Origin of the sequence: Idiomarina aquatica, assembly GCF_004362895.1 — a bacterium.
Taxonomy (GTDB): Bacteria; Pseudomonadota; Gammaproteobacteria; order Enterobacterales; family Alteromonadaceae; genus Idiomarina.
In genome coordinates this window covers 1-57,671 of the sequence record NZ_SNXI01000005.1, presented here as the reverse complement: position 1 = coordinate 57,671, position 57,671 = coordinate 1, and the positions used below count along the sequence as shown (strand labels likewise).

Sequence of the window (57,671 nt, the reverse complement as noted above, 5' to 3'; positions counted from 1 at the left end):
GCAATATTGCGGCAGGCTCTCTGGTTCGGCGTTTGGGCGTAGAGGAAGGTAAGGAACTGAATCCGCCAACGTTTGAGTTCTTCCTGAAGAACGATGCGCTGCATGACCCGATGGTTAACGAGTATCATATACAGGCTTTTGGCTGGGCAAGCAAAGAGCAAATAGAGCAAATGAAAACCCTCACGTTCAAAGTCAATTCGGTACTTAAATCGCTGTTTGAACAGGCTGGTTTACTGTTGGTGGATTACAAACTTGAATTTGGTGTAGTCGACGGTCAGTTGGTGTTGGGTGATGAATTTACCCCTGACGGCTGCCGTTTGTGGGACGCTAAAACACGCGAAAAACTCGACAAAGACCGCTTCCGTCAGGGCTTGGGCGGTGTCGTTGAGGCTTACCGTGAAGTCGCTCAGCGTCTGGGTGTAGAACTTAGCTAGTCGTCACCTTTATTTTCGTCGCTGTTATTGCCGGGTGAATTTTTTTCATCCGGCTTTTTATTGCCCGGCCATTTGAACTTACTGGTGTATTTAAGCACCATCAAATTACTTACAATTACGCCAATCACTAAAAGGATGATTAGCCACACCATGTATTGGTCCATCCGTTGTCCTCGCAAATGTTATCAATGTATTGTTGGCGAATTCGATCGATATTAGCCAAAATCGCTGACTGCCCGGCGATATCTGCCGATGCTATTATCTGTTTGAGTACGGCTGGTGTCAGCTGAGGTAATAGCCGGCAACTGAGCGGTCGGTAACTTAAATGCCAGGGCTCTTGCGCAACGCCGCCCTGATACCGCGCATAAGGGAAGAAAAAGCCAAATTCACTGGCGTGTTCTGTCAGCCATTGCCAAAGCGAGAAGCAAGGCCCCTGTGGATCGCAATATTCAGACGGGACTAGCTGTAATTGACGCTCGGTGTTGGTAAATTCAGTAGGATCATAAACGTCTAGGTCGGTTCCCCAATGATGACGGCTAGAGCCCGGCAATGCCGACCAGTGAAGGATCGCGGCCAACTTTTCATCATCTGTTAATGCAGTTACGTCCAGCTCCCGGCCAGATTGATCGCGAAGCATGAGCGCTCCCGACCATTTCCGATTCCAAATACTCAGTTGGCGTTCAAATGAGCGAAAGCCGGAGGCGATTGCTAAAACTATGCCCTGACTTTTCGCCGCGGCACGCATCTCAAGGTATGCCGATACAGCTGACGGGTGAAGCAAGCCATTCTCTGCGGGTATAGCAACCACATGGCTCTGATCTTGTCCGCAGAGTTGCTGTACTGACAATGACAACTGGGGCATGGTCATGATTGATCCAGGCTTTGATTAAGCGCAACCAGTGTATGGCAGTAAATAGCCGTTAGCTTGTCCAGGTCATCGACGTTGACACACTCATTGACCTTATGGATGGTTGCGTTAACGGGGCCTAACTCGATAACTTGCGCGCCGGTTGGCGCGATAAAGCGACCGTCTGATGTGCCGCCGGCGGTGGACAACGTTGCCGGTTGCTTACACTGCTGGCTAATTGCCGTTTGCACGGCGTCAACGAGGGTGCCGGGCTCAGTTAAAAAGGGTGGTCCATTGAGTTTCCAGGTAAGTTGATAATTCAACTTATGGCGATCAAGAAGCTCGCTAACCCGCTGCTTAATTTGTGCTGCAGTTAACTCAGTAGAAAAACGAAAGTTGAATTGCACGTCTAAGCGGCCGGGAATGACGTTGCCTGCACCGGTACCCGCATGAATATTCGATATTTGAAACGTTGTCGGTGGAAAATAGCTGTTGCCATTATCCCATTGTTCAGATGCCAGCTCATGCAGTGCGATCGCTGCTTCGTGAACCGGGTTTTGTGCCATATGAGGATAGGCAACATGGCCTTGTATGCCATGCACTACTAAGTCACCTGTTAAACTGCCACGACGACCATTTTTGATAATATCGGCAACGCGATCGGTACTGGACGGTTCACCGACAATACACCAGGTAATTTTTTCGTTGCGCTGCTCCAGTGTCTCAATGACGCGTTTAGTGCCGTTAATAAACGGACCCTCTTCATCGCTGGTAATTAAAAAGGCAAGATCGAAGGGCAATGGTTGCAGATTTTTGGCCAGAAACTGTTCCACGGCGACTACCATTGCCGCCAGACTGCCTTTCATATCTGCCGCGCCCCGACCATAAAGCATTCCGTCTTTTAGCGTTGGCTCGAACGGAGGCGTGTCCCAGTCATTCGGATCACCGGGTGGGACTACGTCAGTATGGCCGGCAAAGCAAAAAACCGGCTTGCCGGTTCCGCGACGCGCCCACAGGTTAGTGGTGTCCTCAAAAACCAAGGTTTCGCAATCAAAGCCCAATGCAGCCAGCCGTTCTGCAATCACGCGTTGGCAGCCTTCATCAGCCGGTGTTATCGAGGGTCTGGCAATTAAGTCTTTTGCCAGTGCTAACGTTTCACTCATAACGTGATTCCTGATTATTGGTATCGAGTTTGCCAGTCGGCTTCTTTAAAGCCAACGTGTATACCCTGGTTATCTTCAACCAGCGGCCGCTTAAACAAGGTTGGATTATCGACAATAAGCTGCGCCGCGGCGTCATTACTGTTCAGTTGGCGTTGCTCATCCGTCAGTTGGCGCCAGGTTGTGCTGCGCTTATTCACGAGTTTCTCGGCGGGCACCTGTTGCAGCCACGCCAATACGGTATCAACATCTACAGGGTGCTGGCGAACATCGCGAAAGGTGTAAGCAATGTTATTTTGCTCGAGCCAGGCGGTTGCTTTTTTAACTGTATCGCAGTTTTTAATACCGAAAACCGTCATCATAATTTGTCTTGTTCCTCTTCAAAAATAATGCTGTCCAGCGCAGTGGCTGTGCCGGAAGTTGGCCAGGTTAAAGTTGCCGGACACTGTATAAAAAGACTTAAGCGAGACTGGTGTGGCTCTCCTGCGCGCAAAAGCGCCTGGTTGAGGGTTAATAACGACTGACCTTTGTTCACCGTATCGCCGTCGCGGACGTGCCGGCTAAGCGCCTGATGTACCTGAAAGTGTTCGCCATGTCCAAACATGAGCGTTAATGTGACTGCTGCACTGACACCCGTTGCCATGAGCTGCATAAAGTCGCCGCTGCTGCTGATTGTTTTAACGGTGGCGTAAAAAGGCGCAACGATTTGGTTGCCGGTGACGTCTATCATTGGACCCTGGCCAAATAGCTGATTGCGTGAAAACGCGGATGCATGTTCATCGACCGTGCAGAATCGACCATTCGCAGGGGATGTGATCGGTAGTAGCTCAGTTGGCAACGTCATCACTCGCTTAGTACCAGAATAAAACGGTATCTTGGCAAACCTTGGCAGTCCCTGCAACTGTATCCACATTATCTGTGGATATCTTTGTGCACTACGGTAATGTAAGTTGTTATATCATTGAATTTTAAAGAAAAAATCTTTTGTGCAGTAATCGTACAATCATTCCGATATTGTTTATAATAACGCCACAATGAGTGCGAGGTATTATGAAGCGAAGTTTTATTACGGTGTTAAAAGACGGTCGGGATTACGCAAAGGTTTGGCCACACCATTCTGTCACCGCAGCTTTCACAGAGTCGCGTGTTATTCCAGTTACGCGATTAGGTGAACGTTGGACACCTGCGATTGCAGTATTAAATAGTGCATTGTTTTATCAGTTTATGCCCACAGAGCAGTTGGCGCAGGGGATTTTGCTTTCGCTTATCATGCTGTCATTGCCGCTACAGGGGGTCTACTGGCTGGGGTGGCGCGCGCGGCAACCGTTATCACCGCGCTTAAAAGCTTGGTATAAAGAGCTACAGAACAAGCTAAAGGCTAGTGGTGAGGTGTGTCAGCCGCAGGGCAGAAAAGGCCCCGACTATTATGACCTGGGTGTTATTATTCGTAAGGCGTTGGACACCCTGCCGCCTCATGAGCACTAATTGCCGTCAATATAGACTGGGTCACTGAAGGTTTTTAGCCACTCTGGCTTGTAAACCACCATCAGCGTAACTGCCATCCCGTTCAGTAGTGCCTCCGGGAACATAACGAGTGGCGTGATGACCAAATAGTTTTGCCAGATATTATCCCAACTCAGATAACCACTGCTCAGTGCCCAGGTTGCGTGTGCCATGTGCGCGGCAGCAATCGCACTAGCTGCGGTAATAAAGGCATTTACGAAGATATAAACAAACGGATGGCGGGGGAGCCGATGGTACACAATCGCATACGCCACGTAAGTTACAAGTGCCGGAACAACGATATGACTTAAGTAAAGTGCAGAAATGCTGCTTAAAGAATAGGAGCTAACCCAAAGGTTTAGCAACACGATGCCCGCTCCGACTACCACAGCACGGCGAAAACCTAACATTAAGGTTAATGCGGTAACTCCAAGGAAGTGAATGCTAAGACCTTGCTCTAGCTCGGCCGAAAACGTCCAGATAAAGCTGAGTACCGCCATACCTCCCAGGCTGAGATGCTGCAACAGTGAGCTCTGCCGAAGCAAAGCCCAGTTGCTGTTCATTATGCTGAGGAGGACAACGAGTAGCGCCGCCCCATGAATGACCCAGGTCATTTGATGGTTACCGCCGTTTAGACGCTAAATGAACTCCAAATCGGCGCATGATCGGACGGCTTCTCTATGCCGCGTAGCTCGTAATCAATACCGCTATCTATACAGTTTTCGGCCAATGCCCGGGTGGCGAGGATCAAATCAATACGTAAGCCACGGTTATCGTCGAAGCCACGTGAGCGATAATCAAACCAGCTGTATTCATTGGTGTCGTCCGGGTACTGGTTACGATAAGTATCGGTTAGCCCCCAATCAAGCAAGCGGTTAAGCCAGTCACGTTCTTCAGGTAAGAAGCTACATTTACCCGTTCTTAACCAGCGCTTCATGTTTTGCTCACCGATACCAATATCGATATCCTGATGAGAGATATTCATGTCACCCATGATAATGACCGGCTCGCTGGCATCCAGTGAGTTTTCCAAATACGCCATTAAGTCCTGATAGAACTTTTCTTTAGCAGGAAACTTAGTTGGGTGGTCACGGCTCTCGCCTTGCGGGAAGTAACCATTGAGCACGCGAACGCTGCGACCGTCGTCTAACGGATAGTCGCCCATAATCATTCGACGCTGGGCGTCATCGTCGTCGGTAGGAAAACCAAACTGCGGATTTTGTAATGGCTTTTTGCTCATTAAGGCGACGCCGTAGTGGCCTTTTTGACCATGATAAATAACGTGATAGCCCATGGCTTCAACATCGCTAAGCGGGAACTGGTCATCGTGGACTTTGGTTTCCTGTAAGCCGATAACGTCAGGCTGATGTTTGTCGATTAACGCCTGTAATTGGTGAAGGCGAGCGCGAATACCGTTGATGTTAAAAGAAATAAACTTCATCTGTTGGTTAACTCATTTAATGGCTACGATGATGCCGATAATAACAAACCCAGTCGTTACGTGCGACCAGCTTTAGATGCGTCATGTTTTAAAAAATCGTATACTGCGCTGGCGCAGAGAAAGTAACAATAAGTAATAGGATACAACGTGTTGCAGTTATTAAACGAGCTAGGCCTAATGGTTCGGCCTCATTTATACCAAATCGCCACCATGATTGTCGCGACCTTACTGGTTATCTATGGCAACGAAGTCAATCAGGTGATTCGCCGGCAAATCTCAGGGTTACATTTTGTGTTTCGTGCGGCTATCTTTGTGTTGGTTTGTGCCTTTGGCTATGGCTATTTATTGATTTGGTTTACACCACTGTTGTCGTCATGGTTGCACGGTATTCCCTTGCATTTAACTGCACCTGCAACGCTCGCCATTTTATTACTACTTGGTGTTTTAGCCGAACGTAAAAAACAATTATAAAAGACAGGATGTTATGAGCACGCCATTGTTAAGTATACGAGCTGGCGCAAGCGCCTACGAACATATCAAGCAGCAGGGTCTGCAGGCCAACGATGTAGACTTATTATTAGGCGCGTCGGGTGGGCCGAAGTGGTTTATATTGCAGGGATTAGATCGGTTTTTATTTGGCGATTTTTTTGCCGGCAAGGAGCAACCGTTAAAGACCCTGGGGACGTCGGCGGGCGCTTGGCGTTTTGCGGCGTTGGGACAGCCTGATCCGGTAGCTGCCAGCGAATTGTTTGCGCGCTTGTATAGCACCCAGACCTATAGTGAAAACCCTGATCGCGCGGAAATTACTGCCGAGGCCAAAAAGCTGTTGGCGGAATACGTCCCTGACCATGCGGTGACTTCGATCCTTAACCAGACTAACGTACAGCATCACTTTATTGTCGCTCGCTGTTTACGGAGTACGGCCTCAGAAGGTCGTCGACAACTATGGGGATTATTATCATCAGCGTTGGCTAACTCGGTTAATCGGCGCGCGCTGGGTCGATATTACGAACGAGTGATGTTTCATCATCCCCAGTCGGATCTCGATTTTTGTAAGCACTGGGATGATTTACCTACACGTTTTGTGTCGCTGAGTCAGCAAAATTTTGCCCCGGCTTTATTGGCAACGGGTTCGATTCCTTTAGTGTTAGAGGGCGTTAAGGATATACCGGGAGCGCCTGCGGGTATGTATCGTGATGGCGGTATTACCGACTATCATTTTGACCTCGACTTGTCGCGGGTTAACGGCTTGGTGCTTTATCCGCACTTTCATTCCGAGGCGATCCCGGGGTGGTTTGATAAGCGTCTAAAAAAACGTCGCACCAGCGGCAAGCAGTGGCCAAACGTTGTTTTTATATCTCCCACGGATGAGTTTGTACGGTCACTGCCTTACGGCAAAATACCGGATCGTACAGATTTTCAGAAACTGCCGGTGGCGGAGCGTATTGACTATTGGCGCAAAGCAATAGCGGCAGGGCAGGCGTTGGGTGAAGAACTTGCCGAACTGATTGCCAGTGGCAAAATCAAACAGCGCTTACAATTGTGGCAGTAGCCTTGGATTTAGTTGCTATGAGTAAAGCTGGCGTCGCAGAGTTGTTCGAAGCGTTCGGCAGCTAGGCGTCGGGCAAGATTGATTTCATGTGCGGTCAGGCGCGGGGTTAATTGCTCGAGCAGTTTAGAGGCTGTCGGCTGTCCTGCTTTTTCGGCTAACGTTAGCCAACAACATGCGTGAAAAGGACTTGCCGGTAAGTGTTCACCCTGTAAAAACAATTGGCCGAGATAGAGCATCGCCTTACCGTGACCCAGCAAAGCCGCACGACGAAAGTGTTTAGCGGCGTCAAAAGGGGAGTGTTTAATCAGTTCGGCAGCTTTTACATAATGATGTTTGGCATAACGCTGCCAATACTCGGGCCCCCGCACTTTAACATCGCGCGGTTGTTGTTGCACCAGCTGCTGACGTGCGACAGCGATGAGCTTATCGACTTGTTCTAGAAGCTGTGTTTGCCACTGATTGACGTCCGTTGCCATGAATTTTTATCGTAAACTGTATGTTCGTTATTTTTATTGTTAATCTCAGTGTACCCTTAGCGCAGTTGTTGAGTAAAGCAACATATCAGCCATGAGTAAATCAGTAGGCCAGCCTGAACCCGTTACTAATCAAAACCTTGAACAGCTGATCAATGCTGGTACGGGGTTGACGCTGTTTGTCTGGGAAGATACCGAGCTATGGCCGGTACGTTATGTTTCGGATAACGTTGCCACCGTATTTGGCTACAGCAAGGCGCAGTTTCTTAACCGCGAGGTGCAATTTAAATACCTTATCCACGAGGATGATTTAGCGCGCGTTAATGACGAAGTCGAATTGCTGAAGTCAGGAAAAACCGATTATCGCCTTACTCATCAGGACTACCGTATACGTCATCGAGACGGGCATTATGTGTGGGTAACCGATACCACAGTGGTTAAACGTGACGAGCAGAAGGGCGTTAACGTTCTGTTTGGCTATTTAATTGATATTACCGAGCGCAAGGCGCTGGAATTAAAGCTCGAAACAGAACGCAACCGCTTGTCGTTACTACTCGATGCAACACGGCTGGGTACCTGGGAGTGGAATCCACAGACCAATGAAACGCGATTTAACGAGCGTTGGGCAAAAATGTTCGGTTATGAACCCGATGAGCTAGAGAAACAGGTGGAAACCTGGTCAAGCCGCCTGCACCCCGATGACTATGACCGTGTATGGCGTGCCATTAAAGACCACTTAGATGGTATTACGCCGTTTTACGAGAGTGAGCATCGTATATTGCACCGCTCCGGCCGTTGGGTTTATGTACTGGATCGTGGCCGAATTATCGAACGTGACAATCAGGGGCGGGCGACACGTTACGCGGGCACTGTGACTGATGTTACTGAGCAAAAACAAGCCGAGATCGATGCGCGTCGCGTAGCGCATGCAAAAAACGTATTTTTGGCCAATATGTCTCACGAGGTTCGAACACCGCTGCATGGTATTCTCGGCTTAGCGTCAGTACTGGAAAATACACAGGTTACGGATTATCAGAAGCGATTATTAAAGACCATAAAAAACAGCGGAGACTACCTGTTAAATACGCTCAACGACTTATTAGATTTAACCCGGGCAGAGGAAGGGCAATTAAAAATTAAGCTCGGAACCCACAGCGTTGAACGGATTTTGCAGCACGTGGCTTCGTTATTTGAGCAACGAGTTAGCGAGAAAGGTTTGCAATTTAAGCTGGATATCAGTGATCAGTTACCCAAGCAAACCATCATGGATCATACCCGGATTATTCAAATTATTAGTAACCTGGTTAGCAACGCGATTAAGTTTACCGAACAGGGCCAAATTTGTTTGCGGGCACGTTGGCTACCGGAAACTCAGCGGCGGGGCGAGCTGGAAATTAGCGTTATCGATAGCGGTGCTGGTATTCGCGATACCCAGCGGATCTGGCAGCTGTTTGAACAAGAGGACGATGGCTTAACCCGATCGCAACAAGGCAGCGGTCTGGGTTTGGCTATTGTGCGTAATCTGGTGCAGTTACTAAGCGGAACAATTCAGGTAGACAGCGAACCAGGCGAGGGATCTTGTTTTACCGTATGCCTGCCAATGAGTGTGCACCTTGGTGCGGCGCCTAATGAGCAGGAGCTGTCAGAACTGCCGCTACCAGAGATAGAAAAGTTTGCTATTTTAGTGGTTGATGACAATACCATTAATCAAATGATTGTTTGTGAGATGTTGCGAACACTGGGACAGCAAGTTGATGCGGTGACCAGTGGTGCAATGGCGATTGAGCGATTAGGGCAGACTGCCTACGACGCCATTTTTATGGATTTGCACATGCCGGTGATGGATGGCATGGAAACGACCAGAAAAATACGCCAATTAACGGATGTTAAACAACCGCATATTTTTGCCTTAACCGCGAATGCATTCCCGGAAACACGCACCCAGGCGCTGCACTCGGGGATGGACGACTATGTAACGAAACCTTTTGTGAAAGAAGATCTCGCGCGTGTACTAACGCGCATTAGTATCACCAAAAACAGGACTCAACATGGCATTTCGTAGCACCGATAGCTATATCGTTTCTGAGCAGTTAGCCAGCGCAGTCAATGCGGCTGTAACCTTACAAAAACCGCTATTGTTAAAAGGCGAACCGGGAACCGGCAAAACCCGGCTGGCGCAGGAACTGGCAACGTCATTAGGCACCAATCTTATTCAGTGGTCGATAAAGTCGACCACTAAGGCTCAACAGGGATTGTACGAATATGATGCGGTTTCACGGCTACGCGACAGTCAACTTGGCAGCGATAAGGTGCATGATATCAGCAACTATATTCGTCCGGGCAAACTGTGGCAGGCGTTCACCGCCGAACAGCGACCGGTGCTACTCATCGACGAAATTGACAAAGCCGATATTGAGTTTCCGAATGACTTATTACATGAACTCGACCAAATGGCTTTTCACGTTTACGAGACGGGTGAGCATATCGAGGCAAAGCAACGTCCTATCGTGTTGATAACGTCAAACAATGAAAAAGCCTTACCGGACGCATTTTTACGGCGTTGTTTTTTCCATTTTATTCAGTTCCCCGACGAGGACACGCTGGCGCAAATTGCGCAGGTGCATTTTCCCGACCTACAGCAAAAGTTATTGAATGAAGCGCTGGGAATGTTTTTTGAACTGCGACACACGCCGGGTTTAAAGAAAAAACCATCAACATCAGAACTGCTGGATTGGTTGCGGTTGTTACTTGCTGAAGATATCAGCGCACAACAACTGGCTGAGTCTCGACAACGACAAAGTGCCATGCCGTTAACCGGCGCGTTATTAAAACACGAGCAGGATGTTGAGTTAATCGAACGGCTGCGTCGTGTTAATTGAGTTTTTTCAGCTGCTGCGTGGAGCAGGGGTAAAAACAACGATCACCGAGTGGCTCGATTTATTGCAGGCACTTGAGCAACGCGTGATTTTTGCCGATGTTGATCAGTTTTACCATATGAGTCGCATGATACTGGTTAAAGACGAGCGTTTTTACGATCGTTTTGATCGTGCCTTTGCGGCTTATGTTGAGCGCGTTAAAAATACGGATATCGCAGAAAGTATACCCAAAGAGTGGCTCGAAGATGCACTAAAACGTGAGTTTTCGGCTGAGGACAAAGAAAAAATTAAGCAACTCGGGTCGCTCGATGAGTTATTAAAAACATTTCAGGAGCGCTTACAAGAGCAGCAGGAGCGCCATCAGGGGGGCTCTAAATGGATTGGCACAGGCGGAACCTCACCGTTTGGAGCTTATGGCTATCACCCGGGCGGTATTCGAGTCGGGCAGCAGGGTAACCGTAATCGTAGCGCGGCAAAAGTATGGGACAAACGTGAATTCAGCGATCTTGATGACGAGGCGCAACTTGAGCAGCGCGGCTTCCAAATTGCGTTGCGTAATTTACGGCAGTTTGCCCGCACTGGCGCGCCAACCGAACTTGATATTGATGCGACATTGACGGCTACAGCTCGTCAGGGTGGGCTGCTGGATCTGCAATGGCAGGCTGAGCGGCACAATGCGATTAAATTATTGCTACTAATTGATGTCGGCGGTTCGATGGATGACCACGTTTACCAGGTAGAACAACTGTTTACTGCACTTAAAAATGAGTTCAGGCATCTTGAACTGTTTTATTTTCATAATTGCCCCTATGAGGGCTTATGGCGGACTAATCGCCGGCGCCGTAGTGAACAAGTGCCGACTGAACAAGTTATCCAAACCTACGGCGAGGATTACAAACTGGTGTTGGTCGGTGATGCTACCATGGGCCCATACGAGATTGCTTATCCGGGCGGAAGTGTTGAACATTGGAACGAGGAGCCCGGCGAAGTATGGTTGCGACGTCTGCTGAAGAAGTTCGCTAACGCCGTCTGGCTTAATCCGCAGCCGTCGTCACATTGGCGCTATTATCCTTCAATTCAAATGCTTCATGAAATCATGCAGGGACGAATGCAACCGCTTACCCTGGCGGGTTTGCAACGTGCGACCGAGTTAATCAAATGACGAAAATGCTGGCGGCGCAATTTTTACTGCTGGAGACAGCGCATGAAAGCTTACTTGAGCGGATACGGTTGTGCCGACAGGCGCAGCAGAGTATTAATCTGCAATACTACTTGTGGCGCGATGATTTAAGCGGGCTTACGTTGCTGAATGAATTGGTCAAAGCAAGTCGCCGTGGCGTGAAGGTCAGCTTATTGCTGGATGATTTTCATAGTAGTGCCGTCGAGCGGCTGCTTCGTGATTTGCAGCGTTTACCCAATTTTGCGGTTAAGCTTTTTAACCCGTTACGCCACCGACGGTTACGTTGGCTCAATTACTTTCTCGATTTTAAACGGGTTAACCGACGCATGCATAACAAAGCGATGGTTATCGATAACAGCATGGCAATTGTCGGCGGCCGCAATGTCGGTGATGAGTACTTTGGTGTGCATGCGGGCGAGTTATTTTCGGATTTAGATGTACTCGTGCAGGGCGACGTCGTAAGGCAAATACAGCAAGACTGGGCAAGTTACTGGGGTTGCGACCTGGCGGTTGATATTGCAAATATTCCCGGTCGCAGTCCGACCGAAGCCTTTCTGCAACGTTGGCAACGCCATCAGCAACAGATACAAGTACAACAATTGCGAGATTATGTACTAAACGACCCCTTGAGTACCAATTTGACGCAACGTCAATGGATTGAGGCGCAAGCTAACTGGGTTAGTGACGACCCGCTGAAGGCCAGTATCGACCGCAAACCGTTACGTTTGGTCACACAACAGATGACACGCGTTTTGGGTCAGGCAAAACAGCAACTGCGCATGGTATCTCCTTATTTTGTTCCTACTTCCAACGGCGTGAAGGAGCTTGAGCAGTTGAGCGAGCAGGGCGTTGATATTCAGGTATTGACCAACTCACTGGCTGCTACCGATGTGCCGGCGGTACATGCCGGTTATCAACGCAGTCGTCGGCGTTTATTAATGGCAGGCATAAAACTCTATGAGTTACGGCGGTTGGAAGATACACAGGAGCAGAAGAAAGTCCTGCCCTATTTTCGCCGCTCAGCGACCAGTTTGCATGCAAAAACTATCACTGTCGATGAACGCCAGGTGTTTGTCGGTTCGTTCAATTTCGACCCACGCTCGGCGCAGATAAACACCGAGGCCGGACTGGTAATTGCCTCGGCAACTATAGCCAAACAAATCAATGCTATGTTTGCCAATGAGTTGCCGTTTAAAACCTTTCAACCACGGCTCAACCGCTTTTATAAACTTTACTGGCTGGATAAAAGCTGTGTGCCGGCCAGGCGTTACTACCGCGAACCCAAAGCTGGTGTGGCGCGCCGTTTGATGGTGTGGCTTACAGCGCGCCTGCCGGTAGAACATTTACTATGAATCTCGTTACATAATCCGGCGCTGTACTTGCTGCTCCAGGTGGCCAGAGGTACCGCGCTTTTATTTCTTCTCGGTTCGGTTTCGGCCTTTATTCTTGGCCTCGTAAAGCGCTTTATCGGCAGCAACAAGCAGACTGCTGTGATCGGGATAGTGTTGATTACTTGCAACGCCAATACTGACAGTTAATTGCTTATCACCGATTAAGTGTGAAAAATCATGGCGTTCTATCGCCAGTCGTATTCGCTCTGCTGCATCATAGGCTTGTTCTAAGCCTGTATCGGGCAGCAGCACGGCAAACTCTTCTCCACCCCAGCGGGCAGCGTAGTCAATATCCCGAAGTATTCGCCGCAAGCGTCTGGCAAGCTCTATCAGTACCTGGTCACCAATGGTATGTAAAAACTCGTCGTTAACCTGTTTAAAATAATCTACGTCGATAATGGCTAAGGATAGTAAGCCACCAGAACGGGCACTGCGTTTAACTTCGAGTTTTAAACGCTCATCAAATGCGCGGCGGTTGCCCAATCCTGTTAACGGATCCTGGCGTGCGATAGCTTCTAACTCCGTGGTTTTTTCTTTTACCATTGCTTCAAGCCGCTGTCGGCTGCGATCCAAATAACGCAGTCGAGCGCGAACAATAAACCCGGCCAACAAGAGAGTGCCTAGCCCTAATAATAGCCAGGTCATTGGTCGTTGCCAGAAGTGTTCTGATTGGCTAAATGCAAATGTCGCGGGTTTACTCCATTCTCCGCCGGGGTAGGCTGCTCGCACCTGAAATAAATAATCATCGGCTGGCAGGGCGGTGTATTCTGCGGTAGTAAAACGACCTTTGTTTACCCAATCTTGATCAAAACCGACCAATCGTACTTGATAGCGTATCTGTTCTGACATCAAGTAACCCAGCCCTGCGTAATCAAAAGCAAGACGCTGGGTGTCGGCTGCCACGCGCTCGCCATAGCTCAGTGTCTCGCCATCCGCGGTAACAGTAGCAATAACGGTTGGCGGAGGCGTTGCCGCAAGTTTACTGATCGAGCCCGGGTCAATTACAGATACCCCGGTCGCCGTGGCAAACCATAAATTCCCGTCACTGGTTCTAAACAGGGCGGGACCACCGCTATTGACCTGTGAGTTACTCATGCCATCGACCTCGGTATAGCGGTGATAGATGAGTGGCTTTTGCGGATTGCTCAAAGTCGCGGTAAACGCATCATGGGGGATTAAAAGTGCACCGCGGTTAGTTCCCAACCACAGATTTGCGGCTCCATCAAAGGCGACGGATAAATAATTATCAAAAGGTAAACCAGTATCGCGATTAAAAATACGCCAACTATCGTCATCCGCGTTGTAGATAATAAGCCCTCGATCGCTGGCAAACCATAGGTACCCCTGGTACTCCTGAATTTGAAACACCAATTCGGCATCATTTAATGTCGACAGGTCTACCGGTTCAATTTGGTAACTAAAGTGATCGCCATTATTCTGCAAGGCTATCTTAACAACCCCGCTGACAGAGCCTGCCCAAAGCTGGCCCTGGTGATCGAACGATAGTGCCGTGGTGTAGTTATTTTTAAGGCCATCAACCTGGGTGACGTAGCTGATATTGTCGTTATGGATATGGGTTAGGCCACCGGGGCCGCCCATTACAATTCCTATGTCCGGGTGCACTGCGATTTGCCGAACTTCATTGTCCGGCAGAATGTTTTCGCTGTGCCAATGCTCAACTATAGTGTTTCCGTTCCAGACATATGCTCCGCCAGTGTAGGTACCGATAACCAGGTTGCCCTGATACTCTGCCAGCGATAGAACCGATTGATTAGGAATGTCAGTAGCAGGGCCAACAGTGTGAACGCCCTCGGCATCGATACGACTGACACCATTGCTGGTACCAACATACAAGGCACCTTGCCACTGATAAACGGCTCTCACGTAGTTGCCAGCTAAGCCATGGGCTTTAGAGTAGGTGTTGAATAACGCATCACGAAATTGAACCAGACCACCGTGGGTAGATACCCAGATACTTCCCTCATGGTCATTTTGTATATCCAACACGTGGTTGTTTGGTAAACCGTTTTCAACGTTGAGTGAATCTAGCCTACGACCGTCATAGCGCCATACACCCTGACGATAGGTGCCGATCCATAGGTAGCCATCAGGGCTGTGGTGAATGGTGCTGATACTTGCTTTCAACTCTGGTATAAAAGGTACGAAGTCGTTATCTGATTGTTGTCGATAAAGACCTTGTTCTGTGCCGACCAGCAATTTGTCATCAGGGCCCAGATGCAACTCTCGGATCAAGTTACCCGGCACTGAGTCAATTACAGTAAATTGTGTGCTGTTGGCTGTTTTTACCGCGAGTCCTTTATTGGTCGCGACCCAAAGGTTGTCGTTAGCGTCGACGACACTTTGGTAAACCGCATTGGAGGGCAGTCCGTGCTCTGTGGTAAAAGCTACCGAGCGCTCGTCATTCTCATAAAACAGCAATCCCTGTTCGCTGCTCGCCACCCATAAGTTACATTGGTCATCAATTGAAAGCTGGTTGATAAAGGGCGGAGCCGGCTCCAGTTCGCGCCAACTACCTTCGTCATAACGGCTGATGCCGCCGCGTGCACCACCCACGTACAAACTGCCATTGCATCGGTTGAGTGCGACGGTATAAATACCAATATCAGGTAGGCCGGTAACTCTTACATCGTCAAAAATTTCAAAATCCCGGCCATTGAAGCGCGTGGGGCCTTGCCAGGTGCCCAGCCACAGGTAGCCGCTTTGATCCTGTACCATGGCATTGACTGAATTGTGCGGCAACCCTTCACGAGTCGTCCAAACCTGCCGTACATAGTGTTGTAACGAATTGCTGTCTGCCAGGTCAGGTAAGTTATACTGTGCATCGGATTGCGCATGAACGCGCGGCGAACTGGTAACCGCTAAAACAATGGATAAAACAGTAAAAAAGAAGAACACCTGACGCATGTGAAACACTATTATTTTTATTGTAAAGATTTCATAGTATGCCGCGATGCAGCTAGATGCAACGTTTGCTATGGATCCATTGCCATGCCTTATTAGTATTACATTGCAGTTGTGTTCAGTTACACCCTCAAATAAGGAAGTTCATTATGGTAAAAGCTTATGCAGCAAAATCGGAAACCTCAGGTCTGGCCGAGCATCCGATTGAGCGTCGTCAATTGAGAGATGATGACGTCGCGATTGAGATTGATTATTGCGGTGTCTGCCATACCGATATTCACTATGTTGAAAATGACTGGGGTGGCACTGTCTATCCGGTTGTACCCGGGCACGAAATTATCGGCCGGGTTACTGAGGTAGGCGCTAAGGTGACAGCGTACAAACCGGGGGACACGGTTGGCGTAGGTTGCCTGGTTGATTCATGCCGTGACTGTTCAGCTTGTCATGATGGCTTGGAGCAGTATTGCTTAAACGGCATGGTACCAACTTATAACGGCGAAGACCTGCACGATGGCTCGGTTACTTATGGTGGATACTCAGAAGGTATCGTCGTCAGCGATCGTTTTGTCGTAAAAGTACCGGAGTCGCTTGATCCGGCTAAAGCCGCGCCATTGCTATGTGCCGGTATAACGACTTATTCACCGCTGCGTCATTATGGTGTAAAAAAAGGTGACAAAGTGGGCGTTATTGGCATGGGCGGCTTAGGCCATATGGGCGTTAAGTTTGCTAAGGCATTAGGGGCAGAAGTGACCATCTTTACTCGCTCTGAATCTAAAGTGAAAGAAGCGAAAAAGCAGGGCGCTGATCATGTGGTGATCTCGACTGACGAGCAACAAATGCAGGATGTTGCTGAAAGCTTTGACTTCATGCTTGATACGGTGCCGGTAAAACATGACCTGAACCCGTATTTAAACTGTTTGAAGTATGATGGCACACACATCATTGTTGGTTTACTTGAATCAGTTGAACCGCCGCTAGAGGCGGGGGCGCTGGTCTTAAAGCGTCGCGTCATTGCTGGATCGTTAATCGGTGGGTTACCTGAGACTCAGGAAATGCTCGACTTTTGCGGTGAGCATGGCATTCACTGTGATGTCGAAATGCTTGATATCGAGAACATCAATGAAGCTTATGAGCGAATGAAAAAAGGCGACGTAAAATACCGCTTTGTAATTGATATGAATTCACTGAAAAAGAAATAAGTTTTATTTGACTTAATGCTCAAATACCTAAAAGATACTGATACTTCTATCGAGGTATCAGTATCTTATGTTGTCGTTTTGGTATAAAAACTTTTCTCATATTCCACGCCATCACGGCGACTTTCACCGTGCCAAGCTCATTTATCACTTACTTCTATTTGTCTGCATACTTGCCGGCGTTGTTACCGCGCTGAACCTATTTCTTTTCGATGCTAAAGAAATCGCCTTTATTGATGCTATCGGCTTAACGTTATCGCTCTGTATTTACTGGTATTTTCGTAAAACAGGGAATGTAAAAGTGGCAGGCTGGGCAGTAACCATCCTGTTCATCACAATTATTTGGGCGTTCCTGACGGTCTGGAGTGGTAATAACTACGGTATCGTATGGGCAACGTTAATACCGCCCGTGGCATTTTTTCTGCTTGGCCGCAGCATGGGAACCCTGGTATCCATCGTATTCTTTAGCTATGCCACCTATATCGTATACGGGCATGTTCAGGCGGGTCTCACATACCAACTATCACTTGGCGGTGTATTGAACGTTATTGAAGTGCTGATTGCACACATCATGCTGTTCAGGTTTTATGAACGTACCCGAGCTGATGCTATGTTGCAGTTACAGCAAAACCGTGAACAGCTAGAAATCATCGCTAACACGGATAAGTTAACAGGGTTGAACAACCGTCAGCGTTTCGACCAACAGTTACATAAATACGTTGTTGATGCTGAGCGCAAACAACAGCCGTTTGCGTTGCTGCTTGTCGATATTGATCATTTTAAACGCGTAAATGATCAGTTTGGGCATCTATTTGGTGATTCTGTGTTGCAGTCATTGGCAACTTATTTACAGCAAAACCTACGTAGTGAGGACTTTCTGGCACGCTGGGGTGGCGAGGAATTTGCCGTACTGATGCCCAATACCAGTAGCCGGCAAGCATACCAATTAGCCGAGCGGCTACGGGAACTTATTGCGGACACGCCAATTTGTGAGCATGAGGTAACCTTTAGTGGGGGGATTGCGGTTTGGCGCCCGGGCTACGATGCAGAAACCCTGCTTGGTCATGCCGACAAAGCACTTTATAAAGCGAAAGATAATGGTCGAAATCGTATCGAAATGTACACCTGAACGGTTAGTTTGAATTGATTTTTGCAGAGTATTTGTGATTTACTAAGCGCAGGAAGAGGCGCGGCACTCAGGTCGTTGAGTCAGAATAACCCACCCGGGGTGACTCAATCAGGGGAGTGGCCGCCGAGGTAGCAATTGTGGGGTAAGTTGCTATCGGCTATCGGGTTTGAACACCTGTAGCTGTCACCATTTGGTGGAGAGCTTCTGCAGTCCTCTATACGTAGCCAGTATATCGTTGCAAGCTCTCTGAACGTTGTGTTGTGTTGTTTTGTTCAGGGTCAGATCATGTCAGTAACCCCCATATCTAAACAGGTCGCTATTATTCAAGTCGCAAAGTTTGGCGGCACCAGTATGGCCGATGCCGATGCGATTCGCGCATGCGTCGCTATTATTTGTGCAGAAAAAGCACCTACGTTGGTGGTGGTCAGTGCGTGCGCAGGCATTACCAACCGCCTTATTGCCATAAGTGAATCACGAACGCTGGTGGAACGTCAGCGGCTGGCTGATGAAATCATCCAGCGGCATCAACACATAGCCGAACAGGCTCATGTGGATACGCGCTGTAGAGAGGCTTTACAGCAACTGCATCAGCAACTCATCGACATTATTGTCGCTCCGTGTCCGACATCTACAGTAGCGCTGTTACGCCGGCGCGATCTCATTTTAAGCTTTGGTGAGCGTTGCTCCAGTGAGTTGTTTGCGGCAATCTGGCGTCAGTACAACGACAGCGCAACATGCGTTGACGCGCGTGACTTCTTACCTACCGATGGACGCCATGGTCAGGCAAGTCCTGATTGGGTTGCTATGCAACAAGCCTGTCAGCCACTGCAGCAACGTTTGCAAGCGGGTGATGCAATGGTTACGCAAGGGTTTGTTGGTTCGGGGCCTGAGGGCTATACCACCACGTTGGGTCGAGGTGGCAGTGATTACAGCGCGGCGCTATTTGCGGCCGCTATGCAAACGCAACGCCTCAATATCTGGACAGATGTCGCAGGCATCTACACCACCGATCCACGTGTGTGCGAAGATGCCCGTCCATTAGCTGAAATCAGCTTTGCAGAAGCCGCTGAGCTGGCGACTTTTGGCGCAAAAGTGTTACACCCTAAAAGCTTAAAGCCTGCTATAGAGCATGGTATTGATGTTTTTGTCGGTCATAGCCGCAAACCCGAGCAGGGCGGAACCTTGATTTCTGCCACCCCGGTTGAAAGGCCGTCGATTAGAGCGCTGGCGCTGCGCAGAAATCAAACACTATTGACTGTGCATAGCGTTGATATGTTGCATGCTACTGGTTTTTTGGCGCGGCTATTTGATGTTTTAGCGCGCTACGACGTTAGTGTTGATCTGGTTACTACATCTGAGGTGAGTATCGCCATTACGCTGGATGAAGAAGGCTCTAAAGCTAATGGCGATACCGTGTTAGCGGAGGCTATGCTGACTGAATTGCAGCAGTTTGCCCACGTTAATATTGAATCGGGACTGACTCTTATCGCTGTCATCGGCAATGACATCGGTCATTTCGGCGATATTTCGCCGAGTGTTCTGCAAGCCGCTTCGCCGGCAACTATCCGTATGGTGTGTCAGGGAGCTAGCCATCATAATCTTTGCTTTTTAGTCGACGATAAAGCTGCCGATACGGTGGTAAAAAAATTACATGCAAAGCTATGACGCTGGCTGTTTATTCAGTCTATAATGCCTGCCTAAATTTTTGCAGTATCACGTGATTTTACAGGGTATCTCATGGATTTGTGGCAGGCCATCATACTAGGGATTGTGCAGGGAATTACTGAGTTTTTGCCGATATCGAGTTCGGCACACCTCATTTTAATGCCCGCGCTGACGGGCTGGAGCGACCAAGGCGTCGGTTTTGATTTATCAGTGCATGTCGGCACCTTGCTTGCGGTAGTTCTTTACTTCAGAAAAGACGTTGCAACATTGCTTGTTGACGGGCTTCGCTCAATTCCCGCGCGGCGTAACCTTGGCCAAAGCCATTTGGGTTGGATGGTTGTTATGGCCACCATACCCGCCTGCGTTGCCGGCGTGTTCTTGCTTGATTACATTGACTCTGTGTTACGTGCGGTGGGTGTGATTATTACCACCACCGTTGTTTTTGCGGTGTTATTAGCAGCAGCCGACCGCTGGGGCAGAGGCCAGCGGCAACTCACCGATATTGGTTGGTTAGATGCAATCATTGTGGGGCTGGCTCAAGCATTGGCGTTAATTCCGGGCACTTCTCGTTCAGGCGCTACCATCACTGCGGGCTTATTTATGGGGTTAGACCGCGAAACGGCGTCTAAATTTTCGTTTTATATGGCTATCCCTATAACCATTGCGGCTGCATCAATTAAATTGTTAACCATCTGGAGCGAGTCGATAGCGGTTGACTGGACAGGCTTTTTAATTGGTGGCATCGCGTCATTTATCACCGCAATTACTGCAATTCACTTATTTTTAAAGTGGCTCAATGCTTTCGGTATGTGGCCCTACGTGATTTACCGACTATTGTTAGCCGGTGTGTTGTATTGGATGTTTGTATGATCACGAAGCAGGTGAATAGAAGCTGATGTACGAGAATTTGAAAAGTCGCCTGGTAACGCTAAAGAGTAACCGTTTGTTTGAATTTGCGGTCATTAGCGTGATTATTATTTCAGCCTTAGAAATTGGCGCGAAAACCTACGAACTGCCGGGAATTATGAACCAACTGCTGCTCGGCCTGGATTGGTTTATTACGGTATTCTTTGTGGTTGAAATTAGCATCCGTTTTATTGCTGACCACGATAAACGTAATTTCTTTAAAAACGGCTGGAATGTTTTCGATACCCTGGTTGTGGTGGTTAGTTTAATTCCGGTTAACGACTCTGAGCTAGCCCTGTTAGCGCGCTTAGTGCGTATTTTCCGGGTGCTGCGGATGATTTCCATAATCCCTGAACTACGCACGCTGATTACATCACTGCTAAAAGCCTTGCCGCAGATGGGCTATGTGGTGCTGTTAATGTTCATCATTTTTTACATTTACGCAGCGGTTGGCAGTTATTTGTTTGCTGATATCAATCCGTTTTTGTGGGAAAACATCGCGATATCCATGTTGACGCTGTTCCGGGTGATGACCTTCGAAGACTGGACTGATATTCAGTACGAAACCATGGAAGTGTATCCACTCAGCTGGATGTTTTACATGTCGTTTATCTTTTTAACGGCGTTTGCATTTTTAAACATGGTGATAGGTATTGTCGTTAACGTGATGGATAAAGAGAGCCGTGCCGAAGCTGACCGCTTACGCGAAGAACTGGCCAGTGAACAGGAGCCGGAACCGAGCATGGCTGATTTGCAACGTGAGATACGGGAACTCAAAGCGTTGTTAAAAGATCGCTAGTTAAACGGAGGTGAAGTTTGCAAATTGGACCGCATCAGGTTGTGATTGAGCGAAAGCGCACAAAACACCTCTATTTAAAGATCAAAAACGCAACCCAGGTTCATGTATCTGCGCCCCGGCAGTGGCCACACGAAGATATCGTCGCCATTATTGAGTCCCGCAGTGACTGGATAACAGAACAACAGCAACGGTTTGCCGAGCGCCCGGAGTTGGCTTCTGCACCGCTCGTCGATGGCGCAATGATTCCCTATCGCGGCCGTAATTACCGACTGGCATTAAGACAAGGTGCAAGCAAGGTGACTATCGTTGACGATGAAATCATCGTACAGCTAGCGCAGCCCGATGACGAAAGCGCTGTCACACAACGACTTGAGCGCTGGTACCGGAGCCAGCTGAAACAGCAAATTAGTGAGCTATTGTTGCATTGGCAACCCATAATGCAGGTGCAAGCGAGTGATTTTGGTGTGCGTAAAATGAAAACGCGCTGGGGGAGTTGCAATATTCGAACAAAGAAAATCTGGCTTAACTTTGACTTAGTTAAAAAATCGCCGCAAAGCCTCGAATACGTCGTGGTGCACGAGCTAACTCACTTGTACGAACGCTACCATAATGCAAGATTTTATGCTTTGATGGATAAATTCTTGCCTGACTGGAGTGAAAGACGGCATCGGCTAAATCACAACGAATAAAAATAGCTGAACCGTCCTCAGTAAATCATGAAACGATTTATCGAACCGGGCGCTGGATTCGATTTAAGCATACAGCACCTGGAGCAATAACAATGAAGAAAAATGCAGCAGAGTTGGCGGTATTTGCACTGGAACAATTGGGCATTAAACACACCTTTGGCATACCCGGCGTGCATAATACTGAGCTTTATGACGCGCTTAACAGCAGCGAGCAAATCGAACCGGTGTTGGTGACTCACGAGGGCGGCGCGGCGTTTATGGCTGACGGTGCCAGTCGTGCGGCTAAAGCGGGATGTGGCGAAATTGGTGTATTAGCCATTGTCCCCGCAGCGGGCTTTACGCACGCTGCAAGTGGCATAGGCGAAGCGTTCTTAGACGGCATACCCATGTTGATCCTGTCCGGTGGCGTTCGCACCGATACGGGTAACCGTTTTCAGCTGCACGGTGTTGACCAACTGGAGCTTGCTAAACCGCTGACTAAGGCGGCGTACCGGGTGGGTCATCAAAACGAAGTCGTGGAAACCATTTACCGTGCTTATCAAAAAGCGATTAGCGGCAAGCCCGGTCCGGTATTGGTCGAAATACCGGTTAACCTGCAATTGTTTACTGACCGAGTGCCAAAACCCATTCCTTACGCGGACTTTTTAGAGCAGCAACCGGTTCTCGCAAATGACGATCTACCGGAGTTAGTTAGCAAGGCTGCAAAGCTGCTGCGCGAAGCCAAACACCCGGCGATGTTTATTGGGTGGGGTGCGCGCCATGCAAAAAAACAATTAATCCAGCTAGCCGAACAACTGCAAATGCCGGTCGCGACGACGCTACAGGGGTTATCTTCCTTCCCTCATAATCATCCGCTACACGCTGGGTTTGGCTTCAGCCCATCAGCCGTGCCGGCGGCACAATGGGCATTTGACTCATGTGACACGCTATTGGCCATCGGCACGCGGTTTTCCGAAATACCGACCGGCAGTTTTAGTGCCGAAGTACCCGATAAATTAATTCACGTGGACATTGATGGCGCCGTATTTAACCAAAATTATCCCGCTAAAGTAGCTATCGCCGCCGATGCGCAAGCGTTTACGGATGAACTATTACAACAATTGAAAGCTGACGAAAAGCGCGAAAAAAACATTAGTTTGGTTAACGGTATCGAGAAGCGCAAAGCAGATTATCAGCAGCAATGGCTTGATCACGACAGTAACGGGCGCGTTAATCCCGCACGCTTTTTTAATCACCTGCGACAGCACATGGACGACGATGCCATCACCGTATTGGATGACGGCAACCATACCTTTTTAACCGCCGAACTGTATCCTTTAGCAGAGCCTGCCACCTTACTGACGCCGACTGATTTTAATGCGATGGGCTATGCGGTTCCGGCAGCTATTGGCGCAAAGTTTAGCCATCCCGAAAAGCAAGTTTTCGCTATCGTCGGTGACGGCTGTTTTATGATGACTTGTATGGAAATTTTGACCGCAGCAAAGCACAAGCTCGGCATCATGTATTTCGTTTTTAATGACGGCGAACTGTCGCAAATTGCCCAGGCGCAGGCCATGCCGTACAACCGTAAGCCCTGCACGACATTGGGCCGTGCCGACTTCGAAGGAATAGCAAAAGGTGTTGGCGCGGAGTACGTATTAATCAACAACGATGAAGCCCTCGATGATGGGATTTTAAACGCCGTGCGATTTGCCGAAGAGGGCAAACCCGTTATCGTCGACGTTGCCATTGATTACAGCAAACAAACCGCCTTCACGTCGGGTACGGCAAAGTCTACCTTTAAGCGCTTTCCGCTAGCGCAAAAGTTGCGTATCGGCACCCGCGCAGTAATGCGAAAGTTCAGTTAACGGGGGCTGGCAACAGGTGCTTTGTTGATAAGAGATTTGGCGGGGGGACTCACGAAACTGTTGAACGCCATGGATGGCGTGAAACAAGCCCCCATGGATGGGCTTGTCGCGTGTTTCGTGAGTCCCCCCGCCAAGTCTCCAACAAAGCACCTGTTACCAGTCCCCGTTACTTAGCACCGAGCGATTTTACCGCAGCTCTTCACCTAACTGGTTTTGCGCTATTAAGCGGAACACGTAAGCAACTTTAAATAAACCCGCCAGGATCACCTGCGACAAATGCAGGAACACCAGCAACATTAAGGGTAAATTTTGTTCCTGGAACCAGGCTAAATAAAAAACAACGATTGAAAGTAATAAAAACACCACCATAGAGGTATTAGAGGTGCGCAGTAATGTCTGTGGACTCATAATAAACATTCCATATGCATGTTTAATAGGTTCATCCTAAATGTATTTTTAATGCAGATCAATAAAAGCGGTTATATTTAGCCGAAATAAATCTATCGCTAAGAGAAATTCGTAACAGCGGTAACAAAACAGAAAAGGAGTTAACTGTGCGTTATTTACACACCATGGTTCGTGTGCATGATTTAGAACAGTCGTTGCACTTTTATTGTGAGCTGCTCGGCTTAAAAGAAATGTACCGTAAAGAGAATGAGAAAGGCCGCTTTACGCTGGTTTTTCTGGCTGCGCCTGACGATGCAGAACGGGCGGAGGAAACCAAATCACCGATGCTGGAACTGACTTATAACTGGGATCCGGAAACTTATGACGGCGGGCGTAACTTTGGTCATTTGGCATTCCGTGTCGCTAATATTTATGAAACTTGTCAACGGCTAATGGACAACGGTGTGATTATTAACCGGCCGCCGCGAGACGGTCACATGGCTTTTGTGCGGTCACCGGATAATATTTCTATTGAGTTGTTACAGGAAGGCGAACATCTTGCGCCACAAGAGCCTTGGGCGTCGATGGAAAATACGGGCGAATGGTAATTAGACCCTAAATCCTCTATAATTCGCGCCACTTATTTAACGATTTTTACTTTGGTCCAACGAATAGGAATGACTATGTCGACTGATAAAGCAAAGATTATTTACACCGAGACGGACGAAGCGCCACGTCTGGCAACATATTCGCTGTTGCCTTTTATTGAGGCCTTTACTAAGGCCGCTGGCGTTGCGGTAGAGACCCGTGATATTTCTTTGGCAGGTCGTATTATCTCTCAATTTCCCGAGTATCTGACCGAGCAGCAACGTCAGTCAGACGCGTTGGCGGAATTAGGCGAAATGGCGAAAACGGCGGAAGCAAACATCATTAAACTGCCAAACATCAGTGCGTCTATTCCACAGATGACGGCATGCATTAAAGAATTACAGGAACAGGGCTACAAGTTGCCAAACTTCCCGTTTGATCCGCAAACCGATGAAGAAAAAGATATCCGTGCGCGTTATGACAAAGTCAAAGGCAGCGCGGTAAATCCGGTGTTGCGTGAAGGTAACTCTGATCGTCGTGCACCCAGCGCAGTAAAAAACTACGCTAAAAAACACCCTCATCGTATGGGCGCGTGGTCGAAAGACTCAAAATCACATGTTGCCCACATGAATGACGGTGACTTTTACAGTAGCGAAAAATCAACCACTTCGGCACAAGATGACAGCTTTAAAATTGTCTTAGAAGCTAATGGCCAGCAGCAGGTATTAAAAGAATCGGTACCGGTACTGGCAGGTGAAGTTGTCGATGCGGCGGTTATGAGCAAGAAGCATTTACAGGCGTTCTTCGAAAAAGAAACGGCGGCGGCCAAAGAGCAGGGCGTACTGCTGTCGTTGCACTTAAAAGCCACCATGATGAAGGTGTCAGATCCGATCATGTTCGGTCATGCGGTGCGTGTTTACTTTAAAGACGTATTAGAAAAACATGCCGACCTGATGAAAGAAATCGAGTTTGATCCAAGTAATGGTATTGGTGACCTTTACAACAAATTGGATAAGTTAACCGCAGAGCAACGTGACGCAGTCGAGTCAGATTTAAACTCGGTTTACGCGAAACAGCCTGAGCTGGCTATGGTTAACTCGCACAAAGGTATTACTAACCTGCACGTACCGAGTGACGTCATCATTGATGCGTCAATGCCTGCAATGATTCGTGATTCAGGCAAAATGTGGGACAAAAATGACAGTCGCCAAGACGCTAAAGCCATGATCCCTGATCGTTGTTATGCGGGTGTTTACCAGGAAACCATCAACTTCTGCCGAGAAAACGGTGCTTTTGATCCTGCCACCATGGGTACGGTACCGAACGTTGGCTTGATGGCGCAAAAAGCCGAAGAATACGGTTCACATGACAAGACCTTTGAAATTGCCGCAGACGGCGTTGTCAAAGTATTGAACCAAGCGGGTGACGTTGTCTTTGAACATAACGTTGAGAAGGGTGACATCTGGCGTATGTGTCAGGTTAAAGATGCGCCAATCCGTGACTGGGTTAAGTTGGCAGTAAACCGTTCTCGTTTAAGTGGCATGCCGGCCGTGTTCTGGTTAGACAGCAACCGTGCTCACGATGCGCAGTTAATCAAAAAGGTCGAAGAATACCTGAAAGAGCACGATACCGATGGTCTTGATATTCAAATCATGGCGCCGGTAGAAGCGACTCGTCACACCCTGCAACGGGTAAAAGAAGGCAAAGACACCATCTCGGTTACTGGTAACGTGCTGCGTGACTACCTGACTGACTTGTTCCCAATTCTGGAGCTGGGTACATCAGCTAAGATGTTGTCTATTGTGCCGTTAATGAACGGTGGCGGCTTATTCGAAACAGGAGCGGGTGGTTCTGCGCCTAAGCACGTGCAACAGTTTGTCGAAGAAAACCACTTGCGTTGGGATTCGTTAGGCGAGTTCCTGGCTTTGGCTGCTTCGCTTGAACACTTGAGCCGTACTTTTGATAACCAACGTGCGCAAGTGTTGGCGGATAGCCTGGACGTTGCTACGGCGAAGTTCCTGGAAGAAAACAAGTCACCATCGCGTAAAGCGGGTGAAATCGATAACCGCGGTTCACACTTCTACCTGGCCATGTACTGGGCAGAAGCGTTAGCGAATCAAAATGATGACGCCGAACTTAAAGAGCGCTTTGCTAAGTTGTCGGAAAAACTCTCCGGTAACGAGCAGGCGATCATTGATGAGTTAAACAGCATTCAGGGTAAAAAAGTTGATATTGGCGGTTACTACCAGCCAAACCCTGAAAAAGTGTCAGCTGCAATGCGTCCTTGTTCAATCCTTAACGAGGCACTTGCCAGCCTATAACTTTTAGGCAAAAGCCGTTAGGCAAATCCTAAGGCGTGGTTTGTGTTCGCTCATCGAGCGGCGCTACCGCGCCTTTTATATATCCGTCTATCCGACTCAGTTCGAACATACTGGATAACTTTGCTACCATCATAACGAACTTCACGTTATAGGTGCGTTGATTTGGTTGACGAAAAACTGGCGTTGGCAGATTTAGCTGAGGCGTTGCGTAACACCAAGCAAACAGACAGCCTGGCGCCGTCGCTGCTTAGAATTTTACAGACCGTGACCTCGTTTGAGTCTGTCTATTTGACTCGAGTTGACGAGGAGCGCGGTGTGCAGTCAATCATGCATGCCATCAATTCAGGCAGTTTGTCTATTCCTGAGGGATTAGAAGTCCCCTGGAGCGATACCTTGTGTCGGCGAGCAATCGAACAAAGACAATACGAGACCGACGACGTAAGCCAATGCTGGGGCGACTCTGAAGCTGCCAGTGAGTTGGGCATAACAAGTTACGTTAGCCGTCCGGTATACGTTGGCGAGCAACAAGAGCTTTACGGTACGTTATGTGCAGCAAGTACCGAACAACAAAAACCATCAGAAGCAACCAGCCAATTATTTGATATTTTCACTTCACTGATCGCCCGGCAAGTCGAGCGGGATTTAATGATCGAGCGCTTGCAACACGAACAAATCGAGCTGCGCCAAAGCGCTCATACCGACCCACTGACCGGGTTATGGAATCGCCGCGGTTTAGCCAGTCAGGTCATTGAATTACAAAAAAATGTTAAACGACCTTTGCACGTTGCCTATATTGATCTTGATGGTTTCAAAGCGATTAACGATTTATACGGTCATGACGAGGGCGATCGCTTTTTAATCGCCATTGCACAAGCGCTGATATCGCATTTACCGACAACGGCAATCGTCGCTCGTATTGGTGGTGATGAATTTGCAGTGGTACAAGAGGCAGATTCAGATGACGCGCAGCAGTCCGAGGTGATCCTGCATAAGTTGCTTGCGTCGCTAACTAGCGGGCGGTTTAGAACGCTCAACAGAGTTATTGATTATGCTGGCCCGAGTATTGGTATCGTCACGGCTAACGAACAAAACCGAAGGCTTGAAGACTGGCTGAAGCTCGCTGACCAAGCGATGTATCAAATAAAAAAATCGCGACGTAAGCAACAGCGTTAAAAGTTATGTTATTGTAAATAAATTCTTATAATAATGTTAGCTAGCGGGCAGTATAGGCGTTATGGCGCAAAATCAATCAACTCTGGCGCAGCAGTTTCAGCAAGCGGTCAGTGCCTTACAAAACCAGCAGTTTTCAGTCGCGGAGCAAATAGCAACGCAACTGGATAAGCAATCACCCAATCATCCTGATATTTTGCATTTACTGGCGTTAGCAACAAAACAGGCAGCGCCCGCCCGAGCTCTGGGTTATTTTGAGCGAAGTTTAAAACTCAATCCAAAGCAGCCCTCGGTGCTATCGAATTTTGCCAACTTTTTGCAGTCCAGCCAGCAGCTGCGGGCAGCTAAGCGTTATTATCTGCAAGCACTGAAATTAGACAGCAGTTTAGTTGATGCTTGGTACAACCTGGCGTCAGTGCATTATCAGTCTCGTGATTATTTGGCTGCTGCACATGCGGCTGAAAAAGCGGTTTCGCAAAAGCCTGACTATTTAAAAGCCTACTTGTTAAAAGGGCGTGCTGAGCTTGACTACAAATTGTTTGACGCTGCCGAAAAAACTATCCGAACAGCACTGAAACGCTGGCCGGACGAGCCAACGTTATTATTCAATCTGGCGTTGGTTTACCGCTATATCGAACACACCGTAGAGGCGCGTAAAATTTATGCAGAGCTCAAAGGGAGATTTAATGAGCCACAACGCTTGTTCCAGCTCGGTTGTCTAGCCTACGACGATGGTGATTACGAGCAAGCAGAAAAAATCTTACGAGAGGTACTAGAGCTACAAAATGATTTTGTTCCCGCGCATGAGGCACTCAATAAACTCTACTGGGAGCATGGTAACAACGAGTTATTTTTACAATCATTCAACCAGGCGCTAAGTCGCCAGCCCGACTCTCTGGCGCTGGCTTATTCCTATTTATCGCATTTATACAGGGCGCAGCAGGAACAACAGGCTAATGCATTGCTTGATGAATTTCTGCAGCGCTTTGGCGAAGTACACAGCTTGTTGCACCTAAAAGGGGGCGCGCTGCTTCGTGCCGGCGATTGGCAACAAGCAGAAGTCTGTTACGACAAAACGTTACAGCAACAACCGCGCCATCCACGCTACCTGATTGACCAGGCCAATTTATACCTGCGTCAACAACGTTATCAGGAAGCATTAGCATTACTCGATCGTGCGCACGAAAACCAGCCGTTAGATCAGGAGGTACATGCCTACAAAGGCTTGTGCTGGAAACTCAGTGGCGACACCCAAAAATTTGATTACCTGAACGATTACCAGCGCTACGTTAAGGTTGGATTTTTACCAACACCTGATGGTTATGATTCGCTGGAACAGTTTTGGGATGTGTTAACGCAACGCATTCGAGAATTGCATAAAACTAAACATCAACCACTGGACCAGTCTGTGCGGGGCGGCACACAAACCGTCGGCTCACTATTGGCAATGGATGACCCTGTCATTAACGCCTATAAACAAAGTCTGACGCGTTATATCGATGATTATTTAGCATCTTTGCCTGATGATAAGACCCACCCCGTCACCGCACGTAAAACCGGTAGCTATCATTTTAGTGGTAGCTGGTCTGTTAAGCTATTCAAAGCGGGCTTTCATACCAATCATGTTCACCCGGAAGGGTGGCTTTCGATGTGTACTTATTTAAGTGTGCCTGAACAAGTCAGTGCAGATGACCCTGACAAAAAGGGCTGGATAAAGTTTGGCGAAACCTCACTGGGTCTGGAAGGAAAAGAACAGATTGATAAAGCCGTCTGTCCGCAACCGGGCATGTGTGTGATTTTTCCGAGTTATTGCTGGCACGGCACCATCCCGTTTGACGCGGATGATGAACGTATCACCATTCCATGCGATATCATGCCGTCTTAACCGCATACAGGTAATGAAAAGTGACTGATAACTACTTACTTAGATTGTATAAAAAGTGCCTGAAATATCCCGGCGGCCGCTGGCTTTTTTCGACCATGTTTGCCCGCAAAGCACCGTACTTTGCTACCATCAAACCGCGTATTCAGGTACTCGAACCTAACTTTTGTCAGTTAACGTTTAAAAAACGCAAAGCGGTGCAAAACCACATTGGTACGGTGCATGCTATTGCCGTTTGCAACGGCATGGAAATGGCCATGGGAGCCGTTGCCGAAGCATCAATCCCCAAGCATTTGCGTTGGTTGCCAAAAGGCATGAACGTTGAGTATCTGGCGAAAACAACCAGTGACGTTACCATCGAAGCAAAAGCCAGCGAACAAACCTGGCACCCCGGCGACCAATTGATTGAAGTTGTCGCCCGCCGCGCTGACGACACCGTCGTCGCCAAAGGCCACATCACCATCTACGTATCAAATAAAAAGTAGCTTGCGCGTTTGGCGCAAGTGAGACACAGATTTAGCTTACGCCTAGGCACAAGTGAGGCAAGGCCGAGTAGCCATCGGCTTTTGCTTGACACGGGCACCTCTCGCCCAAGAACCGCTCCAAGCACGTCCGTGTGGCTTGTTTCCGGGCATCCATGCCCTCCAACATCCTTGGGCGAGAGGTGCCCATATCAACCACGCCGATGGCTATTCGGCCTAAATGCCCGCGAAGGGGTCGCGGGCAGAATTAAAGGCTAAGGCTTACCGACAGGTTCGTTGGCGTCGATAACTGCACCAGGGTGGTCGTCTTCGCCGTCGTCTGGCGCAAGTTTCTCCCACTTACGGGTAAAGAATGCCAGGACAAAAACTACTGCACCGACGCTGACGCCGAATACGAAGATGGTCCAGTATAGTTCCGGCATCGCCTGCGGGTTTTCAGGGTCCAGCCCGCCTGCCAGCAAGCCGGCGATAACGTTACCCATAGCGTAGGTTAAAACGAACACACCCATCAACTGACCGGCCATACGTTTTGGTGACAGTTTACTTACCGCACTTAATGCAACAGGGCTTAAGCAAAGCTCGCCGACGGTGTGAATGAAGTAAACCGCTACCAACCAATAAGGCGCTACTTTCAGGCCGCTGGCAGCGGCTTGTGAGGCAAAGAACATCACGATAAAGCCGGTTGCCATAATAATCAGACCTAGCGCACTCTTAAAGCCATACGATGGGTTGATCATGCGCTTACTCAAGTTAATCCATAACGCGGCAAAAAACGGCGATAGGGTAACCAGGAATATCGAGTTAAGCGACTGGAACCAGGTGGTTGGAATAGTAAAGTCGCCGATAACGCGGTCGGTCAAATCACGAGCGAACAAATTGAATGATGAACCAGCTTGCTCAAAGCCTGCCCAGAACATAGTCGATGCAATACAGACCAGGAACAGGGCACCGAGGCGCTTCATTTCGTCTTTTGTTAACTTACCAAACAAGAAGATCGACAGGTAGTAGACGAAGAAGATAACGGTGAATACGATGGCAACATTCTCGGCAACGATAACCGGGTTGATGGTGACAATGCCTTTTAATGCAGCCACGGTGAATACAGCTAAGCCGGCAAGTAGCGCAACGATGATGCCCCAACTGCGTTTTGCACCTTGTGGTGACAATGGCTTGGGTGGCTCGGCACCGACGCCTTTCAATTTAGGCTGTGTTATTTTGTATTGGATCAAGCCTAATGCCATACCAACAGCTGCGGCACCAAAGCCCCAGTGGTAGCCTGCACTTTCTTGTAAATAACCGGTAACAAAGTAGCCGATGATTGAACCAATGTTGATACCCATGTAATACAGAGTATAACCGCCGTCGCGACGATCATCGTTAGAGCTGTATAGTTGGCCTACCATGGCAGTGATGTTTGGTTTCAGCAGGCCAGTACCCAGAACTACCAAAATCATACCGATATAAAAACTGGCCACAGAAGGAATAGCCAACACGATGTGACCCAGCATGATGATAATACCGCCATACCAGGTTGCCCGTTGGCCGCCAAGTAAGCGGTCGGCAATCCAGCCGCCGGGCAAGCCCATAAAATAGACTGCGCCGGTATACAGGCCGTAAATGGCGGTGGCTGAGGCTACCGTGATAGCTAAACCGCCTTCTTGCAGGCTAGCCGTCATAAATAGTACTAACAGCGCGCGCATGCCGTAATAACTCATGCGCTCCCACATTTCGGTAAAGAACAGGGTTTGCAAGCCGCCGGGTTGACCAAAGAAGCTTGCGTCTTTATCGACGATATTTTTAGGATCCATTCTTGTTATCCATTTTATTATTTAAAAACAACTGTTTATTTAACTAGCAACGTATTTCGACTAAAGTCGCAGTCGAAAAAAGTGGCCTTACTTTACAAGGCAAGGCCACAGATTGGAACCAAAAACGATAAAATGAATTATTTTTGCGCTAGCTATTGGAGTATCAGCGAATGGGACCTGAACTCAGACTCTGCCACCGGTTTGCTAAACAAATAGCCCTGGAAATAGTCGCAACCTAACGACGAAAGGTAGTCAAAGTGTTTTTCCGTTTCGACACCCTCGGCAACGACTTTTAAGCCCAGATTATGGGCGAGTTGAACAATAGTTTGTACGATGGCTTCTTTTTGTGGCGATTCAAACATGTCACGCACAAAAGACACATCGATTTTGAGCACATCGAATGGCAATTTCATTAGGTAGGATAGTGATGAGTAACCGGTGCCAAAATCGTCAAGCGCAAATTGAATGCCCAATTGTTTTAGTTCGTTAATTTTGTTAATCACGTCATCGACGTTTTGCATCAATACGCTTTCCGTTAACTCGAGTTTGAGCGAGCCTTTCGGCAAATCATGCTGTCGAATTAGCGAATTCAATTTGTCGACAAAATCGAGTTGCTGAAACTGTGGCGCGCTAACGTTAATTGATAACACTAAATGATTAAAGCCAAGTTGTTGCCACTGCTTAATAATTTGACAGGCTTGTTCGTTAATCCAGTCACCCAGCCCAATGATCAATCCTGTCTCTTCGGCCAGCGGAATAAATTCAGCCGGCGATATGAAACCAAAATCGGGATGCTGCCAGCGAATCAGTGCTTCTGCGCCGATGACTTTGCGCTGCGCGTTTAATTGCGGCTGCAGATAAAGCTCTAGCTGTTCGTTGTTTTCAATTACATAACGTAAGTCAGCTTCAATACGCACGCGCTTTTCTATGGCCTCAGCCATTTCGCGATGATATAGCTGTATTTGACCTAAGCCCGAACGTTTGGCCTCGGAGAGCGCCAAGGCGGCTTGTACTAACAGGTTTTCCGCCGACACTGCGCTGTCGTTGAGTAAGGTGAGTCCCATACTTAGTGAGCAACGATGGCGGTAATCCTTTAACGAATAGGGCTGCTGCAGGTTGTCCTGCATTAAACGCGCTAATTCCAACGCTTTTGATTGGGCAGAGGCTGGATTGCCATCGCATGGGATTCGAGCGACTGCGGCAAATTCATTAGAACTAGGGCGCGCCACCATATGAACGTCCATCGGGATACGCTCTAGCCGGTGTGTTACTGACTGCAACAGCAAGTCGCCGAGCGTTGGCCCGAGCGTGTTGTTAAGCACCTTAAACTTATCGATATCCAGTAAAAATAATGCGAGGCATTCGCCTTGCTGATTTTGTGCCGGCTGGCTGTCTAAATACTCGAGTAGCGAGCGACGGTTGGGCAGGCCTGTTAACGAATCATTAAAGGCAAGCTCACGAATTTTACGATCAGACTGTCGAATCGCGCGACTGGTATTCTGTAAGCGTTTATCTAATGCCGAGGAAAGCCACGCAAATAAAGCGATTAAGATGACCGACAGCGCTATCGCGTAGATAAGCCACTGATGCTGATCGTGACCGGAGCCGGTGATTAATTCGGCTGCGGATGTTGGATAAAACCTGGCTGCAATCATGGCAACGTAGTGCATACCTGATATTGCAGCAGCAATAATGAGCGCGGTACTTAACTGCAATCGGTTAGAATGTCCGCCCTGTCGGGTTGGTACTTGATAGTTACGGTAAGTGGCCATTGCGATTATGCCTAGTACCACAGCCACGACAATTGACGTAGTAAACCAACCGATATCATAACGCAGCTCCGCTGGTAGCTGCATCGCTGCCATACCAATGTAGTGCATCAAGCCGATGCCCGCACCCAGCAAACTACCAGATGCAACAATCAATGATTTTTCGTGCAATGCGGACAAGCGTTTGCGCTCGGCTAAGCGTTTGATCTGGAGTTGCAGCGAGTAGGCTGCGTAGTTGCCTGCTATGGCGGGCAGAATGGACAGCAGTGTGAGTGCAACACCGTGTTTCATCACCACCGGCAGTTCAAAGGCTAGCATGCCGATAAAGTGCATACTCCAAACGCCAATGCCGGCGACGAATGCCGTAGCAAGTTGCCATCCTTTACGTCGCAGTCCATTGCGTTGCCCCAGAGCGCGCGCAAAAATTGTAAGTGCAGCAAAAGAGGCAACAAACGCAACTATGTATGATAGTGCGACTAACCAATTATTATACTCGCCGGCCAAAGGGGCCTGGCTAAACTGGTTCAGATCAAAAAACTGTGCCAATAAATCGTTCATAGTGGGCAGTGTAGCAGATAAGAGTTAGCAGGCGAGCCTTCTGCAATTGCATCAATATTGTCGACAATATGCTGGGCTGTGATTGAAATAATTTCCATTTGGCGCTAATATTCCTGACATTGTCGACATAATGCTGTCGAACATCTTTTATCAATAAAAAACGGCTAATTATGACAGTAATTTACGATCCACAAAACCCATTAAGATCACCGGTAACGTCGGCTGATCGGGTTTTGTATGCCGTGCAACAAGCCATAGTCGAGGGTGATATTGCCGCCGGTAGTAAATTAACCGAGACGGGCCTAGCCAAACAATTTAATGTAAGCCGCGCGCCGTTGCGTGAAGCACTGGCAAGGCTGGAGCGCTGTCACCTGGTTGAGCGGACGCCGAATGCAGGTGTGCGAGTAGTGACCTTAAGTTATGAAAGCCTCATTGCTTTGTATCAAATACGAGAAGAATTAGAAGGTTTAGCCTGTCGCTTAGCTGCGGAAAAAATGGCAAACGAGGAAGTCGATGCGTTGTCCAAGTTATTAGAGCAACACCTTAAAGATCAGCGCGTCCGTGAAGGCGAAAGTTATTATCAGGAGGCGGGTGATGTCGATTTTCATTACCGCATTATTCTAGCCAGTAAAAATCAGTATTTAATTAATATGCTTTGTGACGAGTTGTATTTTTTGGTGCGTATGTACCGTGTGCAACTGGGCATGAATGGCCCGCGAGTGTCGCGTGCCTTTGACGAACACAAAGCGATTATTACCGCTATTGCTAACCGTGATGGCGAACTTGCCGATTTGTTGATGCGCCGCCATATCAGCGCATCACGCAAAAACATTGAAACAAAACTACAAGCACATAAGGAAGTATCATGAGTCAATTACAAAGCCCGGGCGCGAAATTGCGCCGTGCCGTTGCCGATGAAAAGCCATTGCAAATTGTCGGTACTATTAATGCCTACACTGCCATGATGGCAGAAAAAGTCGGCCACAAAGCATTGTATTTGTCGGGTGCAGGCGTGGCAAATGCGTCGTTTGGTTTACCTGACTTAGGCATGACTTCTTTGAACGACGTGTGTGAAGACATTCGTCGTATTACCGGTGCCAGCGACTTGCCTTTGTTGGTGGACGCCGATACGGGTTGGGGTGGGGCGTTTAACATTGCCCGTACGGTAAAAGAAATGAGTCGTGCCGGAGCGGCAGGTTTTCATATCGAAGATCAGGTTGCGCAAAAGCGTTGTGGCCACCGTCCTAATAAGGAAATTGTGAGCCAGCAGGAAATGGTTGACCGTGTAAAAGCGGCTGTTGATGCACGTATCGATGATCAATTTTATATCATGGCTCGCACCGACGCGTTCCAGCAGGAAGGTATCGAGGCAGCAATTGCACGTTCTCAAGCCTGTGTTGAAGCCGGTGCTGACGCGATTTTTGCCGAAGCAGTGCACACGCTGGAACACTACAAAGCCTTTACTGACGCACTGGACGTGCCGGTACTGGCCAATATCACCGAATTTGGTGCAACGCCGCTGTTTAACAAGCAAGAACTGGCTGATGTGGGCGTGGAAATTGTGCTTTATCCACTAAGTGCGTTCCGTGCCATGAACAAAGCGGCACTCAACGTCTACAATAGTATTTTAGCGAACGGCGACCAGAAAGAGGTTGTCGATGACATGCAAACGCGAGCGGAATTGTATGAATTCCTGAACTATCACGACTTCGAAGAAAAACTCGATCAGCTGTTTAAAAAATAATCGGGTGTTTCGACGCTTGCGCCAGGGCGCAAGGTACCAGAAAGTTCGTAGCTTGCGTCCTGACGCAAGTCAAACAAGATTGAAAAAAGTCATACAAGATTGAAAAAAGGAAATTACCATGGCAGAGAAGAAACTAAGCGGCGCAGGTTTGCGCGGACAATCAGCCGGCGAAACGGCACTATGTACTGTTGGTAAAAGCGGTTCAGGCTTAACCTACCGCGGCTATGATATTAAAGAACTGGCTGAAAAAGTCAGCTTTGAAGAAGTGGCATACCTGCTGGCAAAAGGCGAATTGCCAACTCAGTCGCAACTTGACGACTACCGTAAACGCTTAAAGTCACTGCGCGTATTGCCACAGGAAGTCAAAGACGTATTGGAGCGTATTCCAAAGTCAGCACACCCAATGGATGTTATGCGTACCGGCTGTTCAATGCTGGGTAACCTGGAAACAGAAGAGAGCTTCGACGAAGCCGATGACCATATTGAACGTTTTCTAGCGACTTTCCCTGGCATCGTGCTGTACTGGTATCGTTTTACTCACGATGGCGTTCGTATCGATACTGACTCAGAAGAAGAGTCTATCGGCGCGCACTTCCTGCGTTTATTGCACGACAAAACGCCTTCACAGCTGCATGCTGACGTGATGAACACCTCGCTAATTCTATACGCAGAGCATGAATTTAACGCGTCGACCTTTACTGCGCGTGTTTGTGCCTCAACACTGTCTGACATTCACTCGTGTGTTACCGGTGCGATTGGTTCACTGCGTGGCCCACTGCACGGTGGTGCGAATGAAGCAGCAATGGAACTTATCGAAGACATGAAAGACGCCGACGATGCCGAGCAAACGCTGATGGGCATGTTAGAGCGTAAAGAGAAAATCATGGGCTTCGGTCATGCCATTTACAAAGAGTTTGATCCGCGTAACGACATCATCAAAGCATGGTCTAAGAAATTATCTGAAGAAGTCGGCGACAGCCGTTTGTACGATGTTTCTGTACGCTGTGAAGAAGTCATGTGGCGCGAGAAGAAGTTGTTCCCGAATGCGGACTTCTTCCATGCTTCTGCCTACAACTACATGGGCATTCCAACCAAACTGTTTACGCCAATTTTTGTTATGTCACGGGTAACCGGCTGGACCGCGCACGTTAAAGAACAGCGTGCCAACAACCGTATCATTCGTCCGTCTGCGGACTACACCGGTCCAGAGGCGCGTCCAGTTCCAGCTATTGGTGACCGTTAATATGAACAATGAATACCGTAAAAAACTAGACGGCACCACGCTCGAGTATTTCGATACTCGGGCAGCCGTTGAAGCCATTGAACAGGGTGCTTACGACAAACTGCCATACACCTCTCGGGTACTGGCAGAGAACCTGGTACGTCGCTGCCCGCCGGAGATTTTAACGCAGTCGTTAGAGCAGCTGATTTACGGCAAAAAAGAGCACGATTTTCCGTGGTTCCCGGCACGCGTAGTTTGCCACGATATTCTCGGACAAACAGCGCTGGTGGACTTAGCCGGTCTACGCGATGCTATCGCCGAAAAAGGCGGCGATCCGGCCAAAGTGAACCCGGTCGTGCCAACGCAGCTGATTGTCGACCATTCACTGGCGGTTGAGCACGCCGGCTTCGAAAAAGACGCGTTTGAGAAAAACCGCGCCATTGAAGATCGCCGTAACGACGACCGTTTCCACTTTATTAACTGGACTAAAACGGCGTTTAAAAACGTCGACGTGATACCGCCGGGTAACGGCATTATGCACCAGATTAACCTGGAGAAAATGTCGCCCGTGGTGCAGGTTCGTGACAACGTTGCTTTTGTTGATACCTGTGTAGGTACCGACAGCCACACGCCGATGGTTGATGCTTTAGGCGTTATTTCTGTGGGCGTGGGTGGTCTGGAAGCCGAAAGCGTGATGCTGGGCCGCGCCTCTTATATGCGTTTGCCTGATATCGTAGGTGTTGAACTCACGGGCAAATTGCGTCCGGGCATTACCGGCACCGATTTAGTGTTGTCGCTGACTGAGTTTTTGCGTCGTGAACGAGTGGTTGGCGCTTACCTTGAGTTCTTCGGTGAAGGTGCAGAGGCATTGACTGTTGGCGACCGTGCCACTATCTCTAACATGACACCGGAATACGGTGCCACCGCGGCAATGTTCTATATCGATAACCAAACTATCGATTATTTGAAACTGACCGGTCGTGATGACGATCAAGTGGAGTTGGTCGAGAAGTTTGCCAAGCAAACCGGCTTGTGGGGCGATAGCCTGAAAACTGCCGAATACGGTCGTGTCTTACGTTTTGATTTGTCAAAAGTCGAGCGTAACCTGGCAGGCCCGTCTAATCCGCATGCCTTACTACCGGCAGCTGAGCTCAGCGAGCGCGGCGTAGCCAAACATATTGAACAGCCGGAAGAGGGCAAAATGCCTGACGGCGCAGTAATTATTGCGGCGATTACCAGTTGTACCAACACCAGTAACCCACGCAATATGATTGCAGCGGGTTTGATTGCGCGTAACGCTAACAAGCTTGGCCTAACGCGTAAGCCATGGGTTAAATCGTCATTGGCTCCGGGATCTAAAACCGTAAAGATGTACCTGGAAGAGGCGCAGCTACTGCCTGAACTGGAAGACTTAGGTTTCGGCGTGGTGGCGTTTGCCTGTACCACTTGTAATGGTATGAGTGGTGCGCTGGATCCGAAAATTCAGCAAGAGATCATCGACCGTGATCTGTTTTCAACCGCGGTATTGTCGGGTAACCGAAACTTTGACGGACGTATTCATCCATATGCTAAGCAGGCGTTTTTGGCATCGCCGCCGTTGGTTGTGGCGTATGCGATTGCCGGCACTATCCGCTTTGATATCGAAAAAGACGTGCTGGGGTATGATCACGAAGGTAACCCGGTAACGCTTAAAGATATCTGGCCGAGCGATGAAGAAATTGACCGTATCGTCAAAGAGAGTGTTAAACCTGAGCAGTTCCGCAAGGTCTATGACCCAATGTTTAACCTGAGTGTCGACTACGGCGAGAAGAACAATCCGTTGTATGATTGGCGCGAAATGAGCACTTATATTCGTCGTCCTCCTTATTGGGAAGGCGAGTTAGCCGCAGAGAATACCTTAACCGGTCTGCGTCCGCTGGCGGTACTGGGTGATAACATCACCACCGACCACTTATCGCCGTCAAATGCGATTATGGCTGACAGTGCTGCAGGTGAATACCTGACTAAAATGGGCGTGCCGGAAGAAGACTTCAACTCTTATGCGACCCACCGCGGCGATCACCTCACTGCGCAACGTGCCACCTTCGCTAACCCGAAGCTGTTTAACGAAATGGTGCGTGACGACAACGGTGACGTGATTCAGGGATCGCTGGCGCGTATTGAGCCGGAAGGCAAAGTCGTGCGCATGTGGGAAGCCATTGAGCACTACATGAACAACAAGCAGCCGCTGATTATCGTGGCCGGCGCTGATTACGGTCAGGGCTCATCGCGCGATTGGGCAGCGAAAGGTGTTCGCTTAGCGGGTGTTGAAGTTATTGTTGCTGAAGGCTTTGAGCGCATTCACCGCACCAACTTAATTGGTATGGGTGTGTTGCCACTGCAGTTTGAAGAGGGCACTACGCGCAAAACATTGAACATTGACGGTACTGAAACCTTCGACGTGAAAGGCACTCCGGCGCCGGGCGCTGTATTGCAGCTGACTATCCACCGTAAGGACGGATCGTCACAGCAAGTTCCGGTTATTTGTCGCCTGGATACCAAAGAGGAAGTCTCTATTTACGAGGCTGGTGGTGTATTACAGCGCTTTGCACAGGACTTTTTAGAAGCGGAAGCAAGCTAAGGAGTTTGAGCTATGGCGTTTAAACCACAAATCAAAATTCCCGCCACCTATATGCGTGGCGGGACCTCAAAGGGCGTATTTTTCCGTTTGCAGGACTTGCCTGAAGCAGCACAGCAACCGGGCGCAGTGCGCGATGCCATTTTATTGCGTGTCATTGGTAGTCCGGATCCGTACGCCAAGCACACCGATGGCATGGGGGGTGCGACGTCCAGCACCAGTAAAACGGTCATCGTATCTAAAAGCGAACAGCCGGATCATGACGTGGATTACCTGTTTGGTCAGGTGTCCATAGACAAGCCATTTGTCGACTGGAGCGGTAACTGCGGTAACTTGTCCTCTGCTGTGGGGCCTTTTGCCATTGCCAACGGTTTGGTAGCGCCTGAACGCATTCCTGAAAATGGTGTTTGCGAAGTCCGTATTTGGCAGGCCAATATTGGCAAAACTATCGTCAATAAAGTGCCTATGGTCAACGGTGAAGTGCAGGAAACCGGTGATTTTGAGCTGGATGGTGTTACCTTCCCGGCAGCGGAAGTGCCGGTTGAGTTTATGGACCCGTCAGCGGATGGCGAGTCGATGTTTCCCACCGGTAACCTGATCGATGATTTAGAAGTTCCGGGTATCGGCACCTTAAAAGCAACGCTGATTAACGCCGGCATTCCGACCATTTTCCTGAATGCAGAAGAAATTGGCTACGATGGCACCGAACTGCAGGAAGCCATTAACGGCGACCCTGCGGCACTTGAACGTTTTGAAACGATCCGTGCGTATGGTGCCGTAAAAATGGGGCTGATTGATGATGTCGCTGAAGCGGCTAACCGCCAACACACCCCAAAAGTGGCTTTTGTGGCACCTCCAAAAGACTATATCGCTTCCAGTGGTAAGAAAATTGCCGCCAGTGACGTGGATCTGTTGGTGCGAGCGATGTCGATGGGCAAACTGCATCACGCCATGATGGGCACAGCCGCAGTGGCTATCGGAACTGCCGCAGCAATTCCGGGCACTACTGTTAACCTGGCGGCTGGCGGTAATGACCGTACCATGGTTAACTTTGGCCACCCGTCGGGTACCTTGCAAGTGGGCGCCGAATGTAAGCAGGTAAACGGGCAATGGACCGCCATCAAAGCCATTATGAGCCGCAGCGCGCGCGTTTTAATGGAAGGTAACGTGCGTATTCCGGGAGATGTTCTGTAGCTCGTGCCTCGGCACGAGCTTACCTTGTTAGTCGGCATAACCCCATGGAGTAGGGGGAGTGTCGACGGTTTTTGTCAGATCAAAATCCACCCGAAACTCTCTGCCCTCGCGAATTAAGCGGTAGGTAAATGTGTCTTCATGAATATACATTTGCCAAATATTGGTATTCGACTGCGGCACACCTAATTCAATAAATAATTCTTTTGAGTAGGCGTCAGCCGGGAACGACTGTGCAGTCGGGTAGCCTTTATCGATCGTATGGCCGCCGTACATGGTTAGCGGGTCATAGTTACCGTCGGGTTTGCGGTGATCATGTTTAAGGCTAATGCCCGAGCCTGTCTGCGTTAAGACCCAGGTGCGTGAATGGTCATCGCCAACATGAAACGGAATTTCGATACGCTGTTCGCCACATTTACGCACATGCATTATCAATGGCCCCTCGAAGCCATCGCTTGCGGGCGTATCAACGGTTACTTCGCCCGCGTATGAATTACCACAATGCTTGTTTATTGCGGCAAAAAATTCAGCCTGAGCCTGAGTGGTCACCTGTGGTGCCGGCTTCACAACCGACTGGGCTACGGCGGTGTTCGAGCCAAATGTAATGCCGACTGCGACGATAATTGACGTTAAAACAATATTTTTCATAGTTAGACCATTAGCTAGTATTTATTTTGATGGCTTTGTGAGATGTTATACGCTGACACGAACATTACAAAGATACCACTCGTTTTACGAACAATTTATGCAGTCTTAAACTCCATCGCCAGATCCTGCAGTTCCCGCGCAGATTTAGCCTGCTCTTGTGTCACGGCTTTAATTTCTTGAGAACCGGTCAGGGTTAACAACGATACCTCGTTTACTGATTCCATGTTACCGGCAATATCTTTGGCGACGTTTACCTGCTCTTCTGATGCAGTAGCAATTTGTGTCGACATTTCAGAAATACTGTTGATATCTTCGGCAATCACCTGGAATGCCCGATCCAACTCCTGAGCCTGTTCTTCGGTAGCTTCGGCAATAGACTGGCTTTGATTAATATCATTGTAAGCAGTATCAGACAGCGAGCGGAAATTAGACAACATGTCAGCAATTTCCTGGGTCGAATTATGCGTTTGACTGGCTAATTGACGGACTTCGTCGGCAACTACCGCAAAGCCACGGCCGTGTTCACCCGCACGAGCTGCTTCAATAGCTGCGTTAAGCGCCAGTAAGTTAGTTTGTTCGGCAACGTTATTGATAACGTCGATAACGCGATTAATATCAACGCTGCGCTCTTGTAACTGGCTTATTACCTGACCGACGTTACCGATAGCGTCAGCCAGTGCTCGTACGGAGGTAATGCTCTCGCGCACGGCCGCTGCGCCTTTTTCTTTACTCTGCAGTGAGTTATCAGCGGCATCAGCAACCCGTTGGATATTCTCGCTAATCTCTGCTGCGGTCGCGCTCATTTCTTCGGTTGCGGTCGCAACTTGCTCGATTTGTTTTTGTTGTTTGCCAATTTGCTCGGCATTTTGCTCGGCAGTGGAACTGGTTTCCTCAGTAGCAGTCGCCAACTGCACGCTCATTTGGTCAATCTTTTGTAATGACTCACTGAATTTGGTCAGCAGCTCATTAAAGGCGCTGCCAATACGGCCTAACTCGTCAGAGCTTTTACTGTCCACTTTGCGACGAAGATCTTTGTTAGTCATCACAAAATCGATGCCGTGCAGTAGTTCAGCAACCTGACTGTAGATGCCGCGCAGAATCAATGTTGCCAGAACAGCTATTACCGCAATAACGGCGGCAGTAACCAGCGACATAATCAATAACGCGCTAAAGGCATCAGCCGCTAATTGTTTTGCCATCTGCGTAACGGTATTCAAAATTTCACTTTTAGCTTCGTTAATCGCAGTAATGTAACGGGTGCTGGTGCTAAACCAGTCGTTGCTATTAACATTCGAAAATACGTTTTCATCAACGAGTTGCGAACGCACGGTTTTTACACTGCTTAACGCTGAGGACTGACGTAACTCATCAATGGTTGGTTTTAACGCTGAATTGGCTGAATAAAAGGCGTTATCGAGCAACGCTTGTTGCTGGCCGGAGAACTGCTGAATTGCAACTAAATCGTCTAAACTAAACTGACCGCCGGCCAGGTAAGCTGCAATGGCGGCGCGTTCTTGGCCAGCTGACTCTGCGGCGTTTGCGGTTAACGAATAGACCGCCAGCAACCGGGTTATTTGTGCCTGCGATGATTCAGCAACAACGTCATCAATTAACCCCATCATGGTGCTGATTAAGCCGGTATAGTTTTGCACCATTTGTGAGCGTTTCATTTGCTTGCTATCGATGCGGCTGCGCCACTGTTCGTACGCATCACGTTTGAGTGTTGCCACACGGTCAACGGTTGATTGGCGCAATGCCAATTCTTGCTGAACGGATTCAACGGTGGTTAGAAAACGACTGATTGCTTGATCACTGGCCTGGCGCTGTTGCCGTAATTGGCGAACATTGCTGTCAGCATAATTTGAGGCCATGGTAAGTGCGCTCATGCCACGTTCCCGTTGTAGCTCGACCACTACGGGTGCGCTGGCTGAAGTGATTTCGGCTAAACGTTCAATACGATGCGCTTCCTGATAATCGCTATAACTCGTCCATAAGTTTGTCGCTGCCAGTAACAGCATAATAAACAGCGAAGGAAGAATTAACAGCAACAATTTATTGCGCATCGATAGATTTCGTAACCAGCTCATAAGCACTCTCATCCTAAGGAGAAATTTCCAACAGTTATTTTATAAAAAGTGAAACTGAAAATCCTTTGCGTTCAATGGGTATCTACTAAGTAGTAGTTTCTACTTAAGGTAACCAAACATCGGATAATAAACTGTTATCGGCAAAATGATACGCAAGTTGAGCCTGTAGTAACTCCCCGCACGCAAGCGCGTCGGTCATAGCATCGTGGGGCGCATAAAAGGGCAGGTGGTAGCGTTCACGACTATCCGCCAAACGAATGGAGGGTGGCTGGCGGCCTTTAAACTTATCTATCAGTCGATCGATAATGCCCCGTTGCTGGCGTCTAAAGCGTGCCTCGATCTCCATGGTATCAATCAGTGGAAATTCGATACTCTCACCCAGTCGTTCTAGCAACGCATCTTGTAAAAATGGCCGTTCAATACCGTGATAATGCACTACCCACACCTTGCCCGCAACGGCTTCCAGTAACGGCTCGATAATTTCTTCTAAATCAGGTGCCTGTTCTATCGCACTATGGGTAATGCCGTGGATGGTAACTGACTGTTCAGTGAGAACGCGACGTGGCTTTACCAGCCAGGTTTTTGCTGCGCCCTGATGTATACGGTCGCGTGTCATCGGTATAACAGAGATACTGACAATACCGTGCTGGCTAACGTCCATACCGGTGGTTTCGAAATCAACCGCAACCATCGGGGCTTCGGCAATGAGTGTGTCCGGTGCAGGGATACCTGCTTGATAGTAGCGTTTTAGCGCTGGCGTTTTAGCCTGATTGGCTAAGGTCTTAAACCGCTCAGGCCAGTCGATTGGGTTACGCTGCTGACGCTTTTCTTCGCCCGGCGCAAGGTACAGCATATTATGCTCCCGAGTAACGGTAGCGCAGGTATTTTTGCGCATTACTTAAGATCTGAAAGGCGTCTTTTAGGTTCTTCCTTTCAAAATCAGAGAGATCTTCCGGGGCTACATTATTATCGGGCACTTCACCTGCCTCCAGTGCGAGCGCTTGATGTCGAATACGTACCATAGAAATCAACTCCAACGCATCACGTAAATCCGGTCCCCGGCCTTTAGGCAGTATTTCTGAGGCGATGATTTCTTCCAGCCGTGCAAACGAGTTTTGACGCTTGGCACCAATCGCCAGTGAGTGCACGCGAATAAGGTCGGCAACAGGGCCGGTGCCACGGCGTTTGGTGTTGATACTGTCGCGATGCTTGCCATCCTTTTCCATCACAAAGTCTTTAAAAAAGCCCAGTGGAGGCGTGCGATTTAGCGCATTACGTGCCATTGAACCTAAAAAGCGTTTATTACGGGGCGCCTTTTGCCGGATTAATTTGTTGAGTTCGTTGGCAAAACGCTTATTACCGCCAACACCATCGAGATCAAAAAAGATGGACGAATGCAATAATTTTTCCGGCGATGGATTATCAATCCAGTCATTAAAATAGGCCTTCCATTGCGATAACGGTTGGCGCCACTTCGGATTGGTGGCCATGATATCGCCAGTACAATAGGTATAACCACAAGAGTGTAGGCCGTCAGAAACAAATTGCGCCAGGGCTAAGAAGTACTCATCGTGTTGCTGTGGGTCAAAACTATCATCTAACACCAAGGCGTTATCTTGGTCGGTCACAATAGTCTGTTCGTCGCGCGCCATGGAACCTAACGCTAAAAAACAGTAGGGCACCGGGGGCGGGCCGAGGCGTTCCTCAGCTAGCTCTAATAGACGTTGCTTAAAAGTACGTCCGATGGTTGCCATTGCTGAGCCGATCATTCTGGAATTAGCATCTTCTTCGACCATCCGCACAAAACTTTTGTAGACGTCAGGTACCAGCTGCGATAACTCTTCGATGGAGTTTTGTTTAAAAATACTGGATACCACGTATAAACTGCTTTGCGATTCGTGTCGTGCCACATCCGACAAGGCAATAACGCCCATGACCTTTGTGTTTTTAAGTACCGGCAAATGGTGCAGGTTGGTGCGTAGCATTGTTAGTAACGCTTCAAAAACACGCTTATTGTGCGGAATAAAAACCAAATCGGACGACATAATGTCAGCCACCGGCGCGGACGGATCTTTGTCAGCCGCCAGCACCCGTTTGCGCAAATCCTTATCGGTAATAATCCCCACCGGCTTGTCTTGTTTAGCTTCGTCGTAGATGAGTAGTGACGAGACTTTTTCGTCCGTCATTTTTAATGCTGCATCGCGTATCGATGCATGCATATCAATGGCTACGGCTTCTCGAGTAACCAGTTTCTCAACCCGGGCCGCTAACGACCCATTGGTATTTTTTTCTTTTACTGCATGACTCACGCGACGGTTCTCTTCAACCTCGACGGCATCGGCAAAGGCGTCATACTCGTCGTAAAAGCGGTTAAATAGTTCGCCGGGAATATAATAGAGCAGGGTGTCTTCGATTGTTTTGACCGGGAAACGCACCCGCCCCTTACGTAACAGGCCTGCTTCGCCAAAAAAGCCGCCTTCATCAAGCCGGTTAAATAAGGAGCCATCGCGTTGGTAAGTTTCTATAGCGCCACTACGAATAACATGCAGCGAATCGATGGGTTGGTTAAATTCAAGAATTTGTGTTTCGGCACGGAAGTAAGCTACTGATGTCTGTTGTGCAGCTAACTGTAATTCCTCTTCCGGTAGTTGGTTAAAGGGAGAATACTGACGTAAAAAATTGAGTATTTCGACGTGCTCAGCTTCCATAAAAGCACCTTTTTGGTAGGAAGTGGCACCCTAAACAGGTGCCACTTTATCATAAGCTAGTTATTTTGAGGTTTTACCAACCCGGGGCTCAGAGCGCAAGCCCTGAATTAGTGCATAAGTCGCAGCTAATAGTACCAGGGTGAACGGTAATCCGGCTGACACTGACATCGCTTGTAGTGCAACCAAGCCACCGCCAAGAATCAATGCAATGGCAACCAAGCCCTCGAACGTACACCAGAATACTCGTTGAGGTACGGGAGCTTCGACTTTACCACCGGCACTGATGGTATCGATAACCAGCGAACCCGAGTCCGATGAGGTGATAAAGAATACCATCACCAAAATGATACCAATAAACGAGGTGATACCGGTCCAGGGTAAGCCTTCCAGCATAACGAACAGCTGCAACGACAAGTCGACGTTGGCAACTTCCTCTGCGCCTGACAGAAATTGCTCAATGGCGGCAGTACCGAATACGCTCATCCAGAACACACAGGCTAACGATGGAATCAATAGCACAGAGATGAGGAATTCACGCACGGTACGGCCACGTGACACCCGAGCGATGAACATACCAACAAACGGCGACCAGGCAATCCACCAAGCCCAGTAGAAGGTAGTCCAGCCTTGTGAATAATTTGCGTCTTCACGGCCAACCGGATTGGATAGCGCCGGCAGGTTAACAATGTAGTTATAGAGGTTATCGACAAAGCCTGTCAGGATCGCAACCGTAGGGCCTACGATAATAACGAACAGCATCAGTATTGCCGCTAACGACATATTGATCTGCGACAGACGTTGTACACCTGACTCTAACCCTGCAAGCACTGACACAAGCGCTACGGCAGTAATACCAACAACTAACAGTACTTGTGTGGTATTTCCTTCATCCCAGCCAAACAAGAAGTTAAAACCTGATGCGGCTTGCGAAGCGCCAAGCCCCAACGAAGTGGCTAAGCCGAACAACGTCGCTAATATTGCGATAATATCGATAACGTGACCAGGCCAGCCCCATACACGCTCACCTAAAATAGGATAAAAGATAGAACGGATGGTTAGTGGTAAGCCTTTGTTAAACGAGAAGATGGCTAGACCAAGTGCCAGAATCGCATAGATTGCCCATGGGTGCAGCGCCCAATGGAAAATAGTCGCGGCCATGCCCAGAGCAACAGCTTTAGCTTCGTTGCCTTCTGCGCCACCTAAAGGCGCCCAGTCGGTACGTAGCCCGTCGGCACCTGTCTCAGTTCCGCCAAGTGCGGTACTGAAGTGGGTAATAGGCTCTGACACACCGTAAAACATGAGTCCGATACCCATACCGGCGGCAAACAGCATCGAAAACCAACCCAAATACGAAAAATCAGGTTTAGCTTCGGTGCCGCCTATTCTTACTCGGCCTAAGGGTGAAAATACCAAGGCTAACGCGACAATAACGAAAATGTTAGCGGCGCTTATAAAAAACCAGTCTAGATTAGCGGTCAACCAATCCTTCATGCCGGTAAAGATTGGCTCAGCTTGATTCTGAAAAGCCAGCGTAATAAAAACAAACGCGACAATGAGTAAGCCCGAAATAGCAAAAACGCGGTTATGGAAATCCAATCCAAACGGACCGATTTTCATGACCACATTGTCTTGCCCTACCTGATAGTCCGTATTGATGGGATTAACTTCACCATCCGGGATCATCGGGTCATCGGCTTGACGCTCACGCTCAACGTCCTTTTTACCGCTGAGTACGTCTTCTTCTTTTTTGGTCATTCCTTATCCCCTTTGTAATAAGTGTAAAGAGTACTACGCAGAATATTTTAAATAGATTACATAGATTTACAAAATTAGTATAGAAGGCAGGGCAGGGAAAACAATGGCTTTGACGAAACTTTATACAACTTGTTAACAATTAACAGTCAGGGTTACCTTTGCGAATGATCTTTTTATTAGCGGCTTCAATGCGCTCGATGAGCTGATGGAATTGGCGAGATTCGTCAGGGGTGAAATCAGCTTCCAGATACGTGTTCTTGCCGGGGGCTAAGTGACCGTAACGGTATTCAATTTTGTTGACTTGTGATTGGCATACCGAAGGCTGTTGCGCAAGCTGTTCAATTTTAACGGCTAATGATTCAAGTTTTTCTAAGTAGTCATCAGCGGCCCGCGGAAAGCCACAGGCACTCAATGTCAGTAGGGATATCGCCATTAAAAGCGTTGTTAATTTTGTTTTACTCATGTTTACTATTGTAGTGCAAGACCAATAAAAATAAGATAATTTTCATAAAATTTACTTGTGCGTTGTCTCGATTTTACCTATTTAAGGATGATTGTGGATAGTGAATTATTAAAGGCCTATAAGAATACCAACTATACGATTTTAGCCCGTCCGGAGTTATGCGTCCGCATCGGCGAAGCAGAGCTTGCGCTGAGAGAAATTTATCCCGGCTACTCCAGCTTCTGTATTGTAACCGCATACAACCCTAAGAGTAAGAAAACGCCTGAAGCTGACAACCGCCGAGCGAGTCAACGTTTGTTGCAACGACTTAAATCGATGTCTGACGCGCATCTGTGTGCTAAAACGGTGGCCGAGGATCCTCAACAGAAATGGCCTGATGAACGGGGTTTTTTGGTTGCTAACTTAAGCAAGCAAGATGCATTAGCGTTGGGGCAGGAATTTTCGCAACACGCCATCGTCTGGCTTCAGGAGCCACGTTTTCGCGCGGAAATTTTAATATGTGACGAAGTTTAATCGCTTAAACCGATTAAAACGACCGCTAATCTGACCTTTGTCAATCTTCACCTGCCTGCTATAAATCTAATAAGTGGAAAACGGCGTAAGCTGTAGAACGATTAAATTAAACAAAAAATGAACGGAAGGGATATTGATATGAGTTCAGGTAAGTGCCCAATCATGCACGGCAGCATGACCAACGAAGGCAAAAGCAATACCCATTGGTGGCCAAATGCGCTGAAGCTGGAGATTTTGCGTCAGCACGACACTAAAGCTAACCCGATGGATGAAGATTTTAATTACGCGGAAGAATTTAAAAAAATCGATCTGGAAGAATTAAAACAAGACCTTAAAGACTTGATGACCGACAGCCAGGATTGGTGGCCAGCCGATTGGGGTCACTACGGTGGTCTGATGATCCGTATGGCATGGCACTCTGCGGGCTCGTATCGTTTAGCCGACGGTCGAGGCGGTGGTGGTACCGGTAACCAGCGTTTTTCGCCTCTCAATAGCTGGCCTGACAACGTGAGTCTGGACAAAGCACGTCGCCTGTTGTGGCCGATTAAGAAAAAATACGGCAACAAACTGTCGTGGGCCGACCTATTTATCCTTGCGGGTAACATGGCTTACGAATCAATGGGCTTAAAAACCTTTGGCTTCGCCGGTGGGCGTGAAGATATTTGGCACCCGGAAGAAGATATTTATTGGGGTAGTGAGAAGAAATGGTTGGATGCAACCAAGAACCGATATGACTCTGACGACAAACGAGACTCGCTGGAAAACCCCTTAGCAGCTGTACAAATGGGTCTGATTTACGTAAACCCGGAAGGTGTAGACGGTAACCCCGATCCTTTACGCACCGCCAAAGACGTGCGTGAAACCTTTAAGCGCATGGCAATGAACGATGAGGAAACCTGCGCACTAACGGCGGGTGGCCACACGGTAGGTAAATGTCATGGTAATGGTAAAGAGGAAAACTTAGGTCCGGAGCCAGAAGCGGCTGACGTCGAAGAGCAAGGCTTTGGCTGGCGCAATAGCGGCGGCAAAGGCATGGGGCGTGACACGGTAACCAGCGGCATCGAAGGTGCCTGGACGACTAATCCGACCCAGTGGGACAATGGTTACTTCTATCTGCTGTTTAACTATGAGTGGGAGCTTAAAAAGAGTCCTGCAGGTGCGTGGCAGTGGGAGCCTATCGATATTAAAGAAGAAGACAAACCGGTTGATGTTGAAGATCCGTCAATTCGCCACAACCCGATCATGACTGATGCCGATATGGCAATGAAAATGGATCCGGATTATCGCAAGATTGCCGAAAAGTTTTATAACGATCCCGACTATTTTGCTGAAGTCTTTGCACGCGCCTGGTTTAAACTAACTCACCGTGATTTGGGACCAAAAGATCGTTATCTGGGTACTGATGTGCCGGACGAAGATTTAATTTGGCAGGATCCGATTCCTAAGGTGGATTACAGCCTAAGCGACGGTGAAGTCGAAGAACTTAAACAGAAGCTGCTAAACAGTGGCCTGACGTCCTACGAGCTGATTACAACGGCGTGGGATAGTGCTCGCACTTTTCGTGGCTCCGATTACCGTGGTGGCGCCAACGGTGCGCGTATTCGCTTAGCACCGCAAAAAGACTGGCACGGTAACGAACCGGAAAAACTGCAGAAGGTGTTGGCTAAGTTAGAAGAAATCCAAAGCGGGCTGGACAAGAAGGTTAGCATCGCTGACCTCATCGTACTTGGTGGCACTGCGGCGGTTGAGAAAGCGGCTAAAGATGCCGGATATGACATTACCGTGCCTTTTGCAGCGGGTCGTGGCGACGCTACTGATGAGCAAACCGATGCTGAAAGCTTTGAGCCACTCGAACCATTGCACGATGGCTATCGTAACTACCTTAAAAAGGATTACGATGTTCCGGCAGAGGAGTTACTGCTGGATCGAACTCATTTGATGGGGCTTACCGCACCAGAAATGACGGTACTCATGGGTGGCATGCGTGCGTTAGGCGCAAACTATGGCGAGTCTAAACACGGCGTCTTCACCGACCGCGTTGGTATATTGACTAACGACTTCTTTGTTAACCTGACCGACATGAACAATGTCTGGAAAAAGGCCGGTGACCATTATGAAGTCCGCGATCGCAAAACCGACAAAGTAAAATGGACGGCAACGCGGGTTGATCTGGTCTTTGGCTCTAACTCAATCTTACGCTCTTATGCAGAAGTTTATGCGCAAGATGACAACCAGGAGAAGTTTGTTCGCGACTTTACCAAAGCCTGGGTTAAAGTGATGAATGCCGACCGCTTTGACATTTAAAGCTGTCACGTTAATCGACAAATAAAAAAGTGCGCTGCGGCGCACTTTTTTATTGCAAACAGTTAAACATTTTTTATCGAATCGCGTTCCACTAACCGCGGTTCGAACACGGTTTGAATGGTATCTACCGACTGTTGGTAAACGCATTTTAAGATTAATTGTGCGGCCATTTCGCCCATACCGCCAACCGGGTAGTCGATAGTCGTGAGTTTGGGGAAAGTATAGTGGGAGAAGTTAACGTTATCAAAGCCCATAATGGACAAGTCATCGGGCAATGTTCGGCCGGCCTCACGGGCGGCAGTCATGGCGCCGGCAGCCATTTCGTCATTGGCGCAAACCAGCGCCGTTATCGACGGATTGCTTTGCAACAGCACCTGCGCACCGGCCGCACCGCTGGATTCGTGGTAGTCGCCCTCGTAAACTAACTGTTCTGATGGCTCGATACCAAATTCGGTGAGGGCACGAACATGACCTTTGTAGCGTTGGTCGGCGTCGTGCTTCCACATAGGCCCTGAAATATAACCAATATGAGTATGGCCATGCTCCAAAATATGGCGCGTTGCTAAATAGCCGCCGTGCTGGTTGTTTAGGGTAATACAGCGATCGTAAAGGGGGGCGACAAAACGGTTAATCAGCACAAACCGAACTTTCTTTTGCATCAGTTCGACCAAGTAATCGTCGCTGACCGCTTCAACATGCAAAATCAGTGCATCGCAGTTACGGCTTTGCAAAAAACTAATACTTTCCTGCTCTAACTTTTCATCACTGTGACCGGCTGCGATAATGACGTGTTTGCCGGCCTGGCGAAATTGGTTTTCGATGTCACTGAGTAAGGTACCGAAGAACGGACCATTCAATTCAGGCACCACGATACCGATGCTATTTGAGCGGTTAGAAGCCAACGATTGGGCAACAGAGTTAGGTTGGTAGCCTAGCTGTTCCATTGCCGCCAATACCTTGAGGCGGGTCTCTTCTTTAACCGGGGTGTTTTTGTTTAACACGCGAGATACCGTAGCCAGCGATACGCCCGCCAATTTTGATACCTCGTAGATGGTTGCCATTGTTGTTTAAACTCCTGTTACTGACCCGCTGTCGTTTGTTGTAATTCCCGGTTTATTGCCTGTACCCGTGGTTGCGTTAAGGTGTAGCCACGCATCACAATTGCTACTAATAATGAAGCCAATGCCGGTAACAGCGCAAACGCGATTAGAATACCTTGCTGGGTAGTTGCTGTTTGGGCTTGGTCCGGCACATAGTCATAAAATGCCAGCCACCAACCGCCAATAGCGCCGCCTAAAGCCAGGCCCAGTTTAATAAAAAAGATGATGGATGAATAAACCATACCAGTGGCGCGCACACCGAACTTATAAAACCCATAATCGACGACATCAGCCATTTTCGCCCACAGCATGGGAGTACCCATTTGCAAAAAGAACCCCCAGAAAAAATACAGCACGGTGGCTAATACGATATCCTGTGCCGGCACAAAAAAGGCAGCGGCACAAACGAAAGCAGCAATCACCTGAATGCTGACATAGGCAGTGACTTTATCGATGTAACGCGTGACATACTGGGCGATCGCGCAGCCTAAGATGTTACCTACCATACCGATACTGATAAACACAGTAACCATGTCTTCGCGTAATAAGTAGTATTTTACATAGTAAATAGCGAGGGTGTTTTTTAGCGCGATTCCGGTTAGCACCAGGGCAGCAGCTAAAGACAAACGGCGCCATTGAGGGTTTTTCCAGAGGATTTTGAGGCCGTCCTTCAGGCCCATATGCCGAGTTTGTTGGGCTTTTAAGCGTTCTTTGGTACCTAAAAAGCAAAGGGTAAACAACAATATGCCGAGAACACTTAGCGCACCGATGGTCAGCTGATAGCCTATGACGCTGTCGCCACCGCCCAGCCATTCTACTAATGGCAAGGTGGTGGTGGTTACCAGCAATCCACCTAACATCCCAAACACAAACCGGTAAGATTGCACTGACACGCGTTCCAGCGGATCGGCCGTTAGCACGCCGCCGAGGGCAGAGTAGGGGATGTTAATGGCGGTATACGCCAACATTAATAAGCAGTAGGTGACGTAGGCATAAAGAATTTTACTGTCGACACTGACATCGGGCGTGGTAAAGGCCATAACGCTAAAAAATGCGAAGGGCAGTGCCATCCAAATTAAATAAGGCCGAAACTGGCCATGCCGAGAACGCGTTTTGTCGGTAATTAAGCCCATTAAAGGGTCTGTGATGGCGTCGACTAAGCGCACCACCAAAAACATGGTGCCAACAACGGCTGCCGGAATACCAAAGATGTCGGTATAAAAAAAAGCCAGGAACAACATAACCGTTTGGAAAATGATGTTACTGGCGGTATCTCCCAGGCCGTAAGCGACCTTTTCGCGACGGCTTAACATGAACTTGCGGGTGCAATAACTTGTTGCCGCGAACGCAGCAGCTGCTGCCACGCTTTAGCACTGTCTTTTAGCTGTCTTTCGCCGCTATCAAAATCGATATGGACGATACCAAAGCGTTGGGTATAGCCCTCGGCCCATTCAAAGTTATCCATTAAGCTCCAAATATAGTAACCCTTGATTTCAACGCCCTGCGTGATGCAGTCCTCGATCGCGTTCAGGTGTTGCTGAAAATAATCGATACGATTGTTGTCATGAATGTGGTTATTCTCGACAATATCATCGTAAGCCACACCATTTTCTGTAATATAGATCGGTGGCAGATTAGGATAACTCTTTTTAAGCTTGGTGAGGATTTCTGTCAAGCCCTGTGGATAAACCTCCCAGCCCATGGTGGTCAATTCGTCACCCCTCGGCGGAACATCCTTAAACCAACCATCTGCGGTGGCTTTGAAGGTGGTTCGGGTATAGTAATTAACGCCTAAAAAGTCTAGTGGTTGGCACATTAGTGTTAAATCACCGGGCTCTATATGCGGGCGTTCATCTGCGGCCAGGCGTTCTAGTAAATCAGGGTAAGAACCCTGCAGCAGTGGCTGTAGATACCAACGGTTATGATAATCATGGGCGGTTGCAGCAGCGGCCTGGTCAGCGGCTGCATCAGAAGCGCCGTGGCAGGGACTGAAATTAAGTACAATGCCGTGTTCAGCCTGGGGTGCGAGTTCCCGCATGCGCGGCAACGCCAACCCGTGCGCTAACAATAAATGATGAGCTGCCTGACGGCCATTTTTACGGCGATTGCCCGAATCATGGCTGACTGGATTTGGCCCCGGCGCATGAATACCAGCCTCATAACTTAAATAAGCGCTACAAAAAGGTTCATTGATGGTGGAATAGCTGGCAACCTTGTCGCCGAGCGCGCCAACAACAACAGCGGCGTACTCAGCAAAGCGATAAGCGGTATCGCGATTAAGCCAGCCGCCCTGATCTTCAAGGTACTGTGGCAAATCCCAATGGTATAAAGTGATATGCGTGCTAATGCCGCGCTCGGTTAGCGCATCAACTAACCGCTCGTAAAAGTGCAAGCCCACCTGGTTAACACTGCCATCCGCATTTATAACCCGAGCCCAGGCCACAGAAAGCCGGTATGAATCAACGCCCAGACTTGCAATAATATCCACGTCATGTTGCCAGTGTTTTACATGTTCACAGGCACGATCGCCATTGCTGCCGTCATGAATCTTTCCCTGTTGCGCACAAAAGCTATCCCATATGCAATCGGCGCGACCATGGCGGTCGCCCTCAATTTGGAATGATGAAGTGGCTACGCCAAAAACAAAATCCGGTGAGTATAAAGGCGAATGTTTGTCGAGTTGTAGTTTTATCATTTTTTTCTCAATTGGGTTGCATACGTAGTCATCATTAAAAGCTGGTTTTCCATTGCTAAACCCATAAACTATGTTATAAAGTGCGTTACAAATGAAAGCGCTTACATCATACTAGATGGTCTGCAAGCCATCGTCAAAAATAAAATAAAACAAGAGGGAATTATGACAACGCCGCAAACCTCAGCGACAGTGGGCGGGGGCAATACCAACTATCGTTTTGCACTAACCGCGCTTACTTCGCTGTTTTTTATCTGGGGCTTCATCACCAGTCTCAACGACATTCTGATACCCTATCTAAAGCTGTTATTCGATCTGAATAACACCCAGTCCATGCTGATTCAGTTCTGCTTCTTTAGTGCCTATTTTATTATCTCAGTGCCGGCTGGTCTGATGGTGGGTCGAATTGGTTATAAAATGGGTATCGTTACCGGTCTGCTAATTGCTGGTGCCGGTTGTGTCCTGTTTTACCCGGCTGCTATGCTCGAAATCTACGGTTTATTCTTGCTCGCGCTATTTATTTTGGCGTCCGGCGTAACCATACTACAGGTCGCTGCCAACCCTTATGTAACCCGCCTGGGACCAGAGGAAACGTCCTCAAGCCGCCTGACCATGACGCAGGCATTCAACTCGCTCGGCACTACCGTCGCGCCATTGTTTGGTGCATGGCTTATCTTTGGTGGCGTGGCAGATCCCGAAGTAACGGGTGTGAGTAAAGATACGGTCTCAACACCGTACTTTATTTTAGCCGCAGCCCTGATCATTATGGCGATTGTTTTTGCCGCATTGAAATTACCGAATATGGGTAAAGTTGATGCTGCCGCACCATTACCAACCAAAGGCGGTGCCTGGGGGCAACGTCACTTGGTACTGGGCGCCATTGGTATTTTTGTGTATGTCGGCGCCGAAGTGGCTATCGGTAGTTTCCTGGCGATATATTTGTCACAATCTGATATCGGCAACATGTCCATGTCGCAGGCTTCCCACTATATCTCCTGGTACTTCGGTGGTGCCATGGTAGGGCGCTTCATTGGCGCGGCGGTGATGCAGAAATTTGCTGGTAATAAAGTATTGCTGTTCAACGCAAGTGTCGCGGTTGTATTAGTCGCCACCAGCATTAACACGAGTGGCGCGTTAGCCATGTGGTCGCTGCTGTTTGTTGGCTTGTGTAACTCCATTATGTTCCCAACCATTTTCAGCCTGGCGCTGCAAAACCTTAAAGAAAGCACGGGGCAGGGTTCTGGCATTTTGTGTTTAGCCATTGTCGGGGGCGCAATTATACCACTGCTACAGGGCGCCTTAGCTGATGCAACCAGCGTCCAGCTCGCCTTTATTCTGCCGCTACTGTGTTATGTCTATATCGCATTTTATGGCTTGCGCGGCTATAAACCCCAAGCGTTTAAATCTGTTGCACGCAAACAGGAGGCCGACTCATGAAACGCGCTTACCTTACCACCGCTATTGCGCTTGCACTATCAACTGCGGTGGGCTGTTCGCCCGCCTCGGATCAACAGCCAACATCGGCTGAACAAAACAAAATTTGGCCTAAGTTAGCACAACTCCGCGTAAACCCTCGCCCAATCGGGCGGGGACAGTGTGCCCTTTGGGTATACAAGCGGGAACCGCGTAGCGGTTCTATTCTGGTGTACTCT

At 48.6% G+C, this 57,671-nt stretch carries 50 protein-coding genes and 1 riboswitch (1 of these 51 running past the window's edge); of the genes, 29 read left to right on the top strand and 21 right to left on the bottom strand.

What is annotated here, in order from left to right; all coding sequences use genetic code 11:
- On the top strand, positions 1–434 hold the 3' portion of the coding sequence (gene purC / locus DEU29_RS05470; protein WP_133539248.1) for a phosphoribosylaminoimidazolesuccinocarboxamide synthase. Its footprint begins 280 nt before the window's first position; only the last 434 of its 714 coding nucleotides appear in the window; the start codon falls outside the window, past its left edge; it ends in the stop codon at positions 432–434.
- Here the strand turns inward: purC and DEU29_RS05465 are convergent.
- From DEU29_RS05465 to DEU29_RS05445, 5 genes are read right to left on the bottom strand one after another with little or no spacing between them, the layout of a single operon-like run.
- The gene (locus tag DEU29_RS05465; RefSeq protein WP_133539247.1) at positions 431–598 is read right to left on the bottom strand and encodes a DUF2897 family protein; all 168 of its coding nucleotides are present in this window, start codon (positions 596–598) and stop codon (positions 431–433) included. The two genes, purC and DEU29_RS05465, sit on opposite strands and share 4 nt — an antisense overlap.
- The gene (locus tag DEU29_RS05460; RefSeq protein ID WP_243734490.1) at positions 574–1,302 is read right to left on the bottom strand and encodes a M15 family metallopeptidase; all 729 of its coding nucleotides are present in this window, start codon (positions 1,300–1,302) and stop codon (positions 574–576) included. Before DEU29_RS05460 ends, DEU29_RS05465 begins: the two co-directional genes overlap by 25 nt.
- Positions 1,299–2,444 (bottom strand): succinyl-diaminopimelate desuccinylase, encoded by a 1,146-nt coding sequence (dapE, locus tag DEU29_RS05455; RefSeq protein ID WP_133539246.1) that lies wholly within the window; start codon positions 2,442–2,444, stop codon positions 1,299–1,301. Before dapE ends, DEU29_RS05460 begins: the two co-directional genes overlap by 4 nt.
- Before the next feature lie 14 nt (positions 2,445–2,458).
- Positions 2,459–2,803 carry an arsenate reductase gene (locus tag DEU29_RS05450; RefSeq protein WP_133539245.1) on the bottom strand — a complete coding sequence of 115 codons (345 nt, stop codon included), beginning with the start codon at positions 2,801–2,803 and terminating at the stop codon, positions 2,459–2,461.
- On the bottom strand, positions 2,800–3,354 hold the full coding sequence (locus tag DEU29_RS05445) for a PTS glucose transporter subunit IIA (protein ID WP_133539244.1): 555 nt from the start codon (positions 3,352–3,354) through the stop codon (positions 2,800–2,802). The genes DEU29_RS05450 and DEU29_RS05445 overlap by 4 nt, the downstream gene beginning before the upstream one ends.
- A gap of 137 nt (positions 3,355–3,491) precedes the next feature.
- Here DEU29_RS05445 and yfbV point away from each other — a divergent pair, with 137 nt between their 5' ends.
- Positions 3,492–3,926 (top strand): terminus macrodomain insulation protein YfbV, encoded by a 435-nt coding sequence (yfbV, locus tag DEU29_RS05440; RefSeq protein WP_133539243.1) that lies wholly within the window; start codon positions 3,492–3,494, stop codon positions 3,924–3,926.
- Here the strand turns inward: yfbV and DEU29_RS05435 are convergent.
- Together DEU29_RS05435 and xthA are read right to left on the bottom strand one after the other, a co-directional pair.
- Positions 3,923–4,558: an energy-coupling factor ABC transporter permease gene (locus tag DEU29_RS05435; protein ID WP_133539242.1), complete on the bottom strand. Its 636-nt coding sequence runs from the start codon at positions 4,556–4,558 to the stop codon at positions 3,923–3,925. The genes yfbV and DEU29_RS05435 overlap by 4 nt on opposite strands.
- A 17-nt stretch (positions 4,559–4,575) precedes the next feature.
- Positions 4,576–5,385 carry an exodeoxyribonuclease III gene (gene xthA / locus DEU29_RS05430; protein WP_133539241.1) on the bottom strand — a complete coding sequence of 270 codons (810 nt, stop codon included), beginning with the start codon at positions 5,383–5,385 and terminating at the stop codon, positions 4,576–4,578.
- A 147-nt stretch (positions 5,386–5,532) separates the two neighbouring features.
- Between xthA and DEU29_RS05425 the strand changes: the two genes are divergently transcribed.
- Positions 5,533–5,856: a DUF3392 family protein gene (locus DEU29_RS05425; RefSeq protein WP_133539240.1), complete on the top strand. Its 324-nt coding sequence runs from the start codon at positions 5,533–5,535 to the stop codon at positions 5,854–5,856.
- Positions 5,857–5,869: 13 nt separating this feature from the next.
- Positions 5,870–6,937 carry an alpha/beta hydrolase gene (locus DEU29_RS05420; RefSeq protein WP_133539239.1) on the top strand — a complete coding sequence of 356 codons (1,068 nt, stop codon included), beginning with the start codon at positions 5,870–5,872 and terminating at the stop codon, positions 6,935–6,937.
- Between the two features lie 8 nt (positions 6,938–6,945).
- On the opposite strand, the gene DEU29_RS05415 is transcribed toward DEU29_RS05420, so the two are convergent.
- Positions 6,946–7,413 (bottom strand): hypothetical protein, encoded by a 468-nt coding sequence (locus tag DEU29_RS05415; protein ID WP_133539238.1) that lies wholly within the window; start codon positions 7,411–7,413, stop codon positions 6,946–6,948.
- Between the two features lie 91 nt (positions 7,414–7,504).
- Here DEU29_RS05415 and DEU29_RS05410 point away from each other — a divergent pair, with 91 nt between their 5' ends.
- The 4 genes from DEU29_RS05410 to DEU29_RS05395 are packed head-to-tail and all read left to right on the top strand — an operon-like array spanning position 7,505 to position 12,818.
- Positions 7,505–9,472, top strand: coding sequence for a PAS domain-containing hybrid sensor histidine kinase/response regulator (locus DEU29_RS05410; protein WP_133539237.1), 1,968 nt, complete (start codon positions 7,505–7,507; stop codon positions 9,470–9,472).
- Positions 9,459–10,289, top strand: a complete 831-nt coding sequence (locus tag DEU29_RS05405) for an AAA family ATPase (RefSeq protein ID WP_133539236.1) — start codon at positions 9,459–9,461, stop codon at positions 10,287–10,289. The genes DEU29_RS05410 and DEU29_RS05405 overlap by 14 nt, the downstream gene beginning before the upstream one ends.
- Complete coding sequence (locus tag DEU29_RS05400; RefSeq protein WP_133539235.1) at positions 10,279–11,448, top strand: vWA domain-containing protein; 1,170 nt, start codon at positions 10,279–10,281, stop codon at positions 11,446–11,448. Before DEU29_RS05405 ends, DEU29_RS05400 begins: the two co-directional genes overlap by 11 nt.
- Positions 11,445–12,818, top strand: coding sequence for a phospholipase D family protein (locus DEU29_RS05395; RefSeq protein WP_133539234.1), 1,374 nt, complete (start codon positions 11,445–11,447; stop codon positions 12,816–12,818). Before DEU29_RS05400 ends, DEU29_RS05395 begins: the two co-directional genes overlap by 4 nt.
- 60 nt (positions 12,819–12,878) lie before the next feature.
- Here the strand turns inward: DEU29_RS05395 and DEU29_RS05390 are convergent, their stop codons facing one another.
- A complete protein-coding gene (locus tag DEU29_RS05390) occupies positions 12,879–15,782 on the bottom strand; it encodes a ligand-binding sensor domain-containing protein (protein WP_133539233.1) in 2,904 nt (967 codons plus the stop codon).
- Positions 15,783–15,928: 146 nt separating this feature from the next.
- Between DEU29_RS05390 and DEU29_RS05385 the strand changes: the two genes are divergently transcribed.
- The 7 genes from DEU29_RS05385 to DEU29_RS05355 all read left to right on the top strand — a co-directional run bounded on the left by DEU29_RS05385 (position 15,929) and on the right by DEU29_RS05355 (position 24,010).
- Complete coding sequence (locus DEU29_RS05385) at positions 15,929–16,978, top strand: NAD(P)-dependent alcohol dehydrogenase (protein ID WP_133539232.1); 1,050 nt, start codon at positions 15,929–15,931, stop codon at positions 16,976–16,978.
- 67 nt (positions 16,979–17,045) lie between these two features.
- A complete protein-coding gene (locus tag DEU29_RS05380) occupies positions 17,046–18,104 on the top strand; it encodes a diguanylate cyclase domain-containing protein (RefSeq protein WP_133539231.1) in 1,059 nt (352 codons plus the stop codon).
- A gap of 45 nt (positions 18,105–18,149) precedes the next feature.
- A riboswitch (Lysine riboswitch) is annotated at positions 18,150–18,316 on the top strand.
- A 73-nt stretch (positions 18,317–18,389) separates the two neighbouring features.
- Complete coding sequence (gene lysC / locus DEU29_RS05375) at positions 18,390–19,769, top strand: lysine-sensitive aspartokinase 3 (protein WP_133539230.1); 1,380 nt, start codon at positions 18,390–18,392, stop codon at positions 19,767–19,769.
- Between the two features lie 72 nt (positions 19,770–19,841).
- Complete coding sequence (locus tag DEU29_RS05370; protein ID WP_133539229.1) at positions 19,842–20,639, top strand: undecaprenyl-diphosphate phosphatase; 798 nt, start codon at positions 19,842–19,844, stop codon at positions 20,637–20,639.
- Between the two features lie 25 nt (positions 20,640–20,664).
- Positions 20,665–21,474 carry an ion transporter gene (locus tag DEU29_RS05365; protein ID WP_133539228.1) on the top strand — a complete coding sequence of 270 codons (810 nt, stop codon included), beginning with the start codon at positions 20,665–20,667 and terminating at the stop codon, positions 21,472–21,474.
- 17 nt (positions 21,475–21,491) lie between these two features.
- Positions 21,492–22,163: a M48 family metallopeptidase gene (locus DEU29_RS05360; protein WP_133539227.1), complete on the top strand. Its 672-nt coding sequence runs from the start codon at positions 21,492–21,494 to the stop codon at positions 22,161–22,163.
- A 92-nt stretch (positions 22,164–22,255) separates the two neighbouring features.
- Positions 22,256–24,010 carry a thiamine pyrophosphate-binding protein gene (locus DEU29_RS05355; RefSeq protein WP_133539226.1) on the top strand — a complete coding sequence of 585 codons (1,755 nt, stop codon included), beginning with the start codon at positions 22,256–22,258 and terminating at the stop codon, positions 24,008–24,010.
- A gap of 186 nt (positions 24,011–24,196) precedes the next feature.
- On the opposite strand, the gene DEU29_RS05350 is transcribed toward DEU29_RS05355, so the two are convergent.
- Positions 24,197–24,418: a hypothetical protein gene (locus tag DEU29_RS05350; protein ID WP_133539225.1), complete on the bottom strand. Its 222-nt coding sequence runs from the start codon at positions 24,416–24,418 to the stop codon at positions 24,197–24,199.
- Positions 24,419–24,564: 146 nt separating this feature from the next.
- Between DEU29_RS05350 and gloA the strand changes: the two genes are divergently transcribed.
- The 5 genes from gloA (at position 24,565) to DEU29_RS05325 (ending at position 30,843) form a co-directional block, all read left to right on the top strand.
- Positions 24,565–25,005: a lactoylglutathione lyase gene (gene gloA, locus DEU29_RS05345; protein WP_133539224.1), complete on the top strand. Its 441-nt coding sequence runs from the start codon at positions 24,565–24,567 to the stop codon at positions 25,003–25,005.
- 75 nt (positions 25,006–25,080) lie between these two features.
- Positions 25,081–27,306, top strand: coding sequence for an NADP-dependent isocitrate dehydrogenase (locus tag DEU29_RS05340; protein WP_133539223.1), 2,226 nt, complete (start codon positions 25,081–25,083; stop codon positions 27,304–27,306).
- A gap of 162 nt (positions 27,307–27,468) precedes the next feature.
- A complete protein-coding gene (locus DEU29_RS05335; protein ID WP_133539222.1) occupies positions 27,469–28,479 on the top strand; it encodes a sensor domain-containing diguanylate cyclase in 1,011 nt (336 codons plus the stop codon).
- Positions 28,480–28,540: 61 nt separating this feature from the next.
- The gene (locus DEU29_RS05330; RefSeq protein ID WP_133539221.1) at positions 28,541–30,361 is read left to right on the top strand and encodes a tetratricopeptide repeat protein; all 1,821 of its coding nucleotides are present in this window, start codon (positions 28,541–28,543) and stop codon (positions 30,359–30,361) included.
- 20 nt (positions 30,362–30,381) lie between these two features.
- Positions 30,382–30,843, top strand: coding sequence for a hotdog fold domain-containing protein (locus DEU29_RS05325; protein WP_133539220.1), 462 nt, complete (start codon positions 30,382–30,384; stop codon positions 30,841–30,843).
- Positions 30,844–31,094: 251 nt separating this feature from the next.
- On the opposite strand, the gene DEU29_RS05320 is transcribed toward DEU29_RS05325, so the two are convergent.
- A complete protein-coding gene (locus DEU29_RS05320) occupies positions 31,095–32,648 on the bottom strand; it encodes a peptide MFS transporter (protein ID WP_133539219.1) in 1,554 nt (517 codons plus the stop codon).
- Between the two features lie 152 nt (positions 32,649–32,800).
- Entirely contained in the window at positions 32,801–34,975 is a 2,175-nt protein-coding gene (locus DEU29_RS05315) for a putative bifunctional diguanylate cyclase/phosphodiesterase (protein ID WP_133539218.1), read from the bottom strand.
- 170 nt (positions 34,976–35,145) lie between these two features.
- Between DEU29_RS05315 and DEU29_RS05310 the strand changes: the two genes are divergently transcribed.
- The 5 genes from DEU29_RS05310 (at position 35,146) to prpF (ending at position 41,752) form a co-directional block, all read left to right on the top strand.
- On the top strand, positions 35,146–35,844 hold the full coding sequence (locus DEU29_RS05310; protein ID WP_133539217.1) for a GntR family transcriptional regulator: 699 nt from the start codon (positions 35,146–35,148) through the stop codon (positions 35,842–35,844).
- Positions 35,841–36,719, top strand: coding sequence for a methylisocitrate lyase (gene prpB / locus DEU29_RS05305; protein ID WP_133539216.1), 879 nt, complete (start codon positions 35,841–35,843; stop codon positions 36,717–36,719). The genes DEU29_RS05310 and prpB overlap by 4 nt, the downstream gene beginning before the upstream one ends.
- 118 nt (positions 36,720–36,837) lie before the next feature.
- Positions 36,838–37,962: a bifunctional 2-methylcitrate synthase/citrate synthase gene (prpC, locus tag DEU29_RS05300; protein WP_058579026.1), complete on the top strand. Its 1,125-nt coding sequence runs from the start codon at positions 36,838–36,840 to the stop codon at positions 37,960–37,962.
- 1 nt (position 37,963) lies between these two features.
- Positions 37,964–40,561: a Fe/S-dependent 2-methylisocitrate dehydratase AcnD gene (acnD, locus tag DEU29_RS05295; RefSeq protein WP_133539215.1), complete on the top strand. Its 2,598-nt coding sequence runs from the start codon at positions 37,964–37,966 to the stop codon at positions 40,559–40,561.
- A 12-nt stretch (positions 40,562–40,573) separates the two neighbouring features.
- On the top strand, positions 40,574–41,752 hold the full coding sequence (gene prpF / locus DEU29_RS05290; protein ID WP_133539214.1) for a 2-methylaconitate cis-trans isomerase PrpF: 1,179 nt from the start codon (positions 40,574–40,576) through the stop codon (positions 41,750–41,752).
- A gap of 27 nt (positions 41,753–41,779) precedes the next feature.
- Here prpF and DEU29_RS05285 read toward each other — a convergent pair whose 3' ends face one another.
- From DEU29_RS05285 to DEU29_RS05260, 6 genes are all read right to left on the bottom strand, one after another.
- Positions 41,780–42,397, bottom strand: coding sequence for a hypothetical protein (locus DEU29_RS05285; RefSeq protein ID WP_133539213.1), 618 nt, complete (start codon positions 42,395–42,397; stop codon positions 41,780–41,782).
- A gap of 95 nt (positions 42,398–42,492) precedes the next feature.
- Entirely contained in the window at positions 42,493–44,484 is a 1,992-nt protein-coding gene (locus DEU29_RS05280) for a methyl-accepting chemotaxis protein (RefSeq protein ID WP_133539212.1), read from the bottom strand.
- Between the two features lie 103 nt (positions 44,485–44,587).
- Complete coding sequence (locus tag DEU29_RS05275) at positions 44,588–45,337, bottom strand: 3'-5' exonuclease (protein ID WP_133539211.1); 750 nt, start codon at positions 45,335–45,337, stop codon at positions 44,588–44,590.
- Position 45,338: 1 nt separating this feature from the next.
- The gene (locus tag DEU29_RS05270; protein WP_133539210.1) at positions 45,339–47,192 is read right to left on the bottom strand and encodes a DUF294 nucleotidyltransferase-like domain-containing protein; all 1,854 of its coding nucleotides are present in this window, start codon (positions 47,190–47,192) and stop codon (positions 45,339–45,341) included.
- Positions 47,193–47,252: 60 nt separating this feature from the next.
- Positions 47,253–48,875, bottom strand: a complete 1,623-nt coding sequence (locus tag DEU29_RS05265; protein WP_243734497.1) for a BCCT family transporter — start codon at positions 48,873–48,875, stop codon at positions 47,253–47,255.
- A 211-nt stretch (positions 48,876–49,086) separates the two neighbouring features.
- The gene (locus DEU29_RS05260; RefSeq protein ID WP_133539208.1) at positions 49,087–49,410 is read right to left on the bottom strand and encodes a hypothetical protein; all 324 of its coding nucleotides are present in this window, start codon (positions 49,408–49,410) and stop codon (positions 49,087–49,089) included.
- Between the two features lie 93 nt (positions 49,411–49,503).
- Between DEU29_RS05260 and DEU29_RS05255 the strand changes: the two genes are divergently transcribed.
- Together DEU29_RS05255 and katG are read left to right on the top strand one after the other, a co-directional pair.
- Positions 49,504–49,923, top strand: coding sequence for a DUF3293 domain-containing protein (locus tag DEU29_RS05255; RefSeq protein ID WP_166635886.1), 420 nt, complete (start codon positions 49,504–49,506; stop codon positions 49,921–49,923).
- A 138-nt stretch (positions 49,924–50,061) separates the two neighbouring features.
- Positions 50,062–52,227: a catalase/peroxidase HPI gene (gene katG / locus DEU29_RS05250; protein ID WP_432206870.1), complete on the top strand. Its 2,166-nt coding sequence runs from the start codon at positions 50,062–50,064 to the stop codon at positions 52,225–52,227.
- A 62-nt stretch (positions 52,228–52,289) separates the two neighbouring features.
- On the opposite strand, the gene DEU29_RS05245 is transcribed toward katG, so the two are convergent.
- From DEU29_RS05245 to DEU29_RS05235, 3 genes are read right to left on the bottom strand one after another with little or no spacing between them, the layout of a single operon-like run.
- Positions 52,290–53,288: a LacI family DNA-binding transcriptional regulator gene (locus tag DEU29_RS05245; protein WP_133539205.1), complete on the bottom strand. Its 999-nt coding sequence runs from the start codon at positions 53,286–53,288 to the stop codon at positions 52,290–52,292.
- 17 nt (positions 53,289–53,305) lie between these two features.
- Entirely contained in the window at positions 53,306–54,640 is a 1,335-nt protein-coding gene (locus tag DEU29_RS05240) for a glycoside-pentoside-hexuronide (GPH):cation symporter (protein ID WP_133539204.1), read from the bottom strand.
- The gene (locus DEU29_RS05235; RefSeq protein WP_133539203.1) at positions 54,634–56,022 is read right to left on the bottom strand and encodes a GH1 family beta-glucosidase; all 1,389 of its coding nucleotides are present in this window, start codon (positions 56,020–56,022) and stop codon (positions 54,634–54,636) included. Before DEU29_RS05235 ends, DEU29_RS05240 begins: the two co-directional genes overlap by 7 nt.
- A 162-nt stretch (positions 56,023–56,184) precedes the next feature.
- Here DEU29_RS05235 and DEU29_RS05230 point away from each other — a divergent pair, with 162 nt between their 5' ends.
- Entirely contained in the window at positions 56,185–57,456 is a 1,272-nt protein-coding gene (locus DEU29_RS05230) for a sugar MFS transporter (protein ID WP_133539202.1), read from the top strand.
- Positions 57,453–57,671, top strand: a 219-nt coding sequence (locus tag DEU29_RS14050) for a hypothetical protein (RefSeq protein ID WP_208107608.1), incomplete at its 3' end; no start/stop codon positions are given. The genes DEU29_RS05230 and DEU29_RS14050, both read left to right, overlap by 4 nt.

Coding starts and splice junctions, on each gene's coding strand:
- acnD (WP_133539215.1), top strand. CDS start 37,964: ATGAACAATGAATACCGTAAAAAACTAGACGGCACCACGCTCGAGTAT.
- DEU29_RS05310 (WP_133539217.1), top strand. CDS start 35,146: ATGACAGTAATTTACGATCCACAAAACCCATTAAGATCACCGGTAACG.
- DEU29_RS05370 (WP_133539229.1), top strand. CDS start 19,842: ATGGATTTGTGGCAGGCCATCATACTAGGGATTGTGCAGGGAATTACT.
- DEU29_RS05235 (WP_133539203.1), bottom strand. CDS start 56,022: ATGATAAAACTACAACTCGACAAACATTCGCCTTTATACTCACCGGAT.
- DEU29_RS05230 (WP_133539202.1), top strand. CDS start 56,185: ATGACAACGCCGCAAACCTCAGCGACAGTGGGCGGGGGCAATACCAAC.
- dapE (WP_133539246.1), bottom strand. CDS start 2,444: ATGAGTGAAACGTTAGCACTGGCAAAAGACTTAATTGCCAGACCCTCG.
- DEU29_RS05385 (WP_133539232.1), top strand. CDS start 15,929: ATGGTAAAAGCTTATGCAGCAAAATCGGAAACCTCAGGTCTGGCCGAG.
- DEU29_RS05410 (WP_133539237.1), top strand. CDS start 7,505: ATGAGTAAATCAGTAGGCCAGCCTGAACCCGTTACTAATCAAAACCTT.
- DEU29_RS05435 (WP_133539242.1), bottom strand. CDS start 4,558: ATGACCTGGGTCATTCATGGGGCGGCGCTACTCGTTGTCCTCCTCAGC.
- DEU29_RS05280 (WP_133539212.1), bottom strand. CDS start 44,484: ATGAGCTGGTTACGAAATCTATCGATGCGCAATAAATTGTTGCTGTTA.
- DEU29_RS05330 (WP_133539221.1), top strand. CDS start 28,541: ATGGCGCAAAATCAATCAACTCTGGCGCAGCAGTTTCAGCAAGCGGTC.
- DEU29_RS05460 (WP_243734490.1), bottom strand. CDS start 1,302: ATGACCATGCCCCAGTTGTCATTGTCAGTACAGCAACTCTGCGGACAA.
- DEU29_RS05390 (WP_133539233.1), bottom strand. CDS start 15,782: ATGCGTCAGGTGTTCTTCTTTTTTACTGTTTTATCCATTGTTTTAGCG.
- DEU29_RS05260 (WP_133539208.1), bottom strand. CDS start 49,410: ATGAGTAAAACAAAATTAACAACGCTTTTAATGGCGATATCCCTACTG.
- DEU29_RS05275 (WP_133539211.1), bottom strand. CDS start 45,337: ATGCTGTACCTTGCGCCGGGCGAAGAAAAGCGTCAGCAGCGTAACCCA.
- DEU29_RS05245 (WP_133539205.1), bottom strand. CDS start 53,288: ATGGCAACCATCTACGAGGTATCAAAATTGGCGGGCGTATCGCTGGCT.
- prpF (WP_133539214.1), top strand. CDS start 40,574: ATGGCGTTTAAACCACAAATCAAAATTCCCGCCACCTATATGCGTGGC.
- katG (WP_432206870.1), top strand. CDS start 50,062: ATGAGTTCAGGTAAGTGCCCAATCATGCACGGCAGCATGACCAACGAA.
- DEU29_RS05355 (WP_133539226.1), top strand. CDS start 22,256: ATGAAGAAAAATGCAGCAGAGTTGGCGGTATTTGCACTGGAACAATTG.
- DEU29_RS05415 (WP_133539238.1), bottom strand. CDS start 7,413: ATGGCAACGGACGTCAATCAGTGGCAAACACAGCTTCTAGAACAAGTC.
- DEU29_RS05465 (WP_133539247.1), bottom strand. CDS start 598: ATGGACCAATACATGGTGTGGCTAATCATCCTTTTAGTGATTGGCGTA.
- prpB (WP_133539216.1), top strand. CDS start 35,841: ATGAGTCAATTACAAAGCCCGGGCGCGAAATTGCGCCGTGCCGTTGCC.
- DEU29_RS05265 (WP_243734497.1), bottom strand. CDS start 48,875: ATGATCCCGGATGGTGAAGTTAATCCCATCAATACGGACTATCAGGTA.
- prpC (WP_058579026.1), top strand. CDS start 36,838: ATGGCAGAGAAGAAACTAAGCGGCGCAGGTTTGCGCGGACAATCAGCC.
- DEU29_RS05340 (WP_133539223.1), top strand. CDS start 25,081: ATGTCGACTGATAAAGCAAAGATTATTTACACCGAGACGGACGAAGCG.
- xthA (WP_133539241.1), bottom strand. CDS start 5,385: ATGAAGTTTATTTCTTTTAACATCAACGGTATTCGCGCTCGCCTTCAC.
- DEU29_RS05380 (WP_133539231.1), top strand. CDS start 17,046: ATGTTGTCGTTTTGGTATAAAAACTTTTCTCATATTCCACGCCATCAC.
- lysC (WP_133539230.1), top strand. CDS start 18,390: ATGTCAGTAACCCCCATATCTAAACAGGTCGCTATTATTCAAGTCGCA.
- DEU29_RS05240 (WP_133539204.1), bottom strand. CDS start 54,640: ATGTTAAGCCGTCGCGAAAAGGTCGCTTACGGCCTGGGAGATACCGCC.
- DEU29_RS05420 (WP_133539239.1), top strand. CDS start 5,870: ATGAGCACGCCATTGTTAAGTATACGAGCTGGCGCAAGCGCCTACGAA.
- DEU29_RS05405 (WP_133539236.1), top strand. CDS start 9,459: ATGGCATTTCGTAGCACCGATAGCTATATCGTTTCTGAGCAGTTAGCC.
- DEU29_RS05450 (WP_133539245.1), bottom strand. CDS start 2,803: ATGATGACGGTTTTCGGTATTAAAAACTGCGATACAGTTAAAAAAGCA.
- DEU29_RS05445 (WP_133539244.1), bottom strand. CDS start 3,354: ATGTGGATACAGTTGCAGGGACTGCCAAGGTTTGCCAAGATACCGTTT.
- DEU29_RS05350 (WP_133539225.1), bottom strand. CDS start 24,418: ATGAGTCCACAGACATTACTGCGCACCTCTAATACCTCTATGGTGGTG.
- DEU29_RS05365 (WP_133539228.1), top strand. CDS start 20,665: ATGTACGAGAATTTGAAAAGTCGCCTGGTAACGCTAAAGAGTAACCGT.
- DEU29_RS05285 (WP_133539213.1), bottom strand. CDS start 42,397: ATGAAAAATATTGTTTTAACGTCAATTATCGTCGCAGTCGGCATTACA.
- DEU29_RS05270 (WP_133539210.1), bottom strand. CDS start 47,192: ATGGAAGCTGAGCACGTCGAAATACTCAATTTTTTACGTCAGTATTCT.
- yfbV (WP_133539243.1), top strand. CDS start 3,492: ATGAAGCGAAGTTTTATTACGGTGTTAAAAGACGGTCGGGATTACGCA.
- DEU29_RS05315 (WP_133539218.1), bottom strand. CDS start 34,975: ATGAACGATTTATTGGCACAGTTTTTTGATCTGAACCAGTTTAGCCAG.
- DEU29_RS05320 (WP_133539219.1), bottom strand. CDS start 32,648: ATGGATCCTAAAAATATCGTCGATAAAGACGCAAGCTTCTTTGGTCAA.
- DEU29_RS05395 (WP_133539234.1), top strand. CDS start 11,445: ATGACGAAAATGCTGGCGGCGCAATTTTTACTGCTGGAGACAGCGCAT.